Source organism: Pantoea sp. JGM49, assembly GCF_018257655.1.
GTDB classification, from domain to species: Bacteria; Pseudomonadota; Gammaproteobacteria; order Enterobacterales; family Enterobacteriaceae; genus Pantoea; species Pantoea communis.
Genome location: NZ_JAERJM010000018.1, coordinates 1 through 56858, shown reverse-complemented (window position 1 = coordinate 56858; position 56858 = coordinate 1). Strand labels below are relative to the sequence as shown.

The window sequence follows — 56858 nt, the reverse complement described above, 5'->3', positions numbered from 1 at the left end:
TAACGGAGGACGAGGCGGGCAGGGTGCTCAGCGCCATTGGTGATGAGGGGTATCACTTTGAATACGGTGTTGGCCAGGATCGTGTGCGTGAGATGCTGAACAACCTGCGCGATGAGGAGGAGCGGGCGCGTGAAGTGAGCGTGTCCGCCGCCGCACTGGAGCAGGTGCTGCGCGTGGCATGGGGTTTCATGCGGCTAGAGGATGCTCAGGGCGGAGAAGGTTACGCGGCGAACCTGTGGCAATCAGAGCATGAAGCTCTCAGAAAAGTCGGTGAAGCGCTGAAGCGCTGACAGAGCCGGGGGAAGGGATGCCCGGAATTAAAAAAAGCCCCACAATCCGGGGCACTTCTGAATAAAACCGGAACGTCGCGAACGGCTTTAGTTTCGTCCTGAAACGAGGAAGAAAATGCAACAATGAGGTTTGTGTCGTATTGAATTATAGCGCTTTTTTTTACTCTGTCAGCCGCCGCATGAACGGGCCCAAAAAACCTGCCGCCGGGGCGGCGGCCTCGTGAAACGCGCCTCCGGCGCCGTTCACGGTGACTGCCGGCAACCTGAAAATCAATTTATCAGGAAAAAATACGAAAGTTTTTAGCCGTATATTCAGCCGGTAAATTGCATTGTGCAGTCAGTCAGGCACCGCCGCTGTTCGCCCGGATTTCGCTGACAGCCTGTTTTCCCCCCTGAAAAAAACGAACGTTTTCATAGTCAAAACTCCATTCAGAAGCCGAAAAAACTTCCGATACATGGCCACCTTCGGCTTCCCGGCAAGCCGGGTCGTCGAGCCCTACTGCGCTAACCGGCATAGCCGGTAAGCTCCGCCGGATCGCAAAAGGACGCGTTCCGGGCCTGCGGCTAGGGTCTGATGGCTGAGGTCAACCCCTTGCAGCGGGCGTGCGCCCGCGCGTTCACTGGCCACAAAAAGCCGTGGCCGCTGAGGCCCGGACCGGCAGAGCCGTCCGGAACTGCGGCATGTTCATAGCCTGTCGTGCTGTCTTTGTTCTCTGTGCTCCTCCGCCGTGCAGAAACCTGCCAAACGGGCGGCCTCACGCAAGGGTCGCAGGCTAAACGGCGGTATCGTCATTTGCCTGCTGCTGACGAGGGTGATGGCATCCAGGGCAAATGAACCAGCGGGCGATAAGCTGGTGATTGTGCTGCTGAAAGGGCTGATCCCGTTGTCCGGGCTGGGGCTTCTCGCCTGGGGTTCCTGGCTGTCACGCAGCGCTGAAGCGCTCACGGACACTGCAGAGAGCGCGGATGCGGTGAGCAGTACATTTGGCGGCGGACTGCCATACGTTGTGATGGCGCTGGGCATCATGCTGCTGGTGACGGGTTACCGGATACTGCGGCGTTAAAACCCGGCGGCCCTGCGGGCCGGGAAAACCCGGTGCTGACGCACCGGCTCTCTCCCGGGGTCTGATCTTCTCTTCGTCTTCTTTCCTTTCTTCCTGCTGCAGTCATTCTGCTTTCGCTTTTGTCTCTGCTTTTTCTTCTGCCGGATGTTTCCCTGAATTCCTGCCCCCACAAGGTCACGGACCATGGCCCCCTTCGGCTCCCCGGCAGGCCGGGTCGTCGAGCCCTACTGCGCTAACCGGCACAGCCGGTAAGCTCCGCCGGACCGCAAAGGGACGCGTTCCGGGCCTGACGGCTAGGGTCTGATGGCTGAGAGTCAACCCCTGCAGCGGGCATGCGCCCGCGCGTTCACTGGCCACATAAAGCCGTGGCCGCTGAGGCCCGGACCGGCAGAGCCGTCCGGGGTGTGTTCATGCCGTTTTCGCGCGCGGTGGCGCTGTTCCGGCCATTCCAGGCGCGGAGGGCTTTTCGTAGCACCGCCGGTTCGTGCAGAAAGGGGTGAAATGCACGCCGGTAAAAACTTTTTGCCAGGTGCCGCAAAAACTTTTTGCCGTCGCCCCTTTATGCCCTCTCTTCGTCGATGCTCCTTTGCCCTTCGCCGCGACTGGATCGACCGAAACATGACAAACCACCTCAGCAGGAGCAATGCCATGAACACACACAACGTCAACGTCAACACCGCCACGCCAGAATCTCCCAAAACATGGGTGAAAACCCCGTCCGGGTGCTGGCTCGTCCGCAAGGAGGCCCTGCTTGTGTCTCTCGCCAGAATTGAAGGCGAACTGATGATGTATCACGCACTGAACCGGGCCGGGGTTGAAGTCAGCTCACCGGAGCTGGATTTTTGCCCGTGGGATGCGGCTGACATTGTGAAATCACTGGCAGATATGGGCGCAATTAACTCGTCCCGCGTGTATGACATGGTGAACGCGGTGAAAAAACTGGCGGTAAAGCTTGATGGCCGTGCCTGGGAGCGGGAAGAGATGCTGCTGCCGTACGACGTGGCGGGTTGTAAGGCAGATGCAGAAGCGGCACGCAGCGGATTAATCGCCCGCTGGACTGAAGAGGAAAAGCCGTTCTCTGTTGACGTGCACGGGGAAACCGAATACCCGGAGGATGATCCGGCTTATGGCACCTTCTGGCGTGCGGGCAGTATTCATCTGGGACGCGCCTGGACGGTAGCAGAAGCCATGGAGCTGGCCGCCGCCGCATGGCTTGAAGATGAGTGGGAGCCGCGCGCGCCTGACGAATGCGGGTTCGACAGCGATTTCGGGCGCGACATGGGCCCGGTGAGCTTCTTACCGCGCACCATCGTTATCCGTGATGACCAGCAAAGGAAAGTGCTGACGGGCGACGCCGTCAGTCTGCAGTGGAACGCGCACGTCACCAGCCCGGCAGAAATCAGCCGCCTTGCGTCAGAAAAGGAAGCGCTGCTGCGCGATGCCGCACAGGAAAGCGCATGGGACAACTTTGAAACGGCGAAGCAGCTGCGGGTCAGCGCTGAGGCCATCACGGCCGGAATAGCGGATAACGCCTGGCAGGGGCACCCCGATGTGATGGCCGCCGTAAAGGCTTTCGTGCGCCCGGTGCGTAAAACATGGTCACACCGCCTCAGCGTGAAGGGGCTGCCAGAGTTTATGGCGGAGGACATGGCGTTTCTGGTGTCCCTGAGCGACAGAGAAACCGGGTGCAGCAGCCATGAGCGATATGAGCTGATGTACGGCGTGGGGCTGAGCATGGCGAACCACGTCAGCGGGGCGGTCAGCGACTGGTCTGCTCCTAAGCCAAAATTACCGGCACCGGTGGTATCGGCCTGGCTGCTGACGGGGGAAATACTGCGCGATCAGTTTGGTGATGAGGGTGAGCGCACCTGGGCGGCAGTGAAAGCGTCGCTGAAAGCGCACCTTGAGGTCAGCCTGGCTGAGCGCTGAGCCAGAGAAAAAAGGCAGGGTAACCCTGCCATTTCCCGCCCCTGAATTCCGCGACGAACTCGGGGCCTCACAGAAACACCGATCCACTTGCAGGAGATCAATATGTCTACAGGACCCATTCTGTCACCGGATACACAACCAGTAAACCCCGCCATCAGCGGGTCAGATGAACCCGTCACCATGAGCGTGATCGAAGAGATTGCCGCGACGGCAGAGGGAACAGAGCGACCCGCGCTTATCTGGGGCAATACGGACAGGGCGACCACGGCGGCGGAAGCGCTGTGTGTATTTGCCCGCAGGACCGGCCTCGATGGCCGGGGTGATGATGTGTTTACGGCGGTTCAGGACCTGATCGCCAACCTGATGCACCTGTGTGAACAGGAAGGCATTACCGGAGAGGGCGTGACGTTTGCATCGCTGGTCAGCCTCGCGGAGATGCATTATCAGGCTGAGCTGCAGGAGTGACCAACGCGTCATAAAGGGGCCTGCGGGTCCCGTATGCGTCAGTCAGGGCGGCAAAAGGCGGGCGGCCCTGCGGGCCGGAAAAACCCGGTGCTGACGCACCGGCTCTCACCCTTCGCCTGCGCTTTCTCCCGGGGGCTGATCTTCTCTGCGTCTTCTTTCCTTTCTTCCTGCTGCAGTCATTCTGCTTTCGCTTTTTCTTCTGCCGGAATTTCCCCTGAATGACTACCCCCATAAGGTCACGGACCATGGCCCCCTTCGGCTCCCCGGCAGGCCGGGTCGTCGAGCCCTACTGCGCTAACCGGCACAGCCGGTAAGCTCCGCCGGACCGCAAAGGGACGCGTTCCGGGCCTGACGGCTAGGGTCTGATGGCTGAGAGTCAACCCCTGCAGCGGGCGGGCGCCCGCGCGTTCACTGGCCACAAAAAGCCGTGGCCGCTGAGGGCCGGACCGGCAGAGCCGTCCGGGGTGTGTTCATGCCGTTTTCGCGCGCGGTGGCGCTGTTCCGGCCATTCCAGGCGCGGAGGGCTTTTCGTTGCACCGCCGGTTCGTGCAGAAAGGGGTGAAATGCACGCCGGTAAAAACTTTTTGCCAGGTGCCGCAAAAACTTTTTGCCGTCGCCCCTTTATGCCCTCTCTTCGTCGATGCTCCTTTGCCCTTCGCCGCGACTGGATCGACCGAAACATGACAACCCACCTCAGAGGAGAAATGCCATGAACACACACAACGTCAACGTCAACACCGCCACGCCAGAATCTCCCAAAACATGGGTGAAGGGCGACCCGATCCCGGGCCTCAGTGCGGAGGTGGCGGAAAATCTGGCCAGTCTGAATGCGCTGAGCGGCATGAAGCTGACCCGTGCGGAAATGCGCGAATTTCTGCATGTTTCCCTGCATTACCTGATGGAGGCGCTTTACCGGACACAGGTCGGGAACATGCTGCCGCAGGCGTCCATGCGGGCGCTGGTTGAGGCTGCGCACATTGTGCATGACGGCTTTGGCGAGGCGGGGGATGTGCTGTGGGGTAACGCGTGCAGCCGTCTCAAAGACTGGCTTACGAAAGGCCGGACGGGCGAACAACAGGCGTAAAAAAAGCGGGGCCTTAACCCCCGCTTTCCTCACGGTCGGGCGTTTTAGCGCCGCCTGACCTTATCAAAAACAATGACTCAGGAGAGTTTTATGATTTCTGACAGCGACATCCTCGCACAGGCGCGCGCCTTTGTATACGGGCTGAAGGGCGGACAGGGCGTACACGTGCCCGCGATGACCTTCAGGCAGTGGCCGCGTTTTATGCGGCTGGTGCATCAGCTGCAGGCCGTCACCCCGGAATAACCCGCAGGGGCCACCTCCTGAGAGGTGGACAGCAGAAACCTTTACACGCATAGCAGAGGTACAGAACATGAACATGTCACAGACAATGAAGCGCGCGCTGGTTCCCGGTCAGGTCGTTTATTCGATTCTTTATAATCGCGGTCGCGGCGTTATTGTGTCCATCCAGGGCGAGCAGAAACCGGCGTCAGTGGGATCGCTTTCTGGCGTGGTTTCGTACGGTGGAAATGCGACCTTTAATATTGCCTTTGAAAACGGTGATATTACGCGCGGCCTTCCTGAAAGCATTCTGTACGGCAGACAGTGGCAGATATTCGATGAAATTAAATCGCCAGCGGAAACAGCAGAAATACTGAAAAATGCAGAGGAAGAAGAGCAGCGCCGCAGGCAGGAGAGTGAAGAAGAAGCCCGGCAGTTTAAGGCAGAATGTGAGCGGCTGAAGTCAGCGCCCGAATATTCTCAGTTGTCGCAGGAAAAAAAAGGAGCCTTGCAGGTCACCGGTAATTTACGCCGCGAGCTTAAAGCAGCGTTCCCGGGAGTGAAGTTTTCAGTAAGAAAACGCGGCTATGACAGCGTCAGCGTGAACTGGACGGACGGTCCGACCGAAGAGCAGGTTAAAAGTATTACGGGTAAATACCGCGACAGTTATTTTGACGGCATGCAGGATATGTCTGTTTCCTGTTCTTCGCCGTTCAATGAAATTTATGGCGGAGTTGGCTGCGTTTTTGTGGACCGTGAATATTCGGACAGTATGAAAAAAAGAGGCATCGGGATCCTCAAGGTGAAATATGATCACCTGATTGGAGACGAAGAAATTACGCTTTCCCGTTATAATGCCGGAGAACTTTACAACGTCCGACCGGACTACTTTGGACACGGGGGCGGTGTGCAGGGTGAAATAAATAAAATTTTGTCAGTTACCACTGAGTAGTCAGTCGGGAGCCTTCGGGCTCCTTTTTTTATCCTTCTGCCATGCTCTCTAATTTTTAATCGTGAGTGCATCCGGATCATCGTTGTTTGCTGAGGGTGGGGATCTTTATTCCTTGATAGCCCGCCCCGCGCCACTGAAAAAAATCGCTCCTGCCTGAAAGGCCAAATCATCAGGAAAAGTCCGGACTTATTATTGCGTTCAGGTAATCAATGCGTATTTAAATCGCTCTGACCCGCATCGGCTATATCATTGCGGAAAGGCGACGCGCGGGATTTTACCTGCCTTGATACCTTTGTAATGACCGTCAATGAGCATAGCGTAATTGTAACGGTTCTGGATGGTGACCGGGATATTTTTCATCCCCGCGTTGTACATGCCGACCGCCAGCCAGTTCGTGCCGTACTGATTGAAATTACGGCGCAGCAGCATCGCGCCGATGTAAATATTCAGGCACGGATCGGACATCAGCTTATCCCGGTTAAGGCCGGGGTACTCTTTCTGCAATCCCCGCATGGTAACGGAATTAATCTGCATAAGGCCGTAATCGCTGCTGCCGGGTTTTCCGTTACTGGTGACATTCGTATTAACGGCCCGGGGGTTGTAGCGGGATTCCTGCCACGCTATAGCGCGTAGATAATCGGGATCGATGGAATACCATTGTCCTGCATTAATAAAGCAGTCTGCGCGCGCGCTGGCGTTTAAAATGCCTGTTGCCAGCAGGGCCGCAGCGCACATAAATAAGCGCATTGCCGCTCCTGATTTGAAAAGTTCTGGGGTGCCGGTACATCCAATAATATCATAAGAAAGTGTTTTTTACACACCACTCGCAAAATTATTTATGCAATATTATGCGTTAAAAAACAGTGAGTTAGTTAAATTTTGTAGAAATATTACCCAGCGAAAGGATTGCTACACAGTGTTTAGCAAGTGCCCGAACTGTGTTTCGGGTGTAACTTTGTAGTGTCTATAACAAAATCAGTGGCTTATACATGAAAAGTTATAACTTGTGTCTACGCAGGCACTTGATATACCCTTCTGAGTTACTGCGCAGTGTTCAATAATGATGGTTTTTTGACCCCCCGTTTTCAGTGGAGAGTTACATCCAGTTGTTGAAGCTAAGCATGGTCACTATTTACACATACTATTAAAGCGAGGAAATAATATGTCAGAGGCTGCAAGATCCAAAACCAACAGGGTTAATCTCACCGTTCCTTTTTCATTAATAGAGAAGGTTGATCATCACGTTGAGAAAAGACTTGAAGATGGAGAGTCACGAGAAACTGCTAATCGCTCTGCTTTTGTGATGGAAATGTTCAAACTCGGTCTTCGTGTTTATGAAAATAAGATTAATAAAGATGCCTCCGAGAAGACCCTGGACCAGAAACTGGAGTTTATTGCTAAAAATGTTCTTGTTAGTGGATTCATAACTGACGCCATTTTCGGCATACAAAAGGAAACAGTCGATCCCAGTAAAGTTGTTAAAAACGAGATGATGTTAGATCCAGAATGGGTCAAGGCAGTTAATGAGCGAGTGGCAGGGAAATTACAGGAATATTTCAAGTAATGCTATTGAGGGCCGAAATCCGGCCCTGCTGTTCTACCCGAAATCAATCTTCTTTCTTCTTTTTAGCCTCGCGAGCTTCCTTTCTGCGAAGCTTTTCTTCCTCTTCCTTTTGAGCCGCCCGGATATAACGACGCAGCGTCAGCGCATTTATACCGTACTGCTTATAAATTTGCACTCGCGTGTGTCCACCCTTCAGAACGGCATTGACAGCCTGATCCCTGTCTCGTTTGGAAAGCGGATTTCGGTTGTCATATTTAACCCGCATCTTCTTCGTTTCAGGCGCGTTCTTTTTTTCTTTCCACGCTTTTTTAACTACCCCAATGCTGACCCCGAGAATATCTGCGGTCGCCTGAAGCGTCTTACCCTGCATCCTGAGCCTGACTACACTTTCATAAACTTCAGGCGGAATCACGCGATAATCATCGCTGTGACCCACGTATTTAATCAGGGTATCGGTGGTAATGCTGAATTCACTGAGAATATCCTTTCTCAGGGTTCCTTCGGCGAGTTTTTTCTTAATAACCTCAACGTCTTTTTTACTGAGCTTTCTGTCGCGCTTTTCTTCGAAGAGTACAAGGCCATCACGGAAGGCGATTTTTTTGACCGCATTATATACCGCCGCCCGGCTTAATCCGCAGGCCTCTTCTATCTGATTAAGCGTTTTCTTTGGCTCGCCATGATACATATCGGAGACCATCTGCCATTGAAGCCATCGATATTCCATGGCGGACATCCCGCGACGGATTTTTATCAGCTTGTACACGTAGGCCTCAGAGCACTTCATCTCAGCGCATATTTCTTTTACACGTCTTCCCTGAAGAAGCAACTGCAGGACTTTATCTGCATCAGGCGAATCAGAGCGTTTCTTTCGTCCTTTTGATGGCGAAATAATTTCGCTTTTCTCACCCTCATCCGATAATGATCCCTGCGCAGGCGCTTCCTGTTTGCTTATTATTTTTGTCTGTACTTCGCCGGTCAGTCTGACGGGGCTGCCCGTCAGTATGGGGTTATTTGCAACATCCTCATCCGGTGCATCCTGCGCGGTGACCATGACCGATTTTTCTAATCCGGTCTTCAGCCTTCCCGCCTGCCATAAATTAACGCCCGGCCGGGGAAGGGGAGCCAGAAATTCCTGGCTTAATAATATCCAGATTTCCGGATCGGCCCGGCCAGTATCACTGCGAATGAATGTGCGGGCCCGTTCAGAAAAGGCTGCTGCAAGTCTGCCGGGTATGCGGCGGCTCAGGTAAATCAGAAAGGGAATGGTCACCACGCGGCAGGCATACCACCGGCGTCCCATCGCTTCAACCTCAAACCATCCGGGGTCCCGCGCGTAATGAAAAAGGGCTTCCTGAGTCAGCTTCCATAAGGCTTCCTCATCATTTGTCCTAAAAAATGCCGCAGCTATCCCTGCCGGACTGGCCATATGAAGCATCAATTCTGCTGGCAGCGTCATTCAGTTCTCTACTTTATTCAGTCAGTTATCTGTGTGTACAAGCGGATTCATTCTTTACGATAAAATAAATAGATCAGTAAGATCAATAACTTATATTGAAGTTGGGGATCTGTGAGCGTAAAAAAGCGTCAGCCAGTTAAGAAACCGTAAGTTTCTGTAGCTTTATGCTTAATCCGTAAAGGAGGTGTAACAGGACAACTGAAAATTTGACTTACTGCCTTATCGGCAGCTGAACGAGATAATTTAACCGACTGATCATTATAACCCTAACCAAGGAATTTACCTATGAAGGGCGCATTAACTACGTGCTTTAAGTACTGCCGCAAGGCAGGGGCGGTAGCGTGGCAGAAACTGAATCGTCTCACGCTGCTTTCTTCCATCACGATCCTGTCCGTTCCGGCCTTCCAGGCGCACGCTGAAGACCTGTTCTCAGGCGGTAAAACAACCATCTCGGATACGTTCGGGAGTGGATCTACCGTGGTGTGGATTCTTTATATAATTGAGATACTTGCGGCTGTTTTCACCTACGTGAAGACGAAGAACCTGGCCATGTTCGGGGGCATTGCTGCGGTGATGGTGTTTATTAACGTTGCCTTCGGCATCATTCCAACTTAAGCCGAGCTTATGGAAAAACGTAACCGGTTTCAATATGCGGCTACGTTTTCCGAGCAAAGGCGCTTCGTGGGGCTTCCACCGGATGAGTTTTTTGTCTACGTGCCGCTGGCACTGCTGGCCATCTTTCTCAACATGTGGATTTTCGGCCCCACGCTCTTAGCCGCCGTGGTTGGAATACGTCACCTCAAGAAAGGCCGCGGATCTCAGTATCTTCTCAACCTCGCGTACTGGTGCCTGCCCACCTCAGTGATGCGCTTTTTCATCGGCATCCTGCCCGAAAGCTACAAACGGCACTGGGTCGCCTGACCCTTACCGGAGACATCATGGAATACAAGCTGCGCTCTGCGGGCAACCGCAATATGGCCGTGGCCATTATGGTGCTGCTCGTTATCACCATTCTTGCGCTGGTCCTCTGCTGGCGCATTTACATCGATAACCGGGCGCTGATGAATCAGCTCGTCAGCAACCGGCAGACCATTGTGGTGCCCTACGGCGCCGACACGCCGTTCAGCTTCACGGGAGAGCGCGGCGACGCCCGCTACCTGCGCCTTATGGCGCTGGCGTGGCTGAACCTTCGCCTCAACATCACCGACAGCAATGCGGATGCGAGCCATGAAATGCTGCTCGCCGCCGCCTGCGACGGCGCGGATAAAGCCCTGAAGGGCGTGCTGGCCGACGAGGCTTCGCGCGTAAAGGGCAACAGCGGCGGGTCGGTGTTCTATCCCAGAGATTTTGGCGTCTGGCCTGATAAAGGCATCGTTGATATCAGCGGCGACCTGCAGCTCAACTACGGCCTGCATGACGCCCGTCCTGTTAAAAAGCACTATCGCATCCGCACGGACACCCGCAATAACCGTCTCTGCTGGAGCGCGTTCCTGGAGGTTCCCGATGCTTAAAACCCTTGCCCAGTCCGCTGCCCCGTTGCTTCTCTTTCTGCTGGCGGGTGCCCTGATGAACCGGGCTTCAGCCGAACAGCTGACCCTGAACCCCGGCGCCCGCGTGAATGCGGCAGTGAGCAACAACAACCCGAACTACCTGCGCGTCAGCGACGACCGCATCCTCAGCGTCCAGGCCGCGCAGGGCGTGATCAGCGCTAAATCGCCCACGCCGGAAGGCGCGATTGTGTTCTCCACCGTTACCGATAAGCCCTTCACCCTGTTTGTACAGACGGCGTCGGGCTTTGCGTTTTCTCTGCAGGCCACCCCCGGCAAGCGGGCAGGGCTGAGTCTGACGGTGGATAACCGCGAGGTGCAGGGCACGGAAGAGGCACGGGCGTTCGAGCAGAAGCAGGACACCTACAGCGCGCTGATCAGCGGCCTGGTGGGGCGCTTTATCAACAACCGCAAGCCTGAAGGCTACGTGTTCAGCAAGAACACCGACGTTCCGGTGAGCGGGGCGGTAAGCAGCGCGTTTGCCCTGCGTCCGGTGACGGCCTGGCAGGGTGACCGCGTCCGCATCGTGCGCACGGAGCTGACCAGCCTGTCGTCGCAGCGCCTGCGACTGAGCGAGCGCTACTTCTGGAGCCCGGGCGTGATGGCGGTGGCGTTCCACCCGCAGCTGGATGCGCTGGAGCCGGGCGCGAAGGTTTCCGTCATCACCGTGTTCCGCACGAAGGGAGGCGCCGATGAACATTAACCGCCTCATCCAGGGCAAGCAGCGCCGGCTGATGACCTACATTGCCGGGGCGGTGGTGCTGGTTATCGTCGGCCTCTGGCTGGCCAACCGGGGCGCGTCCGGTCACGCGTCGAAAAAGGCGGACAAGGCGGAAGTCACTGCCGCCGAGCCCAACCTGACCGGCGGATCCGTCACCAACTCGTTTGACGGTGCGGGGCAGGGCTCGCTGCTGGTCAGCGCGCAGAACCGTGAAAAGGAGGCGCGCGAGCAGCTGGCCGGGATGCAGAAGGACTTTAAATCACTGAAGGACCAGATGTCGGACGTGATGAGCAACAACCAGTCGCTGCAGAAGACCGTGGGCGAGCTGATGGACAAGCTGAAGGAGCAGCAGAATCCGCCAAAGCAGGGCGGGTCCGCACAGGCTGGCGGCAATGCGCCTCCGCGTGCCGAATACGCTTTTTCACCTCCGGCGCCGCAGCCGGGGCAGATTGACAGCGCAACGTTCGACTATTCGCAGTTTGAGCCAAAGGCAAAGGACACCTCTTTCTGGGTCCCCACCGGCACCTTCTCTGACGCCATCGTCATTGAGGGCGCGGACGCTAACGCCTCAGTGCGCGGCGAAAACAATCTCGTTCCGATGCAGTTCAAGCTTAAGGGGCTGGCGCACCTGCCGGGCAACAACAAGCTGGTGCACCTCGACAACTGTTTCGTGACGGCAGCGGCCTACGGCGATATTTCCAGCGAACGCGCAATCGTCCAGCTGCAGCGCCTTTCCTGCATCATCGACGGCAAGCACATCGATCAGGCCGTTAAGGGGCACGTGGCCTTTTACGGCAAGAACGGCATCAAGGGCGTGCCGGTCATGCGCAACGGAAAAATCCTCGGGCTGGCGTTTACCGCCGGTGCGCTGGGCGGGCTCGGTCAGAGCGCCTCGCAGGTAGGCCAGACGGTCACCGGTATTGGCGCCACCAGTTCCATCAGCGGCGGTGAGGTGGCGCGCGGGGCGATTGGCGGTGGCGTGGGCAAAGCGGCCGACAAGCTGGCCGATTACTACATCGAACGCGCCGAGCAGTATCACCCCATCATCCCGATTGGCGCGGCTAACCGCGTGGAAGTGGTGTTTATCGAAGGTTTCCGCGCGAAGTTCATCGAGGACGAGGAGGCGGCGAAGCTCGCAAAAGAGCAGAAGCGTACCGGCGGCGAATCGCAGGATACGCAGACGCAGGCGCGGGGCAACAGCGGCCTGCCGCCTGACCTGGTCGGGCGCCTGGGGGATGCCACCCGCCTGAACGTGAACGACTTTGTGGCACCCGTCAGCGGCAACGGCGGACAGCAGCGGGCGACCCCGCAGGGCGTGGCGCAATGACGGCGGGCAAGATGCGTATGGCGCACGCCGAGCACTGTGGCTGGATGGTGTTCACCGAACGCAACGTGACCTGCTTTGGACGTGAGGCGGACGGCCGCGTCGCCGGGCTGCAGGCGATGGGCTTTGGCGTCAAAAAGCTCTACTGCAAGCCCGGCCTCATCCCTGATGACGGCTACGTGGCGCTCTTTGGCGAAACGCTGCGCCGCCTGCTGGAAGTGTCTCCCGGCGACACCTTTGCGCTGGGGCTGCTGTCCCGTCTGGGCACCAGCGGCAAAAACGGCGACCTCTTTATCGACTTTACCGAAGTGACTGACCTCAACGGAGATCACCATGAATAACCCCTTTGATGAACGCGATACGTCACCTGAACAGGGTGCTCAGCCTGCACATTACATGGTCACCGGACAGACCGGCGCCGGGAAAAGCACGCTGATGATGAATCTGTACAAGCCGTTTCTGACTCCCCCTGAAGACGGAGAAAATCATGAATAAAGTACGCTTCCTCACCCCCTTTGCGCTGGCCGCTCTGCTCAGCGGCTGCGCGGGCATGAACAGCGAGTTTGAGTTTGATAAGCCGGCGAAAGATACCGGCGTCTGGATGTCGCAGGCCGACGATATGTCTGCGGGCAGCAGCGGTAACGCTCCCGCTGCAACCGGTGCCGGCATGACCGGCGCGGGCATCCGCCTTGATGACTACCGCCTGATTGATACCGGCAACATCCGGCTGGATCCGCAGGGCGAAGCGCCGGGCAGCGGACAGAACTGGCGCGAGGGGATACCGGTTCGCGTAGCGTCAGCCGGCACGGTACGCCCTTTCACGCGTGATAACGGCGCGCTGCGTCCTGCGGGTAACCAGACGGCTTACTGCAGTGCGGCGCACTGCTTCCCGGAACCGTCCGCCGCGTTTCGCCGTCCCGACGGCGTGGCGCGCATCTGGATCGCGCCTTACGTTTCCCCGGACAACAGCGTCCACATGGGGGAGGTGATTTACAGCGTTTCCGGTCACGGCGACTGGAACGGCATTCTGATGTGAGGTCTGCATGAAACTACCTAAAGGCCTGCGCTTTGACCCCCTGAACGTGGTGGAGACGGTGGCGGGGATCCTCGGCGAGCGCGACACCACCGGCGAGACGCGGGAAAAGCTGCAGGAAATGGACTTCCCGCACATCCGGGACCTGCTGCCCTATAAGGATTACGACAGCGAGAGTCAGATCTGGGTTAACAAAACGTCCGTGGGATTTGTGGTGGAGTCGCAGCCGCTTATCGGCGCCAACGAAAAGCTCGCCGACAGCCTGGAGTACCTGCTGCGCGACGTAGCGCCCCGGGATATTCCGCTGCAGGTGATGCTGGTCTCCAGTCGTGCGGTTAAAGAGCAGGTTCAGCACGGGCTGAAAAACTTTGCCTGGCAGGGGCACCGCGCGGGTGAGTGTAATGACATTACCGCACGCTTTTACCTGAACGGCGCGCGTTACACCTACGGCAACGGTCTTGATCATCCGCTGACCCTGCGCGACTACCGCCTGTTTTTCATCTGGGCGACGCCGGTCAAGAACGCTACCGACACGGACCTTATCCGCGTGCGCGACGTCCGGCGAAACCTCCTGAACGCCCTTAACGCGGCGGATATCTGGTCCTCCGCCATCGGCGTGACCGAATTCAGCAGCGTGCTGCGCGAGTTTCTGAACCACGACCCGGCGCGGCTTGAGCGCTACGACAGCAACTATGACCCGTCGGCGGACCTCAGTACGCAGTTCGTTGACCGCACCACGTCCTGGCGCGTAAAGCCCTCGCACATCCGCATCGAGGGCAGCGATCGTCAGAGCCGGCACTTTGCCGCACGCATGGTGAACCTGAACCTCGACACCAACCCACAGGAGCACTATCTGTGGCAGAACGGCAATATCATTCAGGACCTGATGTCGCCGACCAACGGCATTCCGTGCCCCTTCATCTTTACGATGGTGCTCACCACCGAGGACCAGATGAAAAGCCAGGGGGAGGCCAACGCGAAGTTTCTGGCGCTGGACTCGCGCGTGAACACCAGTTACGCCAAGTACATTCCGGCCACCAAACGCCAGCACGCGGAGTGGAGCGACGCCCGCACCCGGCTGCTGGCCAACCAGACGTCGCTGACCAGCTACTTCTGCGGGCTGACGCTGTTCTGCCCGGATGACGATGACCTGACGTCGCGCTACACCGAAAAGGCGCGCAACGCCTGCGCCGCGCAGGGGCTGCGCTTTGTGCGCGCGGACTTTATGCAGCTGCGCAACCTGCTGGCGACCGTACCCTTTGCGATGACGGACAAAAAGCTGCGCGGCGACTGCCGCAAGACCGGCGCCATCCAGCGCTCTGAAACGTTCCACGCGGTGAACCTGATGCCGGTCATCGGCGATAACAAGCTGTGCGCCTCGGGCATCCTCATTCCGAGCTACCGCAATCAGGTCGCGTTTATCGACGTGTTCGATGAGAGCCTGCCTAACACCAACTTTAACTGGTTTATGTCGGGCACTTCAGGGGCGGGCAAATCGGTGCTGGCCAACTCCATTGCACGCTCGGTGCTCGACAAGGGCGGCACGGTGGCGGTGCAGGACATCGGGGATTCCTACAAGGCGGCCTGCAGCAGCCTGGGGGGCACCTACATTAACGGCGAGTCGCTGCGGTTCAATCCGTTTGCCAACGTCACGAACATCACCCTCGCCGCCGAGCGCATCCGCGACCAGCTGTGCATTCTGGCCAGCCCCAACGGCCTGCTCGATGAGGTGCACGAGTCGCTGATTCTGGAGGCCATCACCGAGTCATGGCCGCAATACCATCAGGATATGCGCATCGACCACGTCATTGACTATTTGAAGGCGCGGCAGGCGGAAATCACCCGCGAACACTCGTCGCTGATTGGCGGGCGTATTGATGAGATCACCACGCTGCTCAGCAAGTACAGCACGCGGGGCATTTACGGCCATTTCTTCAACTCGTCAGAACCCACGCTCAAGCCTGACCTGCAGTTCGTGGTCACCGAGCTGGGCGACCTGCGCAAGCAGCAGGATCTGCTCTCGGCCATTCTGTTCACCATCATGATCTGGAACGAAAACATGATGTACACCACGCCGAGGAGCCAGCGAAAGATGAACATCATTGATGAGGGCTGGAAGCTCCTCGGCGGCTCCAGCAAAAAAATCAAAGACTTCATCGAGGAGGGCTACCGTACCGCCCGCCGTCACAACGGCTCTTACGGCACGGTCACGCAGGCCATACGCGATAAGAACCTGTCCACGGCGGCGCTCGCGGCCTACGACAACAGCTCGTTCAAGTTCACGTGTATGCAGGACGCCAAGTCGTTCACCACCTTCCAGAAGGAGGAGCCGCACGCGTTCAGCGAGCTGGAGTGGGAGCTGATACGTAAGTTCCCGCCGGCGAAACAGGCCCGCTACAGCTCGTTCCTGCTGAGCGTCGGTGAGTACTCCAGCTTCCACCGCCTCATTCTCGATCCGCTGAGCGACGCGCTGTTTTCCTCAAAGGGCGACGACTTCACCTACCGCGAGCAGCGGCTGCGCGAAGGGGCGGACATTAAAGATGTTCTCTTTGAGATGGCCGAGAACGACGCGCACAAGCGCGACATCATCCACATGCTGCGGGAGATGCAACTTTGAACAGTAAACACCTTATTGCGGGTTGCGCCCTGTCGGTGGCCCTGAGCACGGGCGCCTGCGCGGCGGCCTGGTTCTTCTGGCTTAAGCCGCCGGAGCTGGTCACCTTCGACATGAAGGGCACCACCAACACGCTTATCCGGCAGGCGGCAAAGCTTGATCTGACCGAAGAGCAGCGCCACGCGCTGCTGTCGCGCTTCGACCGCAGCGTCACCACCGCCACCGGTGAATATGCCAGCGAGCACGGTGCGGCCATCCTGGTCAGCCCTGCCGTCGTCACCGGCCTCCCGGATGCCACCCCGGAAATTCAGGCACGCCTGGCGGAGCTGATGAAGGCCGGCTCACAGCAGTAACCCTGTCCGATCACCCCAACCCGGGAGCCTCCCGATGAAAAACACACTCAGTCCGGAAATGCTGGCCTGGCGTCAGGCGCACATCCGCTGCGCCGCGCTGAAGCTCCGCTACCGCAGGCTCTGCAGCCGCGCGGATACGCCATCGATGCTGCTGGCCGACACGCTCCGGCAGACCGAGTCCGCTCAGGCGGCCTGCCGCCGGATCAGAAAACCGCACACATCCTGAAGGAGCGGATATGTACAGCATTCCTTACCCCCGCCAGTGCCGGGCCGCGCTGCTTCTGCTCAGCCTCTCGCTGTCGCAGGCAGCCGGGGCCGCTGAGCTGGGCACTTTTGGCGATACCTGGGACATCCGCGAGCACAACCTCATCACCGTGCTGAAGCGGAACCTGGAGCAGCACTTTGCCGGTAAGTCGCAGGCGGAAATTGAACAGGAGATGCAGAAGAAGGTGGAGGACGAGGCGATGCGGCCGCCGCCGGTGGAAGGTATCACCACCGCGCGGGAGACGCGCAGCCGCCTGTTCGACCCGTCCTTTACGGTGCAGCGCGATATCGCCGATCAGAACGGCGTCGTGTTTGCCCATAAGGGGCAGAAGGTGAACCCGTTTGACGTCATTCCGGTGTTCGACGAGACCCTCTACTTCATTGACGCCGACGACGAACGTCAGATTGCCTGGGTGAAACAGCAGGTCCCGCAGACCACCACCTCACGCGTCATCCTGGTGAACGGCAACGTGCGCGACAGCGCAGACGCCCTCGGCAGCCGGGTCTACTTCGACCAGACCGGCAGCATCACGAAGAAATTCGGCATCACCCAGGTTCCTGCGGAAGTGAAGCAGGCGCCCGGTCAGAAACGCTTCCTTATTACTGAATTCGGTCTTCCTGACCGCTAACGGAGTCAGACATGAAAAAGTTAATCCTTGCCACCGCCCTGACCTTTGCCCTTGCGGGCCACGCTCTGGCGGATGCAGAGACCTTCACCAACGCCCAGAAGGCGCAGATTGGTCAGGTGGCCGCAGATTACCTGCGCGCTCACCCGGAAATCCTGATTGAAATGAGCCAGAAGCTGCAGGCGCAGGCGCAGAACAAACAGATGGCGTCGGCGGCGGGCGCCGCGCTCGACAACCAGGACGCGCTGCTGAACGACCCGACCTCCCCGGTGCTGCACCCGAAAGGCGACGTCGCGGTTATTCAGTTCTTTGACTATCAGTGCATCTACTGCGCCAAAGTCGCCCCGACCGTTGAGCAGTTCATCAGCAACAATCCTGACGTGCGCTTCATCTATAAGGAATGGCCTATCTTCGGCAGCCGCTGGCCGGCTTCCATTCAGGCGGCAAAGGTCGGTCTCTCGCTGTACAAAACGGGCGGGGCAGAGGTGTACCACCGCTATCACGCAGCGCTGTACGCCACCGGACATAACGAAGGAAAACTGCTGGATGCGGACATTCGCAGCGCGGCCGTGAAGGCCGGCATTACCTCGACGCCGAAGGCGCAGGTCGAGGCAATGGGCGAAGCGCTGGAAGCCAACAACGCGCTGGCCAGACGCCTCGGCATTCAGGGCACGCCCGCCTTCTTTATTATGCCGGTGAAAGGTGCGACCGCTGACAACGTCAGCGTCATCCCGGGGGCAACGAGTCTGGATGCGCTGCAGGCCGCCGTTGATAAAGCACGCGGCGGCGTGAAGCAAGGGGGCTGATATGGTCTGGCGAACGGCGCTCCTTATGCTCTCGGTGTGGCTCTGCGCGCCCGCGCTGGCGGCTGACAGCAGCAGCGGCAACACGGCCCTCACCTGCGAGGGCCGCTGGGTGAACCCCATCACCGACGTGTGCTGGGAGTGCATCTTTCCGATGAGCGTGGGCAGTGTGCAGGTCTCGGCCGGCACGCTGCCCGATACCGATAACCCCGCGTCGCCCATTCAGTTCTGTCCGGTTCCGCCGCCCATCTTTGAGCGCATGGGCGTGGCGGTGGGGTACTGGGAGCCGTTCGCGATGACCGACGTGACGCGCTCCCCGGGCTGCATGGTGAACATGGGCGGCTTCAATATCAACATCCCTAACACCGGCACCGGCACGGGCACCAAGACGGCAAACGAGCACCCCGGCACCTTCTATCACGTCCACTGGTACAAGTACCCGCTGATCTCCTGGCTCAGCATTATCACCTCCGAGATGTGCCTGCAGGGCGGCGAGTATGACATCGGCTACCTGTCAGAGCTGGACCCGACCTGGCAGAACGACAACCTGGCGCTGTTCCTTAACCCCGAGGTGATGCTGTTTGCCAACCCGATTGCGCAGATGGCCTGCGCGGCGGATGCGGTGGCCTCCGGCGTGAGCCGCCCGATTGACGCGCTGTTCTGGTGTGCCGGGTCGCACGGTTCGATGTACCCGTTCACCGGCAACATCGTGAACGAGTCCAGCGGGCTTAACAGCTCGGTGCTGCTCTCCGAGCGCATGGATTTCAAGCTGCACCGCGAGGGGCTCATTCTCGACACCGTGCCCTACGACGTTGCGGTCTGCTACGAGTATCCGTCCGTCATTCTGCCGAAAAGCCGCTACCGCTATCAGATGGTGAACACCATCCCGGACGTGGCGTCCTGCCACCCGCTAGGGCGCAACGTGATGCTGTGGCAGACGGGTAAAGAAATGCCGACCAGCAAGAAGAACTACGGCTACCTCATCTGGAAAAAGCGCAACTGCGTGATGTAAGCGAGGCACACATGAAATCACTAAACGCGGCGCTGCTTTACGGCGCCTGCCTGGTCAGCAGCCTGCCGGCGCTGGCCGCTGACGGTACGCAGGTCAGCAGCACGGAAAATGAAACGGCGTACTTCCTGTCGTCTTCGCTGCCGGATAAGGAGCTTGCGCTTCTGATGAAGGCGGCGGAGGCAAAGAACATCCCCGTCTACTTCCGGGGGCTTATCAACGACAACATGGATCAGACCGCAAAGTACATGCTGAACCTGATCACCACCTACAAGGTACGAGGCATCCAGATTGACCCCGTGCGCTTTGACCGCTACGGCGTGAAGCAGGTCCCGGCGCTGGTGAAGAAGTGCGGGGACCGCTTTGACATCGTGTACGGCAACGTGGCGCTCAGCCAGGCGCTGGACATGATTAACCAGCGTGGTGAGTGTCGCGCTAAAGCAGATGGGGAGTGACAGCATGATCTCAGCGAGTGAGGTAGCAATGAAAAGCAGAATGTTAACCGGCCTGTTACTGGCTGCAGTCGTTATATCCGGCGATGCACTGGCAAAGACAGGCACCCCGGCTGACGGCGAGGCGTACCTGCAGGCAGTCAGTCACAGTGGCGACCCGGATGTGGCCAGCGTGCTCGGGGATATTAATGCCGCGCACCGCAAAGCCTGCGGTGAGGGCTACAGTGCGGACCAGCTCAGAGCAATTGCCTCTCAGAACGGTGACTATGCGGCGCTGCTGAGCCTTAGATCGATGGATAAAGCGAAGTATCAGCAGAAGCTGAACGCCAGCTTTACCCGCTGCGACTGAGTCTACCCGGCCCGCTGCGGCGGGCCCTCTTTCCCTCTCTCCGGACACTCTGATGAACAAACCAATACGCTCCCTGCTGCAGGGGCTGCTGCTGGCCTGCCTCTCTGCCGGCGCGCTGGCCGCATCGATGGACGCCTCCAATCAGGAGGGCGTCAGCGCCGGTAAATCGGCAAACGGCACGACCAGCGCCGACCCCGGCAGCTATTTTGAAAACTACTCGTCGGACGCGCCGCAGCGCGACCTCTACAGCGACCCGACGCAGACGTCGACCAACATAGACGTGAAGGGCCAGACGGAGCTTACGGAGTCCGACCTCGGGCAGACCGCCCGCGAGTCCTACGTAAATAACCCGGCCGACAAGCTGAGCTACGACTCCGACATGATGAAGCGCAGCGATGAAATCCGTAACAGCGCCGACGCCATTACCGGCGTGAACGGCAGCCAGTGCGTGGCGCAGGAGCTGAGTAAGACCACGTACACCACGCACGCCTGCGAACTGGCCTCCAGCCTGTCACAGTCCTGCACCCGCAAGGCCACCATCGTCACCACCGGCTCGCGGGAAAGTTACAGCACGCAACTGGTCCTTGATGCCGCAAACGCCTCACCGGTCTTACTCGACAATTACTGGGTGCGCTTTGATTTTACCGTACCCGATGACGGCACGATCAGCTCCGGGAACTGGGCGTTTATCTATCCCAAAGACCTCTCTTATCACGGCGAGTCTGCCAACCGTCTCTGGTATTCCATTCAGGCATTCGGCACGACCGTTAAAGCGAAGCACAACCGGAGCGGTGACTTCTCCATCGCCACCCAGAACGTAACGAAAGAGCAGACAGTATCGCTTTTTCTGCGCTACGACACCGACGGTCATTACTCATCAGCGAGGGACGGGATGGTGAGAGCCATTGGTAATGGCAGCTATGTTTTTCGCGTCACGCTGCCGATGCAGGGCGTCCGCGACACCGTGCAGGCGGGCATTGAGTGGACCAACAGCTGTCCGGCGGACATGGGCGACGCCGTGAAAATGAGCGAGGTCTGCAGCGACCCGGGCGGGACCCGCTCGGTTACCGTGGGCGGCCAGGCCTACAGCGTTTACAGCGACTGCTGGGGCTATACCACGCAGTGGAATCTCTACGAAGACGACACCAACACCTGCCAGGCCTATATCGATGACCCGAACTGCAGCGAGGGCACGCGCACCTGTACGCAGAAAATCGGTAACTACTGCGTCTACAGCAAGCTGACCTACCAGTGTGCGCACACCGTGAAGAGCACCGGCTACATCTGCGGCTCGGAGTTCTACTGCTCGGACGGCAGCTGCGCCGCCATGCAGAACGGAGAGAACCAGAACTTTGAGGAGGCCGTCTCGCAGCTGGCGGCGCTGGCCGCTTACGGTCAGGACGTCAACGGCATCGACCCCAATCAGGTCACGGCGTTTACCGGTAAAGGCATGTCCTGCCGCCAGAGCGCGGCGGGCTTCAGCAACTGCTGCAAGAGCGGCGGCTGGGGTCAGGATGCGGGGCTTGCACAGTGCAACACCGAGGAGAAAGAGATCGGCACCGGCAAGGAGAAAAAGCTGGTCGTGAAGGTCGGTTCGTACTGCTCGCGCAAGGTGCTCGGCGTCTGCCTGCAGAAGAAAGAGGGCTACTGCGTGTTTGACAGCAAGCTTGCCCGCATCGTGCAGGAGCAGGGCCGCCGGGACCAGCTGGGCATCAGCTTTGGTTCCGCGAGCGACCCCGACTGCCGGGGCATCAAAATCGCCGAGCTACAGGGCATCAAGTTTGATCATATCGACTTCAGCGACTTTTACGACGACCTCAACACCAACGTGAAGCTGCCCGATGAGGACGCCCTGCAAGACCGCATTCAGTCCGATATCCAGAACAGCCTGAAGTCAGGAGACCAGCCGTGAAAAAAATCATCTGCCTGTCGCTGCTGCTGGCGACGCTGCCGCTGCACGCGGCGGAAGATAAAAAGCCTGACGGCTATAACTACAACCCGGCCGTGGGCTGGTACTGGTACAACGAGCCGGTAAAAAAGGATGAGGAGGAGCCGCCTGCAGCGCCCCCACCGCCCCCGCAGGAAACGCCCACGCAGAAGATGAAGCGGCTGCAGGCGTTCCGCGACAACCTGATGAACGAGGCGATGCTGCACCCCTCCTCTGAGAACATCCGGCGCTACAAAATCGTGCAGGACTGGATGGTCAATCAGGCGAGCATGTTCGCCTCCCGGTGGGAAAAGGTGCTGCTGGACAACCCGGAACTGGACTACAGCCTGAAGCACCCGTTCTACAACGGCACCGCCAACATCCAGTACACCGAGCAGCGCCAGAAGCAGCAGGCGGCCATCCGCTACGTGAACCAGCGCTACGGCGTGTTCTTCTTCTATCGCGGCAATGAGCCGCTCGACAACCGGCTCGGCGGGGTTGTGAAGGAGTTCAGCGAGCAGTATGGCCTGACCGTTATCCCCGTCACTGTTGACGGGCGCGCCAGCCCGGACCTGCCGGACACCCGCCAGAATGCCGGGCAGGCCGAGAAAATGAAAATTGAGCACTTCCCGGCCATTTACCTGGTGGAGCCGCGCACGAAGAAATACCAGCCGCTGGCCTATGGCTTCATCACCCAGGACGATCTGGCGCGCCGCATGCTCAACATCGTTACCGACTTCCAGCCCGAGGATTAACCCATGATTGCAAAACTGTTTGCCGCACTGCTGTTGCTGGCTCCCCTGCTGGCACCGGCCAGCACGATTGATGATATCGCCCGCCTGGAGCAGGCCAAGACCGGGGAGGAAGCTCCCGCACAGTCACAGACCCCGCTGCAGAAGGAAGCCACCGCTCAGCCGGAGAGCCCGCAGCCCGCCACGCCGGGAAAATCCGTGTGGTTTCAGCTGAGCGACGGCAGGCGCGTTGACGTGGGCCACTGGCAGATTGTGCACTTCGTCCGCTCAGACTGCCCGTACTGCCACCGCTTCAACCCGACCCTGAAGTCGGTGTCAGAGCAGACCGGCATCGGCGTGTTCGTTTACAGCTTTGACGGCAAGGGCGATGCGGTGTTCCCGAAGGTCATGCCGGTGAATGACGGCATCCTGAAGGACTTCTTCGCAGAGCTGCCGCAGGCGACGCCGACGGACTTCATCATCAATACGCAGTCGCTGGTCACCATCCCGCTGTCGCAGGGGGAAATGAGTGAGGAGGCGCTGAAGCAGCGCCTGGATGAATCCTTTGCGCTGGCCGTGCGTCTGGGGGTGCTGTGATGAACGACAGACCAAATTTATTCAGCGTTTCGGCCACTTTCAGGGTCATGCCTGACGCCTGCAGTGACGCCATCGTCAGTGATCTGATGGGCGTGCTTTCCGGCCTGACGGGTATTGAGGTGGCCTGCTACCGCGCCGGCTGTTCCGTTACCGAACTGCTGATTCACCGGGAAAAACACACGCCTTTTTGCCTGACCATCTGGCAGGGCGAACTCAGCGTTCCGCCGGTCAGCGACGACGACCTCCGGCTTTCTCATAAGGAAATCAGCCTCCCGGATACCACCGACGTGCTCCTGCTGATTAGCACGATGGCCAGACGTGCCGGGCTGGTTCCGGCGCTGTTACCGGACCCGCACTCGTCAGTCGTGATGGAGTTCATCCGCCATGACTGATTCAGTAACCGACTTTACGAGGAATGACGCCATGCGCCGCATCTTTTCCGCTGCTCTCAGCCTCGGCCTGCTGCTGTCCTCTGCGGGCGCTTCTGCTGACGTGCAGAACGACATTAACAAATTCTTTAACGACATGGGCGGCGGCGGAGGCAACTACACGCAGGCCGCCGCCTGGCAGGGCCAGTCTGCGGGCTATCTGACCGGCGGCAACCTGTTTATCCGTACTCCGGTGCGCAACATTCAGCTGATTTCGGTGACGCTCCCGGACATCAAGTCAGGCTGCGGCGGCATCGATGCCTATCTGGGCTCCTTCAGCTTCATCAACAGCGACAGCATCAAGATCATGGGCAAGCAGATCCTCAGCAACGCGGCCGGATACGCCTTTGACCTCGGGCTTGAGACCATCTGCCCGCAGTGCAAGGCCGTCAAGGACTACCTGCAGAAGCTCGCGGCCGACACCAACAACATGAACATCTCCACCTGCCAGGCCGCGCAGTCTATCGTCGGCGGGCTGTGGCCAAAAACGCAGGCGGCCAGCGCGCAGATTTGTCAGGACCTCGGCACGAAGCACGACGTGTTCTCTGACTGGGCGGCGTCACGTCAGGGCTGTGGCGTTGGCGGCGAGACCAGCAGCGTATTCGACAAGGCGACCGACGATGAGAAGAAGCGCATTCCGCGCAACCGCAACCTCACGTGGGACACGTTCACGAAGCTCAATCAGTTCTTCAGCAACGATCGCGCGCTCAAGGAGTTCATTATGTCGATGGTGGGCACGGTGATTTATGACGCGAACGGCAATCCGACTTTCCTGCAGCCGCGCGGCGGCAGCGAGTCAATGTTCAATACGCTGCTGAACGGCGGCACGGAGAAAATCTACCGCTGTAACGACAACGATACCTGCCTGTCGCCCACGATTGCCGACCTCACGCTCAGCGAGGACGAGGGGATGACGGGGCGGGTGCGGGACATCCTCAACGATATCTTTGATAAAAGCCGCAGCGACACCGCGCTGACCGACACCGAACGGGCGCTTATCAGCAGCACGCGGGTGCGCATCCTGCGCTACACCATTGACTCCGCGTCGGTGGGCATGGACCAGAGCGTGGTGAGCAGCCTGGCGGAGTACATCGCGGCTGACATGGTGATGTCCTACATCAACGGGCTGATTGACGTTGCCGCCAGCGGCGCAGCGGGCACGCTTGATACGGAAGAAGAGAACAAGCACTTCCGGGAAAACCTGCGTCAGGTGCGCAACGAGCTGGGCCAGCGCGTGTCGCGCATTCAGGTGCAGCAGAACGGGCTGGCCGAGTACGACCGCAGCCTGTCAGAAACGCGCCAGCAGCTTTCCTCTTCTGTCTCCGACAGCGTGCTGTCCAACTACCAGTTTGGAGGTAACTAATGGCTCTTGATATCTGGGTGGTCAGCGCCGGCGGCATGATCACCATGGGGCTTAACGCCGTGGCCACCATGATGGAGAACGGCGGCTGGCGCACCACGGTGTGGGTGGCGGAGATGCTGGGCATCGTGTTCTGCATCTTTACCTACCTCCGGACGCACGATCTGCGGACCATGTTCGGATGGGGGCTTACGTTCGTCATGGTGACGGCCGTTCTGCTGACGCCCCGGGTCACGGTGGTGGTGAATGACCTGACCGCACCGGACACGATAGGGCGGGTGGACAACGTGCCAGTGGGGCTGGCGCTGCCGCTCTATCTGATTACCGGGACGGGGTACACGATGACTACCGCGTACGAGGATATTTTTCACTTCCCTGATGAGCGGGCCTACACGAAAACGGGCATGCTGTTTGCCAGCAAGCTGATGCAGGACAGCTTCACCATCGAAAGCCGCGACCCGGTGCTGTCGTATAACCTGGTTGAGTACACCAAGAACTGCGTGGTGCCGGACATCATGCTGAACCACAAGTACAGCACGCAGGACGTGATGGAGTCAGAGGACGTGCAGTCGGTGATTTTCAGTAACCCCAGCCCGCTGCGGGGTGTGTACTGGCGGGATGCGTCGGGCACTACCTTTATGTTCTGCCGTGACGCGGCGCCGAAGCTGAAAACGCTGATGACCGCGCAGAGCAACAACACGGGCACCACCTTTATGAGCCACGCTGCGCGCATGCTGCCCGGAAATACCTCTCCGCAGACGGTTTACGCCGACCAGCTGGCCGGCTCGTACAGCTACTTCTTTGACAGCAGTAAATCGGCACAGAGCATCATGCTGCAGAACATCGCGGTGGCCGGCCTGCGCCGGGGCCTGAACAGCTACGTGAAGGGCATGAACGATACCGCATCCATGGTAGATATCGCCTCGGAACAGTCGCTGATGAAGCTGCGACTGTCGCACGCGGTGAGCTACACCATCGCAACTGAAGTGCTGCCGCAGCTGCACACCGTGCTGATGTTGTTCTGTATCTGCATCTTCCCGGTGATGATACTGGCGCTGTACGTGCGAGAGATTGCCTGGTCCGTCATCAAGAGCTACCTGAACTTCATGGGCAGCCTGATGCTGTGGCCCATCATGTTCGCCATCTTTAACTTTGCGGTGAACTACAGTACGCAGAACAGCTTTCAGGCCACCGGCCCGACGCTGTCTAACATGAACCGCCTGATGGAAACCAGCTCCACAACCGCAGGTATTGCGGGCTGGCTGATGCTGTCTATCCCGTTCCTGGCGTTCCGCCTGTTTACCGGACTGGGTCAGGGCTTTGCGAGCCTCAGCTCCAGCCTGGGCAGCGCGCTCAGCAGCGCTTCCGCCGCAGACTCAGCCGCCGTGGCTTCGGGGAATCTCAGCGCCGGTAACGTTCAGGTGGATAACGTCAACGGCTTTAAAACCAACCTTAACCGTGATCTGCGCGAGGGGATGAGCACCCTGCAGCTGGCTAACGGTGCAAGCCGCACCTTTACGCCTGAAGGTCAGACGGTGTTCAACTCTTCTGAGGCAACAAGCCGCATCGGGGTAGAGCTGAATATGGACCGCAATCTGGCCAGCGCCGCGCAGCGTTCCGTGCGCGACAGTCAGGCGCAGACCGAATCGGCCATGCAGGGTTACAACCATTCCGTTCAGGAAACCGGCTCGCAGCTTAAACAGTTCCATGAGCAGTTCGGTAACAGCGATTCGAAAACCGTATCTGCTTCAACTGGTCTGACAGTAACCGAGGCGGATAGAGTAAACCGGATGCAACAGGTTGCCGAAGACTATGCCAATCGCAATCATATTGGACTTAGCCAAGCGTATTCAGAGCTTCAAGATAAATCACGCAATATGCAGCTGAGTGAGGGCATACGCGGGCAGGTAGGTATAGATAGCAGTAAGTCGCTTTGGGGCAAAGCAGGGCAGTGGGTTACAGGCGCTTCCGCTAAAGGCGATTTCAATGCAGGTCTTGAGGGAACTCATCGTACAGGATCTACATCACAAGTGTCTGATGATTCCCGTAGCGGTCAAGATAATTCTCACTCTCTTTCGGCACGTGAGGCAACCGACTTTAGCCAAGGTTTGGATACATTGCGTAGCTATAATGCCTCTTACAACGGGCAACATGTGGATAACAATGCATCCGGCCTGATGAATCAGATCTCGTCTGGCATTACTACGTCTGACAGCAAGTATGAGCAGTATACGGCCAGTCAGTCGCACACTCATGAACTGCAGAAAATGGCTTCTCAGACGGAAACGCTAAGCGCAGGCGCTCGCGACAATTACACTCAGCAGTTTGTACAATGGACGCTGCAACATTCACCAGAAAATGCAGAGACCATCCTCAGCAATACGTCAGATGAGAACGTACAGAAACAACGTGACGGGCTGGTGCAAGAGTTCTTCGCTGAGAAACTACAGGGCCGCATTGATGAGAATTATGATCAGAATGCTGGCAGGACAGGGGAAGGTATGTCGTCCCCGACAAACGCTGTTAAAAATAACTACGGAAATGCTTATGAACATGCAAATAACGACATCGAAGGCGGAGTTAGTAGAAGTAATATCGAAAAAGATGTGAAGAAAGATGTTGATGAGATCCCATTGGTGGTTAAAAATAAAGCAGAAGATGCGAGGTATGAAATGAGTCAAGGAGCTCACTCAAGCCGAGAAGGTTTTGATAGCCGGAAACATGACCTTGAACGAGCTTCAGAAAAGTTCGATGAAGGGAAAAAACTCGCAGATGCATCACAGGACAATAAGCTCCCTAAAAGTCTTAGTGATTATATGAATAGAAATAAAAAGTAGTTTTCTAACTAAATTATCTGGGTGGAGGTTGCTCGTGAAAGTAAGATACGATGAAATTCAACAAGAGTTCAAAGAAATATCTTTGATGATGGTGAATTCTAAAGAAGAGATACCAAGTTTATTATTGGGAGGGAAGTTTATTTTCATTCCTGCTCTAATATACTTTATCTTCTTCTTAATTTGCCCATTCTTTGGCTGGTTTGACAATAATCTATGGCAAGGTGCAGGTATATTTTCCCTAGCATTCTGGTTCTTTATTTCGGTGTTCCTGTATAGTTACAGTATGATTTTTTCAATGCTACCCAAACATGCCTTTAAAAAATTTATAATATTGGGCATCTTAACCAAGAAGGTAAGGGTGTATTATTTCCTGTGGATTGCGAGCATAATCGTTGCAGGTCTACTGTCAATTTTCACTGTTTACAATATATTAATACTATCAATAGCGACATTGATATCTACTGTTGTTCTTGGGTTGATTTTTAATTTAGATATATCTCGATATCAAATTGCAGGTCTTTTTGGCGCTATTTCTGCGGCTAAAGAAAAAGTTATGTAAACGCTATGAAGGTAGATAGGAGAGGTTTGAGCCTTAAGGAGCCAAATCATGATGCTATAAGAGGCTTTTTTTTGCATCTTGATTTTTATTTCTCTATAAATTAGGCCTCTTAGTTTAAATCCTTTAAAACAAATCAGTTTTGAAAATTCAATTTCTAAATAAATTCTCTCAGATAGAATTCTAGGAGATCACATGTACATTCATCTTACACCTTCGTATTACTTGAAGTATTCTAACATCTCAGTTGACCTCATTGATGTCGAAGTTCCTGAATTGGGTTTGCATTTGCGTGCGGACCATGAAATTACAGTCAGGTTTCCTTCTCCTAATAAGCAACTTCATTACGTCTGCCGAAAGAAAGGACGTAAAGCCATATATGGAATATTGCTTGAAACAGACCGCCCCGTAACGGACTTCACACTCATCACGCGCTGGGCGGTGCAGGGAAACGTGTCAGTTCACCGGGTACATATGCATATTTCAGGTGAAGGGGAGGCCGCCACCGACCTTATTCACCTGTGGAGCGGATTCTCACGTACGTCATTTGACAGCCGGATCCCCGCAGCGGCCCGGAACTGGACGCCGGCGTGCTGTCAGCCCCGCCTGACGGTATCCGCGTCCGACAGACCTTCCGAGCGTGAGCCTGAAATCTGGCGGCGTGCTGATCCCGGCGGCATCGTCCGTGAACAGACGGAGTTCTTCACCATGGCCGCCGTAGAGCCTGAACGGCTGGTCACGGAATGGTGGGGTAATGACCGGCTGCCTCCCCCGGAGGATGCCTTTCCCTGCACTGTCCGAGACGTGCCCGGTACGCTGCGGGTGCTTTATCCACGGGTCGGCGTCACGGTCTGTCCGCTGAGTGAGCAGGCGGAACTGATTAAAAGCGACCTGCAGCGTGAGGGAATGACCGGGGCCTGGAAAGGGATTATGGAGCCGGTGCTGAACGATGTCAGGCGAGCCAGCCCCGTGTTTTTCACCAACACTTCCAACCTGATGGACAGCATCCGGCGTCATTCCGGCAGCTATCAGGCACTGTCCGAAGCCGACAAGCGCTTCGTCAGCGAACAGATTAACCAGCCGCTGTTTCAGGTCTCTGACTGCTGAGACCGCCCGCCGCACGTCCTGACGCACCCTGCGTCTGGCGGAGGAGGCGGAACATCACGCCAGCCCATCCGGGCACGTACGCACCACGACTGACCCCCTGAGAGAAAACTATGCCTGCCAACGTTATCCGCGTCACTCACGTGACCTGCGGCGACCCGAACGCGCCGGTCGCCTTTTTTGCCGCTGATGCGGCAAGCCTTGTCCGCTTTGAAACCACCCCGGGTCAGGACCCCGCCCGGGTTTATTCCGCGCTCTTCAATCTGTGGGACGGAGCGATTAACCCGGCTTACGACCCGCTCACCGGCTGCGGTACTTTCCTGACGCTTGACCGGGACCCTGACATTGCCAGTTATGAATTCAGCGAAAGTGCATCAGATGGCCCGGAGGTCCGCGTTTTTAAATCAGTCACACAGCGGGGCTGGAACTTTCTCCCTGAAGACGTGCTGCGCACGGCAAAAGCACAGGCACTGGCGGTTCCGGGTTCGGAGCAGCTTCGCCAGCTGGCCATCATGGAGGGCGACCTGATGGTTATGGCCGCCTTGCAGCGCCTGCATCAGGGGGATGAGTGTCCGCTCAGTTGCCTGATGTACGCCACCGCCGCGCACTACGTGGATTTTATGCACGATAACCTGCACGGCCTGACGCCGGCAGCCGACACGCTGGCACGACGCGTCTTCAGCGCCGCGTGTGATATCAGCGCACCCGACTGGCACCTGAGCCTCGATGAAATGGCTTACGTCTACAGGGAGGCCGTCTGATGAGTCTTAACGCGCGCGACTTTACCCAGGGCGGTCAGGTCATGAAGTACATGATCGGCATGTTCCTGCAGATCATGAATATTGCCTCGTACTGGGTGCTGCTGCTCTCCGTCGTGGTGTTCTTTGCCTGGATGCTGCTGCGTCTCACCCTGCAGGAGTTCGTGCACGGCGGGGCGTACTGGATGATCCGCTGGTGCATTATGCCTTTTAAACACATTACGGGCCGCACCCCCGGCGGGAGCTGGACCTTTCACTTTGAGCGCGCCAACGGCGAGATAGTTGCTTTTAAGCACACCGCGCAGCAGGTAATGGACGACCCCTATTTCGTGCAGATGGGCATGCACGTAAAGGACGTGGCTTTCTACGGCTGGGGCATTGCCGCTTTCAGCTTTATCGGCGCCATTACCGCCATCACCTGGTACCTCGGACGCAAGGGTGAAAAACAGCGCGAGAGCGAAATTACCGGCGGCCGCGTGCTGGCAGACGGTCCGAAGGAAGTTAACCGGCTGCTGAAAAAGGCGGGCATGATGTCCCCGCTCAGCATCTGCGGCCTGCACATTCTGAAAGACTCAGAAATGCAGAACTTTGGCTTTCACGGCACCGTCGGGTCGGGCAAGAGTACCGCGATCAACGACCTGCTCACGCAGCTGCGCGCGCGTGGTGACCGCGTCATCATCTATGACAAGGGTAACAACTTCATCCCCACCTTTTACCGTCAGGACAAGGACAAGATCCTTAACCCGTTCGATCAGCGCTGCCCGTTCTGGGACCTGTGGGAGGAGTGCCGGACCGTCGGGGACTTCGAAAACTTCGCCACCTCGCTGCTCCCTGACAGCAGCGGCAGCAGCGATCCGTTCTGGGTGCTGTCGGCCCGCTCGCTGTTCGTGGCCACGGCACGACGCATGGCGCGGGAGAAAAACCGCAGCATCGGCGAGCTGCTGAAAAAGCTGATGTCCATCAGCCTGGCAGATTTACGTCAGTTCCTTGAAGGCACGGACGCCGCAAACCTGGTGGACGGCAGCATCGAAAAAACTGCGATGACCATCCGCACCATCCTGACCACCTATGTGCGATCGCTCCGCTATTTGCAGGGCCTTGATGAGGACGGAAAGCGTCCATTTAACATCCGCGACTGGCTGCACACCGAGGACGCCAGCGGGGATAACCCGTGGATTTTCATCTCCAGCGATGGCCAGAACCATAACGCGCTGAAGCCGCTGCTGAGCGCATGGCTCTACATGACCATGTCAGGTGTTCTCGGGCTCAGGGCAGACCGCAACCGCCGCATCTGGATTTACCTGGATGAGGCCCCGTCGCTGCACAAGCTGCCTATTCTCCCGGAGTTCTGCGCCGAGGGCCGTAAGTTCGGCGGCTGCACGGTGCTGGGCCTGCAGAACTTCCCCCAGATGGAGGAAACGTACGGCACCAACGCCGCCAAATCCATCTGGGACCTGCTGAACACCCGCATTTTCTATCGTGCGCCCAGCGGCTCGATTGCCGAATGGGTTCAGAAAGAAATCGGTGAAAAGCGGCATAAGAAGTTTAAGGACCAGTACAGCTACGGCGTGGACATCATCCGTGACGGGGTGCAGTTCTCCAAAGATGAGATCAACGAGTATCTGGTGAGCTACTCCGACGTGCAGAGCCTGAATGACCTGGAGTGTTACATCACCCTGCCGGGCGAATGGCCGGTGGTGCGCATGAAGCTGCCCTGGAAGCCGTACCGTGAAATCGCCGAGGGTCGCATCCAGCGTGAGGTGCAGGACGTGTTTGATCCGGACATCGAGGCCGCGCTCTCAGGCGAAACCAGCGATGACCAGACCGGCCAGATTGTTGGCCGTCTGTTCGGGGATGCGTCCGCAAAAGAGGACAGCGAAACCAGCGGCGCCGCTCCTGCAGATGCTCAGGGAAGTGGGTCTGCAGCTGCAGCGACTGCTCCTGCAGAAGCTTCATCAGCAGCACAGGAAACCCGGGCCGATACGGCGACACAGCAGGCCGGAGGCCGCGTAGCGGCTCTGCCAGCGCCCACGGCAGAAGCCGTTCTCGCCGCTTCACCACCGTCTTCTCCCTCATCGACCATTAATACAACTGAATCCCGCCATAGCGAAAGCGAAAAGGCACTTCAGCCCCCGGACATCGTCAAGCACAAAAGCGGTGATTTTGGCTTAGACCGCAACTGAGGTGACACATGCTATCCGTTTCCACAGTCAAAAGCGCCGGCAAGGCCGGCGCCTACTACACCGCTGAGGACAACTATTACTTTCTCGGCGAGCAGTCTACGGAGTGGTACGGCACGGGCGCGGAGAATCTGGGCCTTGAGGGCCCGGTCAACCGAGATACCTTCGTGCAGGTGCTGGAAGGCCAGTTGCCGGACGGGACCGACCTCCGGCGCATGCAGGGCGACGTTAACAAGCATCGCCCGGGCTACGACCTGACCTTTTCCGCGCCCAAAAGCGTGTCCGTGCTGGCGCTGGTCACCGGCGATAAGTTCCTGGTGGAATCTCACCGCGAGGCGGTGCGCCGCACCCTGGACGACGTTGAGAAGCTGGCCACTACCCGCACCATGACCGACGGCATCTCCGAAATGGAGAAGACCGGCAACATCGTCGCCGCCGTGTTTATGCACGATACCAGCCGTAACCTGGAGCCGCAGGTGCACTCGCATGCGGTGCTGGCCAACGCGACGCTGTCAGAAGCGGGCTGGAAGACCTTGTCCACGGACATCAGCGGGCGTCAGGGCTTTACCGACGTGGTCTGGAAGGAGCAGGTCAGCCTGGGGGCGCTGTTCCGCGCCCACCTGCGCGGCATCATCGAGCCAGAGGGCTACCCCATTACCGAAACCGGCCCGCGCGGCGAGTGGGACATCACCGGCGTGCCGGTAAAGCCGTTCTCCTCGCGCCGTGAGGAAATTCTGGCCGCCGTGGGCCCTGACGCGACCGCAAAGCAGAAGAGCATGGCGGCGCTCGATACGCGCAAGGTCAAGGAATACGGTGGCATGGAAGGCGTGCGCGAACACTGGCAGACCGTGCTGGAAGAGACCGGCTTTGACACAGAGGCCTTCCGGAATGAGGTAGCAGCCCGGCGTGAACGTCTGGCAGAGGAGCGCGAACGGGGCGACAGCACACCGCCGCCTCCGGCAGAGATTGAGGCGGCGGTGCGCGACGCCATTGAGCGACTGTCATCCCGGAGCGTGCGCGTGACCTATGACGACGTGCTGACCAGCACGCTTAATCACGTGCCGGTAGAGGCCGGCGTTTACGGGCGGGTGCGCAGCGCGGTGGACAACGCCATCGGTCGCGGCCAGCTGATAGCCGTCGATAAGAACCAGACGCTGTTCACCACCGCCGCACACGTGCGGGACGAAGCGCGCCTGTCGCAGCTGGCCGCCGGGCTGGCGGAAAAGCGGGGCGGGCTGACGGCGCCTGCGGGTGAGAAAGGCGTGCTGGCGCAGGTGGCCGACGCCGACAGGGCGGTATCCCTTATCGACGTGCGCGGCGGCACGCAGTTTATCAGCGACTTCAGCCGCAGCGTGACGGACATGGCGCGCGACGGCGGGCGACCGCTGGTCGTGGTAGCCGCCGACGGCGCCGCGCGTAAGCGCCAGCAGCAGGACTTTGGCGATAAGCCCGGCGTCACGCTTATGACGGCGCAGGAGATGGCCGGGGCGGAGCTGCCGGCGCGCGCGCTGGTGCTGGTCGCGGAGTCCGAGCGCTTCAGCACTTCCGGGCTGCACGACGTGCTGAAAACGGCCGCGCAGCATGAGGCCACCACGCTTGTGACCGATACGCACGCCCGGCGCGCGGCCGGCTTTGCTTCGGAGATACTCACCGCTGCCGGCGTGAAGCAGTTTACCGCCTCGCCGAGGAGTGAAAACGTGCGCGTGACGATGGTGCAGAAGGATACCGTTGAGGATCGCCTCGGCGTGGCGGCGCGCTATTACGCACAGGAGAAGGCGCAGGGCCGCCCCGTCTCGCTGCAGGCGGGCAACGCCCGCACCCGCGACCAGCTGACCGGCATGACGCGTGAAGTGCTGACCGATGAGGGGCAGCTCGGCCGCGTGCTGGGTGAGGTGACGGCGCGGGTGCCGGTGTGGCTGGACGCCACCAACCGTAACGACCGCAGCGTCTACCGCGCGGGCATGGTGCTGGAGCGCCATGAGAATGACGGGAACAGGGCGTCATTCACCATCACCGGCGTCAGCGAGCGGCATAACCTGCTGACCCTGTCGGATGATAAAGGGGCTACACGGGGCGTCAACATCAGCAGCATCGACAGTCACTGGCGGCTCTACCGGGAGAAGAAGCTGGAGCTGCGCGAGGGTGAGCAGCTGCGCGCCACCGCAGACCTCCGCGCCCGCGCGGGCAGCGGCGAGCGGCTCACGGTCACCGGGGTGAAGGAGGGGCGCTGGCTGTTTAAGGACGTCATCACGATGCAAAACGCTAAGGGCGAAACGGTTAAGGTCGACCGCCACGCGCCGCTTTATGCGGATTACGCCTACGCGGAGTCCTTCGGTGCCACGCGGCGCACGCAGGGCAGCGTGGTGGCGGTACTGGCAGGTAAAGAGGTTAACGACGCCACGGTCAATATGCTGCGCCGCAGCGGCTCTGATGTCATGGCTTTTACGCCGCTGGACGAGGCGACCATCGGGCGCCGCCTGGAGGAAAACCGGCCCGTGGTGAGCGTCACACAGGGCATTAAGTCGCTGTCGGGAGAAAGCGACCTGACGGACGCACTGCGGGCGCTGGAGGCCAGGAAGATGACGCAGCCCGAGCGCGCCACGCGTCTGGCCATCGAGAAAGCCACCGGCACCGGGGTGACCTTCGCCGGCCTGCGGGTCATGGCGGACGTTATCAGCGACAACAGCCGCATCACCCCACAGCGCGCGGAGCAGGAGCTGCTTCGCCTGGCGGAAAGGGGCGAAATCCGGGAGCTGAGCGGCGAGCAGGGCGCGGCAGGCCTCTTTATCTCGCGGGAAAACTTCGACAACGAGGTGACGGTACTTCGCCATATGGCCGAGGGCAAAAACAGCGTGAAGCCGCTGCTACCGGCAGGCCTGAGCGTGGAAAACGCTGCGGGCCTGACCGGTGGCCAGCGCGACGCAGGCAATCTTATCCTCACCACGCGCGATCGCTTTGTGGCCATCCAGGGCTACGCCGGCGTGGGGAAAACCACGCAGTTCCGCACGGTGTCTGCCGCGCTCGGTGCGCTGGAAGACGGCCCTGAAATCCGGGGGCTGGCGCCCACTCACCGCGCGGTGAGCGAACTGTCCGGGGCGGGCATTCCCGCCCAGACCATCGCCAGCTTCCTCAGCGAGAGCAGCCAGTGGCAGGCCGCCGGTCAGGCGCGCGACTTCAGCAACACGATTTTTGTCATCGATGAGTCCTCCATGAACGGCAACGCCCAGATGGCCGCCCTGATGAACGTTATCGCAGGCGGCGGGGGCCGCGCGGTGGTGAGCGGCGACCGGGACCAGCTCAAATCGCTGGAGTCCGGCGCGCCCTTCTCGCTGGCGCTCGACCGCAGCGCGGCGGATGCGGCGGTCATGAAGGAAATCGTGCGTCAGATCCCCGCGCTGAAGCCCGCCGTGGAGGCGGTCATCGCCGGAAACGTGCGCGAGGCGGTGCGCGTGTCGGCGGAAATCAGCCCGGACACCGTGCCGCGAAGCAGGGGGGCTTATGTGCCGGAGAGCAGCGTCATGGACGGTGGCCGGCTCGCCAAGGAAGCGGCCGGCCCGGACGCGGCGCCCGGTGAGGCGGACAAGCCGGACCTTATCGGGATGATTGCCGATGACTACGCCGGGCGGACGCCGGAGGCGCGTGACAATACGCTCATCGTGGCTGAGCTGAACGATGACCGGGTGGGCATCAACCGGGCCGTTCACGAAAAACTCAAAGCGCAGGGGGATTTGCGTGACGGTGTCACCGTCCCGCTGCTGTCACGCGTGAATAACAGTAACGCGGACCTCGGCCGTCAGGCTTTCTGGAGAGCGCAGGAGGGCAACGTGGTGCGCCGGGGCGAGTCCTACTGGCGCGCAGGCCAGACCGATAAGGACAGCGGCGTGGTGCACATGAAGGGGCTGGACGGTGCGCCGGACCGCTGGATGAGTCCGGCGGAGCTGCGCAAGGAGGAAGTAGCGGTGTTTGAGGAGGTGCAGCGTGAGTTCAGCACCGGCGACAAGGTGCGCCTGACGGCGACCGACCGCGACCGCAACCTGCGGGCCAGCGACATGGCGGTAGTGTCGGGCATTACCGGTGACGGGCGGGTTACGCTGGATACGGGCGACCGGCAGCTGAGCTTCGCGCCTACAGAGCGATACGCCGATCGTCACATGGACTACGGCTACGCCGTGACGACGTACAGCTCGCAGGGCGCATCCGTTAAGTACCTGATTGGCCTGTTCGGCGAGGAGGGGGCACGAAAAATGATGGCGGCGCTCGACAGCACCTACGTGCAGCTTTCAAGGGCGAAAGAGCACGTTCAGACGTACTTTGACAACCTTTCAGGCTGGACCACGCGGGTCGAAAGCCGAAGCGGACGACGCGAAACCGTGCACGACGTGGTGATGCGCGGGGAGGACGTGCGCGCGGGCCGTGAGGTGCAGCAGTGGGACAAAAGCCTGCCGGTGCACGAAACGCGGCTCGGTGACCGTACCGACCTGCAGCTCACCGCTGACGCCCGCTTTCTTGCGGGCAAAACGCCGGAGCTGCTCTGGCCGGTGCTGAATGAACACGGGCGCCAGCGGGGCAACTGGCACGTGCCCGTGTCTCCTGCTTCAGGCGAAATCAGCTTTGCCGGCGCCCACTATGAGGGGGCGGCGGACGGTGAGCGCATCGTGCTGCAGCGCGGTGAAAAGCACGGAAAGGTGCTGGAGGCCACGGATTTGGCGGAGGCGCTGGCGCTGATGAAGGAGAACCCGGAGAGCCCCGTCGTGCTCGCTGCTGACCACAGTGAACGTCCAGGCACCGATGGCACCGCAGAGTCACGCGATGCAGCAGCCGGCGGCGAGGAGCTGGACCGCCGCGAGGCGGAGGTGCTGGAGAAGGCGCTGAAGGACGCACTGGGCCAGGAGGAGAAAGAGCCGGATGTCCCCCTGCGCGAAGAGTCTGGCAACGCACCCGAAGAGCGGGATGCGGACCGCGAGGCTGCGCTCCAGGCAGCGCTGGAGGAGCTGCAGAGCGAGGAGGCGCTGGACTACCGCGACTACGACCTGTCGCCTGAGCGCGAGGACCGCGCGGCAATGATGAATGACGAAGTGAATGTGGTGCGCCATGAGCGCAGCGAACCCGAGCCGGAGTTTGGCCATAAACCTGAGAAGACACTGGAGTAATGATGACGACACTGCTTATTACCGCCACCGTGGCGGTTTCACTGCTGATGCTGCTGGTCTGGCTGCCGGAGATGCGCGAGGCCGGACCGCTGATGCGGCGCTGGAGCCGGGGCGGGGACGGCCCGGGCATTCCGGGCATCGGACAGGCGGTGGACAACGCCGTCGGCGTGTTTGCCCGGGTGCACAGTCTGCCGGAGGAGGACGCGGCGCGCGTGCGCGACATGAAGGTGCGCCCCGCCATGATGCCGGTGACGCTCCTGCTGCATCCGCAGCTGGTGAGGCGAGAGCACGGACGCTTCGTGCGGGGGCGTAACCTGACCACCGTGATTGCCGGTCTGATTGTCATCGCGCTGATATTCCCGCCGGTCACGGGCATCGCGCTGCACAACATCAGCCTGTGGATTTTTCCGCTGCTGAACGTGGCCGCTTTCGTGGCCGGCGTGCAGCTGGTGAAGCAGGCGTACTCGGACATGAGCCTGCTGAACGTGCTGATCACCGGTAAACCTGACTGACACCCTGCCGGCTGCCGCCCTGCGGTTGGCCGGTCCCTCGCGTCCAGGATTAAAAATCCGGCACGCTCACGACCCTCTGAGGTAAACCCCATGAAAAAAATCCTGCTACTTCTGAGCGGCCTCATCCTGCTTTGTCCGGCTGTCCGGGCAGAAGCGCCTGCAGTCAGGGTCGCCTTCTCACCGGACGGCGGCGCTGAAGCGCTGGTGCTCAGCGTCATTGACAGCGCCCGTGCAGAAATCAGGCTGGCCGGTTACAGCTTCACGTCACCTGAGGTGGCCCGGTCTCTTATCAGAGCTAAAGCGCGCGGCGTGGACGTTCTCGTCGTGCTGGATGAAAGAGCTAATCAGAACCGTAAAAGCCAGACGGCCATCGGTCTTCTCGCGGGTGGCGACATTCCTGTCCGGCTGAACGGCCGGTTCGCGGCGCTGCATGACAAGTTCATTGTGGCGGACCGTCAGACGGTTGAAACCGGCAGCTTCAATTACACCCGGGCCGCAGCACACATGAACAGTGAAAACGCGATGGTCATCAGCAACGCCCCGGCAGTCGCCAGTCAGTATCTGCAGCACTGGAATGCCAGGTGGTCAGAAGGCACGGATTACACGCTTCCATATTGATCCTTTTCTGAAAATCAGGCCTGCACGCGCGCCAACGCGGAGGGTCTGAAATAAAGTTAAGTCGCTGATTCCAGGGAACTGTAGTATGCTCCACAAAATTCTGTCTGAAGTTTTGTGGAGGAGCAAAGATGTCACGAGAAAACAACGCGGAATCTTCAACCTCGAAACGCTTATACCGAAAAGGCAATCCGCTATCTGCCGCCGAAAAACAACGGCACTTCGCAGCCAGAAAGCGTGATACACACAAGTCAGTTAATGTGTTTATACATAATGCGCATAAAGATGGTTTAGATCAGCTTTGTGCCGAGCGAGGCATGACACAGGCGGAAATGATTGAGTCATTTATTGAGCAGGAACTGGGCAAATATGCAGATCCTACAAGAAAAGTGAGTAAATGACGTTATTGCCTGTTAGGGTTATGAGTGTTAAATTGCAGACCGTAACGAATTCTGGCGGGCCACGCCGTAAGGTGGCGGGAGACTGGTACTGACGGAACACTGAAGGCCAGAAAAAAGAAAACCCCGATAATCTCTCTGAGTTTGGCGACCAAGAAGATTAACGGGGCTCACATATTCTGCATAGAAGCTGTTGCTCTATGCGGGGAGTATAGTTACATGCCCAGAAAACTGCAATACCTTCTGTGCTCACTCCTTCTGTGCAACGTAAGCGCAGGATGGCGTGGCTGAACAGATATCTGAAAACACATCATTTTACCGGCAGGTAAAAAATCCTTACCCGGAGTTTGTGCCGGTAAAGGGAAAGAAAACGCTGCCGTTCTGCGAGAAGATCCGTGAGAAAGCGTCGGGTTTCACTCAGCGCATTGAGTTTCAGGCACTGGTGGCCATGGAAATCGCCCGCGGAACACGCAAGCGCCGTCCGCCTGAGCTCCGCATCCGCGCGCTTGAAGCCGCGCTACAGGCGCTCTGCCACTATTATAATCCGCTGGCCAACCGCGTGGGGGCCTCTCTCACGACCATGAGCATCCGCTGCGGGCTGGCCACGGAGAAAAAACGCCTCTCGATCACCCGTTTCACCGGCGCCGTGCAGTTCCTGGCGCAACTGAAGCTCCTCACCTACACCACCGAATACGACAAAGACATCGGCTGTAACATTCCTACGGACATCACCTTCGCGCCGCTGATGTGGCAGGTGCTCGACGTGTCGGAAGAAGCAGTCGCGGCCGCGCGCCGCAGCCGCATCGAGTGGGAAAACAGCCAGCGCGAGAAGAAGGGCCTGCCGCGCGCCGATGCCGGCGAGCTCATCAACGCTGCCTGGTCGTTCGTGCGTGAGCGCTTCCGCGAGTACCAAAAGTCCCGTCGCGAGCACGGCATGAAGCGCCACCGCGCGCGTAAAGACGCGCCGCGCACCCGTAAGGACATCGAGCAGCTGGTCCGACTGCAGCTTCAGAAAGAAATCCGTCACGAGCGCTTCTTCGGCGGTCTGGACGCGGTGAAAGCCGAAATAGAGCGCCGCGTCACCGAGCGCATGAAGCTTTCACGCGGCCGTTATGCCCGACTGGACGACGATCTGCTGGTCACAACCTGAAGGACCCTGGTCATTCATTGCCTGATCGCCCGGAGCTTCATTACAGATTCTCTCACCAACCCGGTCTTAATCGCCGGCGCTGTTTTTTCCACCGACTGAAGCCAACTATCCGGTTATCGCCGGAGGCCCTCGCTCGCCTGCAGGAAACACAAGAGTGATTAAAAACACGACAATAATAGTTACATCATACACAAGGCTTGCCATCACCCGCATCAGAATCACAGGAAAATGCCATTCCGCAGCCGCATGAATGACTTATCCACATTAACCACGAGAGACCTGACTTTTAAACCCCTGACCGGAGAGTCGCTTAACCGCTATCCGGCTTTTTTCCAAACCGCGCTGTTCCTTTTAAACACCCGACCTTTATTCTTTTAAAAAACTGGTAGTACTTACCTTTAAAAATAAAACCTAGTCTCCACCCGCCCTTTGGACAGGTGAATAACGGCCGCCCTTGCAGCGGACTGCGTCCGCGCCGGTTCGGTTCAGCCGCTCCGCGTCAGAGGTAGCTCCCGCCAGAAACGGCGGGCAGAAAACCGCAGTTACATATACTCTTCAGCCCTTTTCACATACCGTGCAGCCATCAGGACCGAAATCCACACAGCATCGAGCAAAACCCACCTGAAAAGCGCCGCCGCCCCGGCCCGGGGGGCCGGAATGGAGTCGCTTTTAGATGGATGCTGTAACTATACATTTGATATGGCTGAAAGGTATGAGGCCTGCGGTCACTTTCTTTTGTCTGCGACCGTCTGACTTATTCGCGCCTGAAAGGCCGCTGCTTAAACGGCGTCAGTCAGGGCGTGGTTGGGCTTTTGCCACCATCGACCCTGTAACCGGCTCTGCCGGGCTCACGGCGCCCGATGGCACCAGTGCCGTCCTGAACGATTTCTGGCGCCTCCATGCCGCTCACGCGGCATTCAGGGGCAGGCTGCGCGCTGCTCGCCAGCCACATCAAAATGCCCCCTACTATGGCCACTCGATGTCTCCACTTTTCCGAAATCAGAATTGAGTGTACAATGTACTCTATTAAGAACAGGAGACAGCCGTGAGTAACGCGATTGAGTTTATCGAGACCCCGATGTTTACTCGTCAGATAAAACAGATCGCCACGGATGAAGAGCTCTGGGAGCTACAAAAGACGCTGATTGAGTCGCCGGACAAAGGCGATCTCATCCAGAAAACCGGCGGGCTGCGAAAAGTCAGGATGGCGACGGGCAATCAGGGAAAAAGCAGCAGTGCAAGAGTGATTTACTTCCTGGCGACCGTCGAGGTGATCTATCTGGTGATGGCCTACCCAAAAAGCACCAAAGACAGCCTGACGGACGCAGAGAAAGCCACACTAAAGGCGCTGACCCAACAACTGAAAGATGAGGTGTGACATGAGTTTTTTTGATGAGCTGAAAGCATCGCTGGAAGAGGCCGTTGAAATTAAAAACGGCGTCAGAGCGCCCGCCCGCATCACCCGTTACGAGCTGGCTGATGTGAAGGCCATCAGGGTGCAGCTGAACGTTTCACAGAGCGAGATGGCGAAAGTGCTGGGGACCAGTCTCGACACCATCAAGAGCTGGGAAACCGGACGGCGTAATCCGACCGGACTGGCTGCGAAGGTGCTGGCAACTATCCAGGCTAACCCGAAATTTTTCCAGGAGCTGGCTGCGCACTAAATGGAGTGTGCAGGCTTGCCCTGATTAGTACGACACTCCTTAATGGAGACTGCGCCGTAATTTCCGTCACTCTCCCCACCATACTGGTGCAATTCAGTTTATGCATCTGATGAAACTCCGGCGTACCAGCAAGTCGGGGCAGAGGAGTATGACTTACACATTCCCTGAGCAGGTCAAAAAAAGCTCAACAACCCCTTGAAAATTTATTCCTCAGGATTATATTTTCCCTGCACGGGATATACCCGTTCCAGATGAACTTTTGAATGAACGACTAATTCAGGAGGTTATCACCATGGTATTACGTAATTTCCCCGTTATTCCTTCCGTGGCCGACTCTTTGCTGTCTGACCGGTTCAGCCGTATTGATCGTCTGTTCAGCCAGCTGACCGGCGATACCCCAGTCCCCATGACGCCGCCCTATGACCTGAAACAGCTGGATAACGAACGTTATGCATTGACCGTCAGCGTTCTGGCTGGCAGGAGAAAGAGCTGGAGATTGAGGTCTCAGATGGCCGTCTCACCGTCAGCGGCCACCGTGAAGACAGCACCGATGGTGAAACGGAGACTGCTGGAGGTGGACACTGGCTGCACCGGGGCATCAGCCGGGCAGATTTCCGCCTGAGCTACAGCGTGCCGGAACACGTGAAAGTCACCGAGGCCCGCCTGCGGGACGGTTTGCTGTACGTGGGACTGAGGCTTGAAGTGCCGGAGAGCGAGAAACCCCGGCGCATTCCCATTGAGAGTCAGGCTCGTGAGCCGATTGAACATTATGTGACCTGACCGAGGGAAGGCAGTGGCCGTGCGGCAGACAGATGTCTGCCGCATACATGCAGTAGTTGAACGCAGGCAAATGACCGGGGGCTGAAATGAACTTCATCAGCATGCCTTCAGACCGGAGCCGGTATCCGGACCTTGTGGCCGACACGGTAATGGAGGCCAGGATGGTGCTGTCGGGAGCGCGGCTGGGCGTCAGCTGGCACCGGGTGTCCGGTGGCGTCATGCCCGAAGTCGCCGTGCATTTCGTCAGCGAAAGGGGCGGTCAGGGCACCCTGCGCTATCGCCTGCCCCCCGACACGCCGGAGCGGACAGAGCGCCGGGTGGCTCTGTTGCTGTGCCTTATCCGTAAAGAGCTCGCCGATGATATCCTCGCCATATCCGAAGCCACCCGGCAAATCCAGCTGCAGCAACTTGAGCACTTACCGGCTGAGCGGGCGGCAGCGCATGGGCATTAAAATGGCCGCCCCGCTGTTTCAGAAAGAGCATTTCTTCCGCGAGAACGGCGCGCATGATGTCCATATTGGGTTAGCAGTTGTGTTTAATGTCAACTTGGATAGGGTTTGAAAACTCGGAATGACTACAGGTGATTAATTTCCCTTATGAGCAAACAGTAGACACAGTGAGTGATAAACAGGAAATTCTCCTGTTAAGATTCATTTATTTCACGTATCAGCAGATTTTCCGGCGTCCATTTTCTTTTACTGCCCTGAAGCCAGTAGTTTTTTATTCAGTTTAAGAGTAAATGTTGAATAAACGCTTCAGATTCGGAACCAAAACTCCCGCATTTAAGGATAACTGACTGCTCGTACAGGGCGGTCAGAAATGCCTTAACAGAAGGGCTCTTCTTCTCGCTTTTTCTGTAGACCACGAAAATTTTGCGTCTTATCTCAGGGTAAACCCGTCTGACGAGTGCGCCTTCAAGTTCCATTTTCGCTCTCAGCTCAGGCAGAATGGCTATAGCGCAACCACCCCGAACGAGAGCGATTGTCACCTCAAATCCCTTACACTTTGCCACTATGTTTGGCATAAAACCGGCCTTCACGCAGGCTTTTGTCAGCATATCCGTGTAAGTCATAGAAGCCGTATCAATCACCCAATTTTCGTCCTTTAGCTCAGCAAAGGTAATTCTTTTTTTATCTGCAAGAGGGTGCTGGGGGGGGAGCACGACATGAAATAAATCTTCCATCAGGGGAATGATGCCTATACCTGCATCGAGCAGACCCTCTGGCGTGTTTAGGTCGTCAATCAGTGCAATGTCAGTCTGCCAGCCTCTTATCGCGGTTAACGACTCTTCTGGTTCTAGTTCGTCAAACTGGATCTGAAGCATCGGATGGGATTTTTTCAGCGCGCCAAATGTCGCAGGCATAAGCGCAGCTGCAACTGACGGAAATGCGGCAACCCGGATTTTACCCGCCACAGCTTTCTTCAGGTGCGACATTTCTGCGCGGGCAGACTCCAGCTCAGTGAAAATCCGGTTGGCATGTTCTACTAGTCTTTGACCCGCAATCGTTAACTCAACGCCTCTGCCCCTTCGCTCTGTCAAATCAATGCCGACTTCTTCCTCAAGCTGTGCGATTTGCTGCGATACAGCAGAGGGGGAAAGGTGGAGGTTTTTTGCGACCTCGGTCATTGTTTTTCGGACTGCAAGTTCCCGTAATGCTGCCAGTTTATTGATATCCATAGGATTTTCTTATATTTATCTTTAAGTTTTACTTAAGGGTTATTGAAAAATTATTCGCTTGTTCTGAAGATTAACATACTTATAACGTGATTGAAGGACAACCAAAGACCTTAACCAAAAGCGAGATATCATGATGAGCAAATCCTACTTCCAAGATAACCTTTCGTCGCGTGACCCTCTCATTAGTCAGGCTTTGGAAAATGAAAAAAAACGCCAGCAGGGACAAATCGAACTGATTGCTTCAGAAAATTCGGTCAGCCAGGCAACGCTTGATGCGCTGGGTTCGGTTATCACGAACAAAACAGTTGAGGGGTACCCGGGCAACCGTTTTCACGGAGGGGCAGCCTTTGCCGATGTGGTCGAGCAGGCGGCCATTGACCGTGCCAAAGAATTATTCGGATGCAGCTACGTCAATGTGCAGCCTCACTCCGGTACTCAGGCCAACCAGGCCGTGTTTTTTGCGTTGCTCCAGCCAGGTGATTCTGTTCTGAGTCTTGACCTTGCGGCAGGCGGACATCTCAGTCATGGAGCCAAACCGAACCAGTCCGGCCGCTGGTTCACCATCCACTCTTACGGTGTAGATCGTGAAACCGGCCTGATTGATTACGACAATGTTGAGGCTCTTGCTCTTGAGCATAAGCCCAAGCTAATCATCGCTGGAGGATCTTCATATCCACGTGAGATTAACTTCAAACGTATGCGTGATATTGCAGACAAAGTTGGAGCGTTCTATCTGGTTGATATGGCGCACTTTGCGGGCCTGGTTGCTGCTGGTGTTCATCCATCACCGATTCCTTTCGCAGATATCGTCACATGCACCACGACTAAAACATTGCGCGGTGCACGTGGAGGCTTGGTTCTGACTAACAGAGAAGACCTGTTCAAAAAAATTCAGCCCTCTGTGTTTCCCGGTGTACAAGGCAGTGCCCACCTGGCAACCATCGCTGGAAAAGCTGTGGCACTGGGTGAAGCATTGACGCCTGAATTCAAAACTTATGGGGCCAGCGTCAAGAGCAATGCACAGTTGTTAGCCAAAGTGCTTCAGGATCGCGGAGTGCGCATCGTAAGTGGAGGGACTGATACACATGTCGTGCTGGTTGATGTCTCTTCAAAAGGGTTAACCGGTCAGAAAGCTCAGGATGCACTGTCGTCGATTAACATCACTTCCAACAAAAACCCGATCCCATTTGATAGCCCACGTCCGTCCGAGTGGAAGGGGCTGCGTTTGGGATCCTCCGCGGGCACGACTCGCGGATTTGGTGCCGCAGAATTTGAGCTAATCGGGAATCTTATCGCCGACATTTTTGATGCTCAGTTCCTGGATAACGAGAAGCGTGTAGCGGTCATCGATAAGTGCCTGGGGCAGGTTGAAGATCTCTGCGCCAGTTTCCCGACCTACGCGTGATTTTAACAAAATGCAGATGCGCCTGACGCGCAGCGGCGCACCTCATGTACTGGAGAGATATGATGAGCTTTTTACTTCCGGAGAACCCGGCGCGGGAAGATATTCTGGCAGGGCAACCAGCACTATGGCTGAACCCAAGCCTGCGTGAAGGTGGGATTAACGATCCGGCACTGCCAGTTCGTGCCTCTCAGGTAAAGGAAGCCGAGCAGAACTGGCAGCGTCTCGCGCCTTTGTTGAGCTACTGCTTCCCTGAGCTGGAATCTGTTGGAGGAGCTATCCAGTCACGGCTTTATGAAGCAGTGGAGCTTCGCAAGTCTCTTGGCTACACCGGGCCTGAATTTGGTCAGATATTCGTGAAGAATGACGGAGATCTGCCTGTAGCCGGCTCGATTAAAGCACGTGGGGGAGTATATGAAGTCTTTATGTACGCCCTTAATCTTGCTGAAGAAAAAGGCATTTATAAGCAAGGTGATGACATTCTGACGTTGGCGGGCGATGAGGCCCGCGCCGTATTCTCCCGGCACACGATTGCCGTTGGCAGTACGGGTAATCTTGGCATGAGCGTAGGAATCGCTGCCCGCGCTCTGGGGTTCCGTGCCGTTGTTCATATGTCATCAGATGCAAAACAGTGGAAAGTCGAGAGGCTGACGCGTCAGGGCGTTGAGGTTGTGCAGCATCAGGCCGACTATACCACCGCCGTTGAGCAGGCAAGACTGGGCGCGGAGGCCGACCCTAGCGTTTACTTTGTTGATGATGAACGATCTGAAATTCTGTTCTTCGGCTACAGCGCCGCTGCGAGCGAGCTGGCAGCACAGCTTGGCCAGAGTGGTGTCATCGTTGATAAGGACCATCCGCTGTTTGTATACCTTCCATGTGGGATAGGCGGTGCGCCAGGGGGTGTGGCTTACGGGCTTAAGGCCATTTTTGGCGATGCCGTTCATGCCTTTTTTGTAGAACCCGTGCAGTCTCCATGTGCCCTTGTACACATGATGAGTGGTTCAGATGAGCTGATTTCGGTATACGACGTTGGCCTGACCAATAAAACGGAAGCGGACGGTATGGCCGTTGCGCGGATGTCGGCTTTTGTCGCAACCGTGATGAAGCCGCTTCTGTCAGGTATTTTCACCGTTGCTGATGAGGACCTGTTCCGTTGGCTATGGCATGCCCAGATGTCACAGAACATTCGCTTGGAGCCATCAGCCACGGCAGGTTTTGCAGGGCCTGACTTCATTGTGAACAGCTCTCAGGGCCAGTCGTATGCTGCCAGAAACGACCTGTCAGGAAAGATGACGGAAGCAACGCATGTGATCTGGACAACCGGTGGTGCTTTTGTTCCTCAGGAGCAATTCTGGACATTCATGAAACGTGGTTCAGAGCTGGCCTGACGCCCAGGATATCTTAAAACCTTGAAGCCAGACATTCAGGCTGCGGACCTTTAACTCCGCAGCCCGGAAAAGTGTTGCCGTTTACTAACCCTTTTGCGAGGAGAGACCAGATGGACAGCCTTTATAGGGCAACCAGAATTGACGGGAAAGTATTTGCCGCCGGTCTGGTCGAGCGTATAGCGGATGAGGTTGCGCAGATCCGCGCTAAAACCGGAAAGATACCGGGTCTGGCCGTAGTGCTGGTCGGAGATGACCCGGCGAGCGCCATTTATGTCAATTCAAAACAGCGTGAAACGCTGGCTGCAGGGATGGAGTCTTTCTCGTTCAGGCTACCAGCCACCGTCAGACAGTCTGACCTGATGACTTTGCTGGAGAGACTGAATAATGACCGTCGAGTCAACGGCATACTCGTTCAGCTGCCCCTGCCAGCTCATCTGGATACCCGCGCTGTTATCAATGCCATAGACCCAGACAAGGATGTTGATGGTTTTCACGTTATCAATGCAGGTCGGCTTTTCACTGGTCAGTCATCACTGATTCCCTGTACCCCTCTGGGATGCTTGATGCTGCTTAAGGATCGTATTGATGACCTGACCGGAATGAAGGCGGTTGTGATCGGTAAATCCAACATTGTGGGTAAACCTATGGCCCAGCTTCTGATGGCTGAAAACTGTACGGTGACGGTTGCTCACATTAAAACTCGCAATATTGCTGAGTTATGCCGCACCGCAGACATTGTAGTCGTGGCGGCGGGAAGCCCGGGCTTGGTCAGAGGGGAGTGGATTAAAACCGGTGCTTACGTCATCGATGTGGGTATAAACCGCGTCGAACGTGAAGGGCGCTCAAGAATCGTTGGCGATGTGGCCTTTGAAGAATGTGGGCACGCTGCTGCTATCACTCCTGTTCCCGGCGGCGTGGGTCCTATGACCATCGCCTGCCTGCTTGAAAACACCCTGACGGCCTGGCGCTGGCAGAATGAACCACGCCCGCTAACGAATGATAACGATTAAGGAGCCCACCATGAATGAGAATAAATATGCTGTGCTGAGTGTTAGCTGTCCCTCCATCCGCGGCGTCACGGCTGATATCGTCAGCTATCTGGCGGCTAACGGCTGTAATATTCGCGACAGCGCACAGTTCGATGATGAAACGACCAATCGCTATTTCATGCGGATCACTTTCCGTTCTGATGAAGGGCGTACGCTGGAAGATATTCAGAGAGGGTTTACCCCATTAGTGCAGAAATATCAGATGGACAGCCACTTTTTTGAGGAACACAGCAAGCTGAAAGTTGTATTGATGGTTTCTCGCTTCGGCCATTGCCTCAACGATATTCTGTTCCGGTGGAAAATTGGTGCCCTGCCTATTGATATTGTCGCTGTCATATCTAACCACACTGATTTTCAAGCGCTGGTTGAAGGTAATGGTATTCCTTACCATCACATTCCGGTTACTAAAGAGAACAAGCCAGAAGCCGAAGCGGCACAGATGCAGATAGTACGTGATTCAGAGGCTGAATTAATAGTTCTTGCACGTTACATGCAGATCCTTTCAGATGAAATGTGCCAGCAGATGTCAGGACGCATTATTAACATTCATCACTCCTTCCTGCCCTCATTCAAAGGCGGGAATCCGTATCATCAGGCGTTTCGCAGGGGCGTAAAACTTATCGGCGCAACTTCCCATTACGTCACCGCAGATCTGGATGAAGGTCCAATTATTGAACAGGACATCGTACGTATCACCCATGCCCAGAGTGCAGCTGATTATGTCTCATTGGGCCGGGATGTTGAAAATTTAGTCCTTGCAAGGGCTATTCACGCGCATGTACATGGCAGGGTCTTTATTAATGGTGATAAAACTATAGTATTCCCGCCGTCTCCCGATTCATACAAAACAACCAGCGGTGGGTAGTTCTCTGCTGCCGGAATTTTTTAATGTGAGCGATTTTACTTTCAGCTGTGACAGTGCCCACCCTAGGGCGGGCATAATTCAGCCAAACACAATGATTAATAACTGACGATGCTTTAAATCGACTCAGGGAGAAAATAATATGGATCACAGCTCATGGCTGTTACTGGTTCTTTTTGCCTCCGTTATAGCGATTGTTATTCTTATAATTAAAGTGAAAGTACACGCGTTTCTGACTCTCATTATTGCCTGTTTTGGGGTCGGGCTAGGTTCGGGGATGAACTTACCGGAAGTTGTAGATGCTATAGAAAAAGGGATAGGCGGAACGCTGGGTAATTTAATTGCCATCATTGGTCTTGGGGGGATACTGGGTAAGGTTCTGGAAGAATCGGGTGGAGCAGAACGCCTGGCAAAAACGCTGCTTAATAATCTGGGAGCGAAACGCGCGCACTGGGTCATGGCAGCCGTCGGAGCCATTGCTGGTATTCCTGTGTTCTTTGAAGTCGGCTTTGTTTTACTCATCCCTTTGGTATATGAAATTGCCCGTCAGACCAGAATGAATCTGCTGTATCTGAGCATTCCACTGGCGCTCTCTCTGATGACCATCCACTGTATATTGCCACCTCATCCAGCGGCAATGGCAATAACAGTGATGTTAAATGCAGACGTAGGTAAAGTTATTCTGTATGGCATCATGATCGGCATACCAACAATGATTATTTCAGGACCAGTATGGGTCAGGCTGGTTTGTAAAAAAGAAATGACGCCAGAGCAGGAGAGATTTCTGGCTGCGCGCACCTCTGCGGATTGCAAGCAGGAACGTCAACTGCCGGGTTTTGGAATTACGTTGTTTACGATTTGTCTTCCTTTAATCCTGATGGTGTTAAAGACGCTTACTTCCGGTCTTGACTCAAACTCCGTTTTTCACAGGTTCACCGTTGCCGTTGGAAACCCCTTAACAGCTCTTTTAATATCATTGATTTTTGCTTACTGGGCGCTGGGGATTCGTCAGGGAAAAACCATGCTGCAGCTGCTTGAAACATCACAGCGTAGCTTTCCCGTACTGGCAACTATAGTCTTTGTCATCGGAGCTGGAGGGGCTTTTAATGGTGTGCTTATTAAGAGTGGTGTTGGCAATGCAATTTCATCCATGCTACTAGGCACACATATCAATCCGATAATACTGGCCTGGTTTATCGCATGGATTATGCACCTTGCAGTAGGATCTGCGACTGTTGCGATGATCAGCGCTGCAAGTATGATCAGCCCAATGCTGGCAGCGGACCCCTCGCTAAGTCCTGAAATTATGGTAATCGCTATCGGAGCTGGGTCGATTGGCTGGGCACATGTCACTGATTCAGCTTTCTGGATTGTGCGTGAATATCTTGGAATATCTCTATCAGATGCATTAAAGAAATTCACGGGGGCGACCGTTCTTGCATCTATTGTGGCACTCCTAGCAACATTAGCTTTAAGTTCTTTTATTTAAAGCTCGCTGGCTGGACTGCACCCCAAAAGTTGGACATCCAACTGACTAAGGTGCAGTTTTTTATGAGTAGTCCCAAATTCTCACTTGAGCTACGGCTTGCCGCCGTGCAGCATTATCTTTCTGGTAAAGACGGTTTTCGCGAGGCTGCCGCACATATTGGTGTCGGGCGTACGGCTCTGCGCAGGTGGGTGGCGGCTTACAAACAAATTGAGCAATATTTGAAGTTTAGATTCTAAATTTTGCCCTTAATCATCCTGGCTGGCTGCTTCTGCTTGGGTATGGAAAAATAGCGGTTCGAATTTCGGGTCATAAGAGGGACATTATGTCGATTTTTCATAACTGGCTACTTGAGATAGCGGGCGGCAATTATTTTGTCTACATTAAGCGCCTTTCTGCCAATGATACCGGTGCGACAGGCGGACATCAGGTAGGGCTTTATATCCCATCGGCTATCGTAGAAAGGCTATTCCCATCGATAAATCACACCCGGGAACTGAATCCCTCCGTTCTTCTCACCGCACATGTATCCTCACACGACTGCCCGAACAGCCAGGCCCGTGCAATCTATTATAACAGCCGCCATTTCGGTAAAACCCGAAATGAAAAAAGGATCACTCGCTGGGGAAGAGGCAGTCCCCTTCAGGACCCTGAAAATACCGGCGCCCTGACGCTTCTTGCCTTCAGGCTTGGTGAAGAGAGCCAGGACAGCCCTGCTGTAGATATATGGGTATGTGCCAGCCCCGATGAAGAAGATGTCATTGAGACTGCAATTGGTGAAATTGTTCCTGGCACTCTTATCGCCGGACCTGCCGGGCAGATTCTGGGCGGCCTGTCTCTTCAGCAGGCGCCTGTGAATCATAAATACCTGATTCCCAAAGAGTGGCATCAGCGCTTTCCATCCGGTAGTGAAATTATTCAGTATGCAGCTGGCCATTACGTGAAGAACTCCGGGGACCCGGATGAGCAGCTTGTTGATCGCCGGCGCATTGAGTACGACATTTTTCTGCTGGTCGAGGAACTGCATGTACTGGACATTATCCGGAAAGGATTTGGCTCAGTAGATGAATTCATTGCACTGGCCAATTCTGTCAGTAACAGACGTAAATCCAGAGCCGGAAAGTCCCTTGAACTGCACCTGGAGCATCTTTTCATCGAGTACGGCCTCCGACACTTCGCCACTCAGGCCGTCACAGAAGGCAATAAGAAACCCGATTTTCTGTTTCCTTCTGCAGAGGCTTATCACGACGCGGATTATCCGGATGAAAATCTGCGTATGCTGGCGGTTAAAACTACCTGTAAAGACCGGTGGCGGCAGATACTGAATGAAGCTGACAGAATTCCACAAATGCATCTGTTTACGCTGCAGGAAGGCGTTTCACAAGCGCAGTACAGAGAAATGCAGGAGGAAGGGGTCAGGCTGGTCGTGCCCTCATCGCTCCATAAAAAATATCCGGAAGCGGTGAGAGCTGATTTATTAACCCTGGGGGCGTTTATTGCTGAGCTGACCGGGCTTTATGCAGAGCTGCCTTAGATACCCGCCGGCAGACAGTGCCGGCATTTTCAGTCAGATTTTTTTGCCTGAACACCTGCAGAAACGGCTTTCAGGATGTAGGGCTCAAGCAGCTTTGCGACCGCTTCAAACACCGGTACCACGACGGAGTTACCAAACTGCCGGTATGACTGCGTATCAGAAACAGGAATACGGAAAGGTCTGCCTTCAGGTTTTTCAAAGCCCATAAGGCGCGCGCACTCACGTGGGGTAAGACGGCGCGGTCGGTTCGCCTGATTTTTCTCATCTGCAAAATCAGTTTCGCCAGCAGCCATGTCCCAGCCACGATCTATCAGTATTTCAGAACCGTCCTTGTGGTAGCGGGCAGAGAGCGTGCGGGCAACGCTGTCTTTATTTTGAGGATTAATGAGGCCAAAGCCAAAGCCGTTACCCTTAGCCGCATGTTTTTTAGCGTAGTTATAAAGATATTCCCAGAGTTTTGGCGTCAGTATATATTTGCTGTCCACAACGGGCTCAAGCAGCTCGCCAAATGACGGCCTTTGTTCGGGATACAGGCGGCTGATGTCGCGCAGAGTAAAGCCCTTATGAATGTTCAGGTCGCGGCGGAAACCAACCAGAACGATACGTTCACGGTGCTGAGGCAGGAAATGCCGGCCGTCGATAACTTTAGGATCGCTTTTCCCTGTACCTGACGCATCCGAGACTTCATAGCCCAGCTCGTTAAGCGTCTCCATAATGACTTTAAAGGTTTTTCCCTTGTCATGGCTTTTCAGGTTCTTGACGTTCTCCAGCACAAAAATAGCGGGTTTTTTGGCGCGGATGATACGCGCCACGTCAAAGAACAGCGTGCCCTGAGCCTCGCATTCAAAGCCATGAGCACGACCCAGTGAGTTCTTTTTGCTTACGCCCGCAAGGCTGAACGGCTGACAGGGGAAACCTGCCAGAAGGACATCATGATCCGGCACATGCGTATCAATGTGAGCATAGGCATCGGTTTCTGACACGTCATCGTTGTCGCTGAGGGTGACTTCGCGTATGTCGAGATTAAACGTGTGAGCCTGCTCGTCGTTAAACCAGTTAGCTTTGTAGGTGCGTACAGCCTCTTTATTCCATTCGCTGGTGAAAACGCACTGGCCACCAATGGCTTCAAAACCCTTCCTTATGCCACCTATACCGGCGAACAGGTCAACGAACCTGAATGCATAATCCGGATGGTGTGCGGGAGGGGGCGGCAGCATTTTACGCAGAAGCGCCTCCTCAGCGGATGTCAGTGATTTAGGCTGGCACTTGCCGTTAATCCATCGGTTAAGGGTTTCACGGCTCCATTCGTTCTTACCGACTTTTCTGAGCAGCTCAGCCACAGACTTCTGGTCATAAATTTCCAGTACCTGCTCAATCAGCTTTTTATCATTTACCCGCCGCAGTTCTTCTTCGACTGCCGCTTTCTCAAGCAGGTCCTGCGCCAGTAGTTCAAATTCGGACATAATGCCTCCATAGGGTCTTATGGGTGAAAAGGTATCACTCATCTGACCCAGATGGAATAAATTTATCTGGATATTTAAACAGTGTGTTATTTCAGCAATGGTCAGCTGCTGCCTCTCCACTGTAAGGGTGGTGTTCAATCTTAAAGACGACGCCTGATTGGATAACTCAGACCATGGGGGTAGTTAAATAACAGGGGGATGATGATTTTACCCCGGCTGCGCTTATGTCCATGCGGAACGTGCCGATAATCAGTATGTGCCTCACCAGGGTACATATAACTGATACTGCAACTGATTGTGCTTATGGCTCCCTCCGGGAGCCATTTTTTTATCCAAGTCAGTCTGCCCTGAAAATCGGATCATCATGAGGAGAGCGTCGCCACTTCTGGTTTACCGCTAAATACCCACTACACTGTCTGCACAATTTCAGCATACAAGAGCACATATGAAATATCTGGCATCAGGCGTTATATTGATGGCGTTGAGTCACACAGCTGCAGCAATTTCACCCTCTCCGTTCTGGCCATCCTGCGACATCAGCGTGCAGCATGCTATCAGGGCTGATAATGGCAGCAGCGACAGTGACCCGCTGTTGTCGCATATTTCGCTGCGTGTCACCGTGATTCAGGCCGATGCCGGGACTGCCCGTAAGGCAGGAAAACTGTCAGAATCGCAGACTGAAATGATCTGGCATCATGCTGACCGCATCCGAGCGGACGCCGCGCGCTATGCGCGTGAGCAGGGCTTTCTCAGCGCTGCTGAACGCGCCAGTTTTGACAGAGAGCTCGATGAGGTCGCCGGACGTCTTTGTGCCCGCATCCTTCAGCCCGTAAGGGGGTGAAGTCCGGCCACATTTTATTTTCCTGACTTCAGTACCCTGTAACATGGGAGGAAGTGGATGAAAATCGATGTTGATCTTAATGACAATCTTTTCGATGAAGCCTGTCGGCTGACCGGAATGTGCTGCCTGCTGATGGCCAGAGACGGAGAAGAGATTAACCGGGCTCAGCTGACATTGGAGCTGATGCGCCTGCTCAGAACCTGCATCGAGCAGGCGGGACAGTGCCCTCCGCCCCTGCTTTTTGCCATTGAGGAGCTGACTGAAGAGCCGGATACAGACACCGGGGATGACGAATCGTGAGGTTGCCAGCTGATTGGTATTTCTGAAGCTATCCGCGTAATAGTTCTTCAGCCAGCCTGCCGTCTGGCGGCCACCCTTCATTTACGTGAAGCCTTCCAGTCACTTAAACTGTGTGTCTGATATGCTTCCGCTTCCCGGGAGCACTGCATTAACGGAAATTATCATGGATAAAGGTAACCTTAACGTCAGTCATTTAGCCTGGTGCGGGCTTATTGCCCTGTACACGGCCCGCCTTGACGGGCAGGTTAATTCTCCCGCGCAGGAAAATCTCTTCCTGACCCGCTGGCTTGCAACGGCAGAGAAGCAGCGGCGCTTTGCAAAGGAGCTGGCCAGCGATATCAGCTGGCTACTGCGGGAGGGCCGTGAAAAAGGGCTGCGCGCGGATCTGCCCGGTAAGCTCGATTATCTCTGGCGGGCCGGTAACGGTAACCTGAAGGCGCAGAATGACCTGTTCCGGCTACAGCACGCGCTGCAGGCAGTTAAGCTGACCGGCTGGATTTACATGGTGCTGGCAGACAGCGAATGGAGCGGACGCCGCCAGCTCCGTCTCAGTCCGGCCGTTTCAGGTATCTATCTTAACCGTAACGGGCTTGATTCTGGCTTCGACGAGCACGGTCAACAGCGCCGCGCCATTCCCGCCCGCATTACCGGCGAGCTGAACGCGCTGGATACGCTTCTCAACCGCTCAGGCTGGCGCCGCGTGAAGGCGGAAAGCGACGATGCCATGCTGCATCATCTGGTGGCAGAGAAATTCAGTGAAGCCTTATCATGATCTGCGCGTACTGCTGACCGCTTTGCAGCAAAGCCTTACTGACCGGCCTTTCTCTTTAGTCCGGCGCAGGCAATGATTTCTTTCAGCGCGTCTGTTTCCATCGGTGGCGTTGAGCGGTGAACCATGGCGCGGCAGTTCGGGCAGAGCGGGACCATATCATTCACCGGATCGGGCCGGTAATTTTCCCCCACCGTATGCAGCGGAATACGGTGATGGACGTGGATGAAGTTCCGCCCGGCTTCTCCGTAAAACTCCTCAAAGCTGAAGCCGCATCCCTGACACCGGTAGCCATGGTGTTGCAAACAGGCTTTTCTGGCGGCAGGGTCGCGCTCATAGGCATTCACGAGGATCTGCGTTTTTGCACCTTCGTTGTACAAGGCTGACGCCGATAACTCCTCGGGCAGGTACTGTGCCTCCCTGCAGGCGTACCAGACGCCCTCCTCCTGAACGAGGTAGCGCTGTTGCAGATGATGGCTGAATTTCTTTATCCTTGATATGTCCTCTGAATATTCAGACAGGCTGTGGCCCATAACGAACGTGTACAGCTCATAACCCTGCTTCACATATTCCAGATGCTCCAGCGCCTGAACATACCCTGGCTGGCGGCGTTGTTTCCCATCACGCGAAACGAACTCCCAGGAGGTACGTAATATAACTTCACGTTCTTCTCCCGCTTCCGTGTCCCATGCACCGAAGATGACATTCATATCGTTGTGATCGATGAACGACCAGCTCCACGTCCAGTTTGCGCAGGTCGCGACCTTGGATAAGATAAACTGTTTTCTGTTCATAATATTTTCATGAGTACGCTGAGGCTGGCTACCTTATCAGGAGCGGTGAATGAATTTCTATCAGAAGCTGAGTCAGCCCGCCGTCAGGGCAGAGATGGCTGAAGAATGGGGGCTCGCTGCCTCACAGTGGCAAAAGCTGCTGACCCTGCCCGCCGCTTATCCCTGGCGGATGTGGATCCGTGGCAGGATAAGCTACTGCAGAGAACGAGCCTCAGCGCCGCCCCGCCGGCACTGAGTCCGTAAGCTGACTTTACAAACCGGTACGGCTGGCGTGCCGGTCACAACGGAGAAAATGAATGGCCTTCCAGAGCCCGGCCCAGAATTACAGAGAGACGCGCCTGAACCTGGGAGACCTCGTCAGCCTCTCCCCTTATTCCACCTATCTGATGCGCAGCGACAGCGATTTTCCTGACGCCGGCATCGTGAA

Annotated in this window: 58 protein-coding genes and 1 pseudogene (1 of these 59 running past the window's edge); 53 read left to right on the top strand and 6 right to left on the bottom strand. The window is 56.7% G+C overall.

The genetic code is table 11. The features are described from left to right. From JK231_RS23080 to JK231_RS23050, 7 genes are all read left to right on the top strand, one after another. Positions 1 to 290: the 3' portion of a DUF1380 family protein gene (locus JK231_RS23080; protein WP_211729665.1), read on the top strand. The gene continues 121 nt to the left of window position 1, outside the view; only the last 290 of its 411 coding nucleotides appear in the window; its start codon lies beyond the left edge, outside the window; its stop codon occupies positions 288 to 290. Between the two features lie 815 nt (positions 291 to 1105). Continuing rightward, positions 1106 to 1354, top strand: a complete 249-nt coding sequence (locus JK231_RS23075) for a hypothetical protein (RefSeq protein WP_211729664.1) — start codon at positions 1106 to 1108, stop codon at positions 1352 to 1354. A gap of 648 nt (positions 1355 to 2002) precedes the next feature. After that, positions 2003 to 3283 carry a hypothetical protein gene (locus JK231_RS23070; protein ID WP_211729663.1) on the top strand — a complete coding sequence of 427 codons (1281 nt, stop codon included), beginning with the start codon at positions 2003 to 2005 and terminating at the stop codon, positions 3281 to 3283. A 102-nt stretch (positions 3284 to 3385) separates the two neighbouring features. Continuing rightward, positions 3386 to 3748, top strand: a complete 363-nt coding sequence (locus tag JK231_RS23065) for a hypothetical protein (RefSeq protein ID WP_211729662.1) — start codon at positions 3386 to 3388, stop codon at positions 3746 to 3748. 709 nt (positions 3749 to 4457) lie between these two features. Continuing rightward, on the top strand, positions 4458 to 4832 hold the full coding sequence (locus tag JK231_RS23060) for a hypothetical protein (protein ID WP_211729661.1): 375 nt from the start codon (positions 4458 to 4460) through the stop codon (positions 4830 to 4832). Positions 4833 to 4922: 90 nt separating this feature from the next. Beyond that, a complete protein-coding gene (locus JK231_RS23055) occupies positions 4923 to 5075 on the top strand; it encodes a succinate dehydrogenase flavoprotein subunit (RefSeq protein WP_211729660.1) in 153 nt (50 codons plus the stop codon). Between the two features lie 67 nt (positions 5076 to 5142). Continuing rightward, a complete protein-coding gene (locus tag JK231_RS23050; protein ID WP_211729659.1) occupies positions 5143 to 6003 on the top strand; it encodes an LPD29 domain-containing protein in 861 nt (286 codons plus the stop codon). Positions 6004 to 6249: 246 nt separating this feature from the next. Here JK231_RS23050 and JK231_RS23045 read toward each other — a convergent pair whose 3' ends face one another. After that, the gene (locus JK231_RS23045) at positions 6250 to 6750 is read right to left on the bottom strand and encodes a lytic transglycosylase domain-containing protein (RefSeq protein WP_249221806.1); all 501 of its coding nucleotides are present in this window, start codon (positions 6748 to 6750) and stop codon (positions 6250 to 6252) included. Positions 6751 to 7165: 415 nt separating this feature from the next. Here JK231_RS23045 and JK231_RS23040 point away from each other — a divergent pair, with 415 nt between their 5' ends. Further along, entirely contained in the window at positions 7166 to 7567 is a 402-nt protein-coding gene (locus tag JK231_RS23040; protein ID WP_211729658.1) for a relaxosome protein TraM, read from the top strand. Positions 7568 to 7610: 43 nt separating this feature from the next. On the opposite strand, the gene JK231_RS23035 is transcribed toward JK231_RS23040, so the two are convergent. After that, the gene (locus JK231_RS23035) at positions 7611 to 9023 is read right to left on the bottom strand and encodes a helix-turn-helix domain-containing protein (protein ID WP_211729657.1); all 1413 of its coding nucleotides are present in this window, start codon (positions 9021 to 9023) and stop codon (positions 7611 to 7613) included. A 285-nt stretch (positions 9024 to 9308) separates the two neighbouring features. Between JK231_RS23035 and JK231_RS23030 the strand changes: the two genes are divergently transcribed. The 31 genes from JK231_RS23030 (at position 9309) to repA (JK231_RS22875) (ending at position 40421) form a co-directional block, all read left to right on the top strand. Then, on the top strand, positions 9309 to 9638 hold the full coding sequence (locus JK231_RS23030; protein WP_211729656.1) for a type IV conjugative transfer system pilin TraA: 330 nt from the start codon (positions 9309 to 9311) through the stop codon (positions 9636 to 9638). 9 nt (positions 9639 to 9647) lie between these two features. Next, positions 9648 to 9944, top strand: a complete 297-nt coding sequence (gene traL, locus JK231_RS23025; protein WP_211729655.1) for a type IV conjugative transfer system protein TraL — start codon at positions 9648 to 9650, stop codon at positions 9942 to 9944. A 17-nt stretch (positions 9945 to 9961) separates the two neighbouring features. Further along, the gene (locus JK231_RS23020; protein ID WP_211729654.1) at positions 9962 to 10534 is read left to right on the top strand and encodes a TraE/TraK family type IV conjugative transfer system protein; all 573 of its coding nucleotides are present in this window, start codon (positions 9962 to 9964) and stop codon (positions 10532 to 10534) included. Further along, positions 10527 to 11273, top strand: coding sequence for a type-F conjugative transfer system secretin TraK (locus JK231_RS23015; RefSeq protein ID WP_211729653.1), 747 nt, complete (start codon positions 10527 to 10529; stop codon positions 11271 to 11273). The genes JK231_RS23020 and JK231_RS23015 overlap by 8 nt, the downstream gene beginning before the upstream one ends. Then, positions 11263 to 12618: a TrbI/VirB10 family protein gene (locus JK231_RS23010; RefSeq protein ID WP_211729652.1), complete on the top strand. Its 1356-nt coding sequence runs from the start codon at positions 11263 to 11265 to the stop codon at positions 12616 to 12618. Before JK231_RS23015 ends, JK231_RS23010 begins: the two co-directional genes overlap by 11 nt. Then, positions 12615 to 12956 (top strand): hypothetical protein, encoded by a 342-nt coding sequence (locus JK231_RS23005; RefSeq protein WP_211729651.1) that lies wholly within the window; start codon positions 12615 to 12617, stop codon positions 12954 to 12956. The genes JK231_RS23010 and JK231_RS23005 overlap by 4 nt, the downstream gene beginning before the upstream one ends. Next, positions 12949 to 13110, top strand: coding sequence for a zeta toxin family protein (locus JK231_RS23000; protein WP_211729650.1), 162 nt, complete (start codon positions 12949 to 12951; stop codon positions 13108 to 13110). The genes JK231_RS23005 and JK231_RS23000 overlap by 8 nt, the downstream gene beginning before the upstream one ends. Beyond that, complete coding sequence (traV, locus tag JK231_RS22995; protein ID WP_211729649.1) at positions 13103 to 13651, top strand: type IV conjugative transfer system lipoprotein TraV; 549 nt, start codon at positions 13103 to 13105, stop codon at positions 13649 to 13651. The genes JK231_RS23000 and traV overlap by 8 nt, the downstream gene beginning before the upstream one ends. A gap of 7 nt (positions 13652 to 13658) precedes the next feature. Continuing rightward, positions 13659 to 16265, top strand: a complete 2607-nt coding sequence (gene traC / locus JK231_RS22990; protein WP_211729648.1) for a type IV secretion system protein TraC — start codon at positions 13659 to 13661, stop codon at positions 16263 to 16265. Further along, positions 16262 to 16615, top strand: coding sequence for a TrbI F-type domain-containing protein (locus JK231_RS22985; protein ID WP_211729647.1), 354 nt, complete (start codon positions 16262 to 16264; stop codon positions 16613 to 16615). Before traC ends, JK231_RS22985 begins: the two co-directional genes overlap by 4 nt. 34 nt (positions 16616 to 16649) lie before the next feature. Further along, the gene (locus JK231_RS22980) at positions 16650 to 16841 is read left to right on the top strand and encodes a hypothetical protein (RefSeq protein ID WP_211729646.1); all 192 of its coding nucleotides are present in this window, start codon (positions 16650 to 16652) and stop codon (positions 16839 to 16841) included. 10 nt (positions 16842 to 16851) lie between these two features. Beyond that, positions 16852 to 17508: a type-F conjugative transfer system protein TraW gene (gene traW / locus JK231_RS22975; RefSeq protein WP_211729645.1), complete on the top strand. Its 657-nt coding sequence runs from the start codon at positions 16852 to 16854 to the stop codon at positions 17506 to 17508. An 11-nt stretch (positions 17509 to 17519) separates the two neighbouring features. After that, a complete protein-coding gene (locus JK231_RS22970) occupies positions 17520 to 18311 on the top strand; it encodes a DsbA family protein (protein WP_211729644.1) in 792 nt (263 codons plus the stop codon). Between the two features lies 1 nt (position 18312). Continuing rightward, the gene (traU, locus tag JK231_RS22965; RefSeq protein ID WP_249221805.1) at positions 18313 to 19320 is read left to right on the top strand and encodes a conjugal transfer pilus assembly protein TraU; all 1008 of its coding nucleotides are present in this window, start codon (positions 18313 to 18315) and stop codon (positions 19318 to 19320) included. Between the two features lie 11 nt (positions 19321 to 19331). Further along, positions 19332 to 19772, top strand: a complete 441-nt coding sequence (gene trbC, locus JK231_RS22960; protein WP_211729643.1) for a type-F conjugative transfer system pilin assembly protein TrbC — start codon at positions 19332 to 19334, stop codon at positions 19770 to 19772. A 28-nt stretch (positions 19773 to 19800) separates the two neighbouring features. Continuing rightward, a complete protein-coding gene (locus tag JK231_RS22955) occupies positions 19801 to 20118 on the top strand; it encodes a hypothetical protein (RefSeq protein ID WP_211729642.1) in 318 nt (105 codons plus the stop codon). Between the two features lie 52 nt (positions 20119 to 20170). Then, entirely contained in the window at positions 20171 to 22030 is a 1860-nt protein-coding gene (locus JK231_RS22950) for a conjugal transfer protein TraN (RefSeq protein WP_211729641.1), read from the top strand. Beyond that, positions 22027 to 22800 (top strand): type-F conjugative transfer system pilin assembly protein TraF, encoded by a 774-nt coding sequence (traF, locus tag JK231_RS22945; RefSeq protein WP_349291533.1) that lies wholly within the window; start codon positions 22027 to 22029, stop codon positions 22798 to 22800. The genes JK231_RS22950 and traF overlap by 4 nt, the downstream gene beginning before the upstream one ends. Before the next feature lie 3 nt (positions 22801 to 22803). Then, on the top strand, positions 22804 to 23373 hold the full coding sequence (gene trbB / locus JK231_RS22940; protein WP_211729640.1) for a type-F conjugative transfer system pilin assembly thiol-disulfide isomerase TrbB: 570 nt from the start codon (positions 22804 to 22806) through the stop codon (positions 23371 to 23373). Then, on the top strand, positions 23373 to 23765 hold the full coding sequence (locus JK231_RS22935; protein ID WP_211729639.1) for a hypothetical protein: 393 nt from the start codon (positions 23373 to 23375) through the stop codon (positions 23763 to 23765). Before trbB ends, JK231_RS22935 begins: the two co-directional genes overlap by 1 nt. Before the next feature lie 31 nt (positions 23766 to 23796). Then, a complete protein-coding gene (locus tag JK231_RS22930; protein ID WP_211729638.1) occupies positions 23797 to 25164 on the top strand; it encodes a conjugal transfer protein TraH in 1368 nt (455 codons plus the stop codon). Beyond that, positions 25164 to 27998, top strand: a complete 2835-nt coding sequence (gene traG / locus JK231_RS22925; protein WP_211729637.1) for a conjugal transfer mating-pair stabilization protein TraG — start codon at positions 25164 to 25166, stop codon at positions 27996 to 27998. Before JK231_RS22930 ends, traG begins: the two co-directional genes overlap by 1 nt. Before the next feature lie 34 nt (positions 27999 to 28032). Then, the gene (locus tag JK231_RS22920) at positions 28033 to 28557 is read left to right on the top strand and encodes a hypothetical protein (RefSeq protein ID WP_211729636.1); all 525 of its coding nucleotides are present in this window, start codon (positions 28033 to 28035) and stop codon (positions 28555 to 28557) included. Between the two features lie 192 nt (positions 28558 to 28749). Next, the gene (locus JK231_RS22915) at positions 28750 to 29661 is read left to right on the top strand and encodes a DUF6012 family protein (protein WP_211729635.1); all 912 of its coding nucleotides are present in this window, start codon (positions 28750 to 28752) and stop codon (positions 29659 to 29661) included. 110 nt (positions 29662 to 29771) lie between these two features. Beyond that, positions 29772 to 30419 carry a hypothetical protein gene (locus JK231_RS22910; RefSeq protein WP_211729634.1) on the top strand — a complete coding sequence of 216 codons (648 nt, stop codon included), beginning with the start codon at positions 29772 to 29774 and terminating at the stop codon, positions 30417 to 30419. Beyond that, positions 30419 to 32599, top strand: coding sequence for a type IV conjugative transfer system coupling protein TraD (traD, locus tag JK231_RS22905; protein WP_211729633.1), 2181 nt, complete (start codon positions 30419 to 30421; stop codon positions 32597 to 32599). Before JK231_RS22910 ends, traD begins: the two co-directional genes overlap by 1 nt. Positions 32600 to 32607: 8 nt before the next feature. Continuing rightward, positions 32608 to 37746 carry a conjugative transfer relaxase/helicase TraI gene (gene traI / locus JK231_RS22900; protein ID WP_211729632.1) on the top strand — a complete coding sequence of 1713 codons (5139 nt, stop codon included), beginning with the start codon at positions 32608 to 32610 and terminating at the stop codon, positions 37744 to 37746. Between the two features lie 2 nt (positions 37747 to 37748). Continuing rightward, positions 37749 to 38258 carry a hypothetical protein gene (locus JK231_RS22895; protein WP_211729631.1) on the top strand — a complete coding sequence of 170 codons (510 nt, stop codon included), beginning with the start codon at positions 37749 to 37751 and terminating at the stop codon, positions 38256 to 38258. 90 nt (positions 38259 to 38348) lie between these two features. Beyond that, the gene (locus tag JK231_RS22890) at positions 38349 to 38876 is read left to right on the top strand and encodes a phospholipase D family protein (protein WP_211729630.1); all 528 of its coding nucleotides are present in this window, start codon (positions 38349 to 38351) and stop codon (positions 38874 to 38876) included. A 128-nt stretch (positions 38877 to 39004) separates the two neighbouring features. Beyond that, positions 39005 to 39274 (top strand): replication regulatory protein RepA, encoded by a 270-nt coding sequence (gene repA / locus JK231_RS22885; RefSeq protein WP_200681324.1) that lies wholly within the window; start codon positions 39005 to 39007, stop codon positions 39272 to 39274. A gap of 280 nt (positions 39275 to 39554) precedes the next feature. Further along, complete coding sequence (gene repA / locus JK231_RS22875; RefSeq protein WP_211729629.1) at positions 39555 to 40421, top strand: plasmid replication initiator RepA; 867 nt, start codon at positions 39555 to 39557, stop codon at positions 40419 to 40421. A gap of 793 nt (positions 40422 to 41214) precedes the next feature. On the opposite strand, the gene JK231_RS22870 is transcribed toward repA (JK231_RS22875), so the two are convergent. Further along, positions 41215 to 41397 carry a hypothetical protein gene (locus JK231_RS22870; RefSeq protein ID WP_211729628.1) on the bottom strand — a complete coding sequence of 61 codons (183 nt, stop codon included), beginning with the start codon at positions 41395 to 41397 and terminating at the stop codon, positions 41215 to 41217. A 69-nt stretch (positions 41398 to 41466) separates the two neighbouring features. Here JK231_RS22870 and JK231_RS22865 point away from each other — a divergent pair, with 69 nt between their 5' ends. The 4 genes and pseudogenes from JK231_RS22865 to JK231_RS22850 all read left to right on the top strand — a co-directional run bounded on the left by JK231_RS22865 (position 41467) and on the right by JK231_RS22850 (position 43317). Next, positions 41467 to 41799, top strand: a complete 333-nt coding sequence (locus JK231_RS22865; RefSeq protein WP_211729627.1) for a type II toxin-antitoxin system RelE/ParE family toxin — start codon at positions 41467 to 41469, stop codon at positions 41797 to 41799. A 1-nt stretch (position 41800) separates the two neighbouring features. Continuing rightward, complete coding sequence (nadS, locus tag JK231_RS22860) at positions 41801 to 42085, top strand: NadS family protein (RefSeq protein ID WP_211729626.1); 285 nt, start codon at positions 41801 to 41803, stop codon at positions 42083 to 42085. A 292-nt stretch (positions 42086 to 42377) separates the two neighbouring features. Then, positions 42378 to 42865 (top strand): annotated as a pseudogene (locus JK231_RS22855) (Hsp20 family protein). A gap of 86 nt (positions 42866 to 42951) precedes the next feature. Continuing rightward, the gene (locus tag JK231_RS22850) at positions 42952 to 43317 is read left to right on the top strand and encodes a hypothetical protein (protein WP_211729625.1); all 366 of its coding nucleotides are present in this window, start codon (positions 42952 to 42954) and stop codon (positions 43315 to 43317) included. Between the two features lie 272 nt (positions 43318 to 43589). Here the strand turns inward: JK231_RS22850 and JK231_RS22845 are convergent, their stop codons facing one another. Beyond that, the gene (locus JK231_RS22845) at positions 43590 to 44543 is read right to left on the bottom strand and encodes a LysR family transcriptional regulator (RefSeq protein WP_211729624.1); all 954 of its coding nucleotides are present in this window, start codon (positions 44541 to 44543) and stop codon (positions 43590 to 43592) included. A gap of 130 nt (positions 44544 to 44673) precedes the next feature. On the opposite strand from JK231_RS22845, the gene glyA reads away from it, so the two are divergent. The 7 genes from glyA to JK231_RS22810 all read left to right on the top strand — a co-directional run bounded on the left by glyA (position 44674) and on the right by JK231_RS22810 (position 52264). Continuing rightward, on the top strand, positions 44674 to 45948 hold the full coding sequence (glyA, locus tag JK231_RS22840; RefSeq protein ID WP_211729623.1) for a serine hydroxymethyltransferase: 1275 nt from the start codon (positions 44674 to 44676) through the stop codon (positions 45946 to 45948). 59 nt (positions 45949 to 46007) lie between these two features. Continuing rightward, the gene (locus JK231_RS22835; protein ID WP_211729622.1) at positions 46008 to 47333 is read left to right on the top strand and encodes a D-serine ammonia-lyase; all 1326 of its coding nucleotides are present in this window, start codon (positions 46008 to 46010) and stop codon (positions 47331 to 47333) included. Between the two features lie 110 nt (positions 47334 to 47443). Next, positions 47444 to 48343 carry a bifunctional methylenetetrahydrofolate dehydrogenase/methenyltetrahydrofolate cyclohydrolase FolD gene (gene folD / locus JK231_RS22830; RefSeq protein ID WP_211729621.1) on the top strand — a complete coding sequence of 300 codons (900 nt, stop codon included), beginning with the start codon at positions 47444 to 47446 and terminating at the stop codon, positions 48341 to 48343. A 10-nt stretch (positions 48344 to 48353) separates the two neighbouring features. After that, positions 48354 to 49247, top strand: coding sequence for a formyltetrahydrofolate deformylase (purU, locus tag JK231_RS22825; RefSeq protein WP_211729620.1), 894 nt, complete (start codon positions 48354 to 48356; stop codon positions 49245 to 49247). 139 nt (positions 49248 to 49386) lie between these two features. After that, positions 49387 to 50733, top strand: coding sequence for a gluconate:H+ symporter (locus JK231_RS22820; protein WP_211729619.1), 1347 nt, complete (start codon positions 49387 to 49389; stop codon positions 50731 to 50733). A 62-nt stretch (positions 50734 to 50795) separates the two neighbouring features. After that, complete coding sequence (locus JK231_RS22815; RefSeq protein WP_211729618.1) at positions 50796 to 50969, top strand: helix-turn-helix domain-containing protein; 174 nt, start codon at positions 50796 to 50798, stop codon at positions 50967 to 50969. An 86-nt stretch (positions 50970 to 51055) separates the two neighbouring features. Continuing rightward, positions 51056 to 52264, top strand: coding sequence for a type II restriction endonuclease (locus JK231_RS22810; RefSeq protein WP_211729617.1), 1209 nt, complete (start codon positions 51056 to 51058; stop codon positions 52262 to 52264). 29 nt (positions 52265 to 52293) lie between these two features. On the opposite strand, the gene JK231_RS22805 is transcribed toward JK231_RS22810, so the two are convergent. Further along, complete coding sequence (locus JK231_RS22805; protein WP_249221804.1) at positions 52294 to 53727, bottom strand: DNA cytosine methyltransferase; 1434 nt, start codon at positions 53725 to 53727, stop codon at positions 52294 to 52296. Positions 53728 to 54172: 445 nt separating this feature from the next. On the opposite strand from JK231_RS22805, the gene JK231_RS22800 reads away from it, so the two are divergent. The 3 genes from JK231_RS22800 (at position 54173) to JK231_RS22790 (ending at position 55640) form a co-directional block, all read left to right on the top strand. After that, a complete protein-coding gene (locus JK231_RS22800; protein WP_211729616.1) occupies positions 54173 to 54568 on the top strand; it encodes a hypothetical protein in 396 nt (131 codons plus the stop codon). A 57-nt stretch (positions 54569 to 54625) separates the two neighbouring features. Further along, positions 54626 to 54868, top strand: a complete 243-nt coding sequence (locus tag JK231_RS22795; protein WP_211729615.1) for a DUF2767 family protein — start codon at positions 54626 to 54628, stop codon at positions 54866 to 54868. Between the two features lie 163 nt (positions 54869 to 55031). Then, positions 55032 to 55640, top strand: a complete 609-nt coding sequence (locus JK231_RS22790; protein WP_211729614.1) for a DUF2913 family protein — start codon at positions 55032 to 55034, stop codon at positions 55638 to 55640. A gap of 35 nt (positions 55641 to 55675) precedes the next feature. Here JK231_RS22790 and JK231_RS22785 read toward each other — a convergent pair whose 3' ends face one another. Next, on the bottom strand, positions 55676 to 56431 hold the full coding sequence (locus JK231_RS22785) for an HNH endonuclease (RefSeq protein WP_211729613.1): 756 nt from the start codon (positions 56429 to 56431) through the stop codon (positions 55676 to 55678). Positions 56432 to 56858: the final 427 nt, after the last annotated feature.

Bases quoted from the DNA above. Each gene is read 5' to 3' on its own strand.
- JK231_RS23030 (WP_211729656.1), top strand. From the start codon at position 9,309: ATGAAGGGCGCATTAACTACGTGCTTTAAGTACTGCCGCAAGGCAGGG.
- JK231_RS22890 (WP_211729630.1), top strand. From the start codon at position 38,349: ATGAAAAAAATCCTGCTACTTCTGAGCGGCCTCATCCTGCTTTGTCCG.
- JK231_RS22835 (WP_211729622.1), top strand. From the start codon at position 46,008: ATGATGAGCTTTTTACTTCCGGAGAACCCGGCGCGGGAAGATATTCTG.
- JK231_RS23035 (WP_211729657.1), bottom strand. From the start codon at position 9,023: ATGACGCTGCCAGCAGAATTGATGCTTCATATGGCCAGTCCGGCAGGG.
- traW (WP_211729645.1), top strand. From the start codon at position 16,852: ATGTACAGCATTCCTTACCCCCGCCAGTGCCGGGCCGCGCTGCTTCTG.
- nadS (WP_211729626.1), top strand. From the start codon at position 41,801: ATGAGTTTTTTTGATGAGCTGAAAGCATCGCTGGAAGAGGCCGTTGAA.
- JK231_RS23000 (WP_211729650.1), top strand. From the start codon at position 12,949: ATGAATAACCCCTTTGATGAACGCGATACGTCACCTGAACAGGGTGCT.
- repA (WP_200681324.1), top strand. From the start codon at position 39,005: ATGTCACGAGAAAACAACGCGGAATCTTCAACCTCGAAACGCTTATAC.
- JK231_RS22845 (WP_211729624.1), bottom strand. From the start codon at position 44,543: ATGGATATCAATAAACTGGCAGCATTACGGGAACTTGCAGTCCGAAAA.
- JK231_RS22910 (WP_211729634.1), top strand. From the start codon at position 29,772: ATGCCTGCCAACGTTATCCGCGTCACTCACGTGACCTGCGGCGACCCG.
- JK231_RS22930 (WP_211729638.1), top strand. From the start codon at position 23,797: ATGCGCCGCATCTTTTCCGCTGCTCTCAGCCTCGGCCTGCTGCTGTCC.
- JK231_RS23020 (WP_211729654.1), top strand. From the start codon at position 9,962: ATGGAATACAAGCTGCGCTCTGCGGGCAACCGCAATATGGCCGTGGCC.
- JK231_RS23060 (WP_211729661.1), top strand. From the start codon at position 4,458: ATGAACACACACAACGTCAACGTCAACACCGCCACGCCAGAATCTCCC.
- JK231_RS22820 (WP_211729619.1), top strand. From the start codon at position 49,387: ATGGATCACAGCTCATGGCTGTTACTGGTTCTTTTTGCCTCCGTTATA.
- traL (WP_211729655.1), top strand. From the start codon at position 9,648: ATGGAAAAACGTAACCGGTTTCAATATGCGGCTACGTTTTCCGAGCAA.
- JK231_RS22805 (WP_249221804.1), bottom strand. From the start codon at position 53,727: ATGTCCGAATTTGAACTACTGGCGCAGGACCTGCTTGAGAAAGCGGCA.
- traU (WP_249221805.1), top strand. From the start codon at position 18,313: ATGGTCTGGCGAACGGCGCTCCTTATGCTCTCGGTGTGGCTCTGCGCG.
- JK231_RS23070 (WP_211729663.1), top strand. From the start codon at position 2,003: ATGAACACACACAACGTCAACGTCAACACCGCCACGCCAGAATCTCCC.
- JK231_RS23045 (WP_249221806.1), bottom strand. From the start codon at position 6,750: ATGCGCTTATTTATGTGCGCTGCGGCCCTGCTGGCAACAGGCATTTTA.
- JK231_RS22970 (WP_211729644.1), top strand. From the start codon at position 17,520: ATGAAAAAGTTAATCCTTGCCACCGCCCTGACCTTTGCCCTTGCGGGC.
- traD (WP_211729633.1), top strand. From the start codon at position 30,419: ATGAGTCTTAACGCGCGCGACTTTACCCAGGGCGGTCAGGTCATGAAG.
- JK231_RS23075 (WP_211729664.1), top strand. From the start codon at position 1,106: ATGGCATCCAGGGCAAATGAACCAGCGGGCGATAAGCTGGTGATTGTG.
- trbC (WP_211729643.1), top strand. From the start codon at position 19,332: ATGAAATCACTAAACGCGGCGCTGCTTTACGGCGCCTGCCTGGTCAGC.
- JK231_RS22810 (WP_211729617.1), top strand. From the start codon at position 51,056: ATGTCGATTTTTCATAACTGGCTACTTGAGATAGCGGGCGGCAATTAT.
- JK231_RS23065 (WP_211729662.1), top strand. From the start codon at position 3,386: ATGTCTACAGGACCCATTCTGTCACCGGATACACAACCAGTAAACCCC.
- JK231_RS22795 (WP_211729615.1), top strand. From the start codon at position 54,626: ATGAAAATCGATGTTGATCTTAATGACAATCTTTTCGATGAAGCCTGT.
- traG (WP_211729637.1), top strand. From the start codon at position 25,164: ATGGCTCTTGATATCTGGGTGGTCAGCGCCGGCGGCATGATCACCATG.
- JK231_RS23010 (WP_211729652.1), top strand. From the start codon at position 11,263: ATGAACATTAACCGCCTCATCCAGGGCAAGCAGCGCCGGCTGATGACC.
- glyA (WP_211729623.1), top strand. From the start codon at position 44,674: ATGATGAGCAAATCCTACTTCCAAGATAACCTTTCGTCGCGTGACCCT.
- JK231_RS23015 (WP_211729653.1), top strand. From the start codon at position 10,527: ATGCTTAAAACCCTTGCCCAGTCCGCTGCCCCGTTGCTTCTCTTTCTG.
- traI (WP_211729632.1), top strand. From the start codon at position 32,608: ATGCTATCCGTTTCCACAGTCAAAAGCGCCGGCAAGGCCGGCGCCTAC.
- JK231_RS22800 (WP_211729616.1), top strand. From the start codon at position 54,173: ATGAAATATCTGGCATCAGGCGTTATATTGATGGCGTTGAGTCACACA.
- JK231_RS22915 (WP_211729635.1), top strand. From the start codon at position 28,750: ATGTACATTCATCTTACACCTTCGTATTACTTGAAGTATTCTAACATC.
- traV (WP_211729649.1), top strand. From the start codon at position 13,103: ATGAATAAAGTACGCTTCCTCACCCCCTTTGCGCTGGCCGCTCTGCTC.
- trbB (WP_211729640.1), top strand. From the start codon at position 22,804: ATGATTGCAAAACTGTTTGCCGCACTGCTGTTGCTGGCTCCCCTGCTG.
- JK231_RS22935 (WP_211729639.1), top strand. From the start codon at position 23,373: ATGAACGACAGACCAAATTTATTCAGCGTTTCGGCCACTTTCAGGGTC.
- JK231_RS22815 (WP_211729618.1), top strand. From the start codon at position 50,796: ATGAGTAGTCCCAAATTCTCACTTGAGCTACGGCTTGCCGCCGTGCAG.
- folD (WP_211729621.1), top strand. From the start codon at position 47,444: ATGGACAGCCTTTATAGGGCAACCAGAATTGACGGGAAAGTATTTGCC.
- JK231_RS23055 (WP_211729660.1), top strand. From the start codon at position 4,923: ATGATTTCTGACAGCGACATCCTCGCACAGGCGCGCGCCTTTGTATAC.
- JK231_RS22785 (WP_211729613.1), bottom strand. From the start codon at position 56,431: ATGAACAGAAAACAGTTTATCTTATCCAAGGTCGCGACCTGCGCAAAC.
- JK231_RS23040 (WP_211729658.1), top strand. From the start codon at position 7,166: ATGTCAGAGGCTGCAAGATCCAAAACCAACAGGGTTAATCTCACCGTT.
- JK231_RS22955 (WP_211729642.1), top strand. From the start codon at position 19,801: ATGAAAAGCAGAATGTTAACCGGCCTGTTACTGGCTGCAGTCGTTATA.
- JK231_RS22895 (WP_211729631.1), top strand. From the start codon at position 37,749: ATGACGACACTGCTTATTACCGCCACCGTGGCGGTTTCACTGCTGATG.
- JK231_RS22950 (WP_211729641.1), top strand. From the start codon at position 20,171: ATGAACAAACCAATACGCTCCCTGCTGCAGGGGCTGCTGCTGGCCTGC.
- JK231_RS23050 (WP_211729659.1), top strand. From the start codon at position 5,143: ATGAACATGTCACAGACAATGAAGCGCGCGCTGGTTCCCGGTCAGGTC.
- JK231_RS22850 (WP_211729625.1), top strand. From the start codon at position 42,952: ATGAACTTCATCAGCATGCCTTCAGACCGGAGCCGGTATCCGGACCTT.
- purU (WP_211729620.1), top strand. From the start codon at position 48,354: ATGAATGAGAATAAATATGCTGTGCTGAGTGTTAGCTGTCCCTCCATC.
- JK231_RS23005 (WP_211729651.1), top strand. From the start codon at position 12,615: ATGACGGCGGGCAAGATGCGTATGGCGCACGCCGAGCACTGTGGCTGG.
- traC (WP_211729648.1), top strand. From the start codon at position 13,659: ATGAAACTACCTAAAGGCCTGCGCTTTGACCCCCTGAACGTGGTGGAG.
- JK231_RS22980 (WP_211729646.1), top strand. From the start codon at position 16,650: ATGAAAAACACACTCAGTCCGGAAATGCTGGCCTGGCGTCAGGCGCAC.
- JK231_RS22790 (WP_211729614.1), top strand. From the start codon at position 55,032: ATGGATAAAGGTAACCTTAACGTCAGTCATTTAGCCTGGTGCGGGCTT.